This window comes from Yersinia similis, assembly GCF_001053095.1.
GTDB classification, from domain to species: Bacteria; Pseudomonadota; Gammaproteobacteria; order Enterobacterales; family Enterobacteriaceae; genus Yersinia; species Yersinia similis.
The window spans coordinates 1-57,671 of sequence record NZ_CGBP01000003.1 but is presented as its reverse complement, the minus strand read 5'-3'; the positions used below and the strand labels follow the sequence as shown (position 1 = coordinate 57,671).

Here is a 57,671-nt window from a genome sequence, read left to right as displayed (position 1 = left end):
TGACCCGAATTATTCAGGGTTGATGAGTCTGGGTATAAACCCGATAGATGGTGCGGCGGTCAATCTGCCAAAGGTGCTGAGTGCGGTTGCTGCATTAGTGAAAGAGTATAAAGGTTCGGGTCTGACACAGGATGTCCTGAATGGTCGTGGTTTGGGTTTTGTTGATGTGTCGCTGGCTAACCAGATTGGCGCGAATGCCAATAAAATACCGGAACTTAACGAGCAGTTTACGCGGAATACAGGGTTGCTTGGAGCTTATTTGACCCCGGCTATGCAGTCTGATTATCAGAGTACGGTCAGTAACTTTTTGATGAACGGCAACCGGGTTTCTAATGCCTGGCAAGCCGCTATAGCCCGATACAACTCGCAAATCCGAGGGGTATCAAATGGCCTTACTTCCAATATCGAGGGTTTTTTAACTGGTGGGAACTTTGAAAAAATCCTGACAGAAGTGGAAGGGGGGTTAGATAAATTAGGGAAGTGGCTGAACAGTAAGCAGTTTAAAAATGATCTGGATGATTTCTCGCTCGCGGTGAGTAAGGTTGTTAAGACAATTTGGGGGGCTATTGAGTGGGTGGCTGGGAAAGATAAGTATCTTCCGGGAACAGGTATTGGTGCCGATAAAGCAGATTCAGCGTTGGTCAATTTCGGGAACAAGTATTTAGGAGGCCAATTACCAGGTGCTAACCCTTTAACTAATAAATATACGGAAATCCTCAATCAGGACGCGGTCTATAAAAATTACCAAATGCCAAAAAATCTGAAGAATAACATTCAGAATTTTGTTGAGCAGGCTAACAAAACCTATAGGTTACCGGGCAATATGATGTCGGCTATTGCTGAGGTTGAGTCATCTTGGAATCCATTCGCTATTAATAAAAAAAGCGGAGCTGCTGGGCTATTTCAGTTTATGCCATTAACGGCAAAGGCATATGGTTTAGAGGCGGATGATGTTTTTGATCCGAATAAAGCGACTTTTGCAGCAGGCCGTTATTTAAATGATCTGAACCGACGCTATAAAGGCGATGTGGCAAAAATGCTCACTTCATATAACGGTGGCCGTATTGATAAAGATGGGAATCTTAGTCTGAAATTAGAAACGGTTAATTATTTACTTAAGTTATTACCTGAAATTCAGGGCGGAATGGATCAACATCCGGGAATCATGAAGCAACTGCAAGATGCTAAAAGTAATTTAGCTGGTGCAGGGAAAGAGGCACGAGCAACTATCAGGTTACAGGTTGAACAAAAACCGGGTTCAGACATTCAGGCGCAGTTGGCCGGGCAGATGCAAATTCCGGGGTAAGTCACATGTCATTAAATTATTTCGGACAGGCATTCAAACTCGCGTTTGAAGTGTCCCCTATTTTATTGGTTGATGGTATTGCGGCGGATATTCCCGGTGGTGTGATGCCAATAGCTGTATTAACAGAAGGACTGAGTATTGCTAATGGGTTACTGCATGGAGAAATAAGAAACCGTTCAATGGCTGCATTTACGCCAATGGCAGGAACAACATTGGTGCAGCAGGATATTAGTAACCTGAATTTTTATAATCAGGTTACTGCCGCGAATTCTGTTGTTAGAAAACCTAACCGTATCGTGATGCAGATGGTTCGACCTGCCTCCACGCAAGATGGCGGTTACTCCACCAAAGGGATGACCTTTACCGCACTAAAGATGGCGCTTGATATGCATAACCAAAGTGGTGGCTGTTACACGGTTATGACGCCGTCATTCATCTATACACGCTGCCTTATGCGTTCATTCATCGATACATCGGGATTTTCAGAGCAGAACAAACAGGTTCAGCATACCTGGCAGATTGAATTTGAGCAGCCGCTTTCGTCGATTGAACAAACGGAGTCTGTGCTGGGAAGTTTGCTTGATAAATTCGATAAAGGGGTGCCGCCAGACGGAGTGCTTTCTTGGTCTGGTATCGGGAGACAGTTCACGCAGGAGTTCGGGATATGACAACGCTGATCCCTTTTAAACCCAACGGACGAGAACCCTTTCAGTTTACCGTCACGCTTGGCTCAATAACGTTATTTGCCACAGTTCCTTACAACCTTTACTCCAATCGATATTACATCCAACTGAAAGATAGTTCCGGTGACGTAGTGGTGTATTGCCCGTTGGTCGGTTCGCCGGATGAATACGATATCAATTTGGCATTGTCCTATGCACCCAGAAAACTCGTTTATCGCGAGAGTAGTAATCAGTTCGAGGTTTCGTAATGCGATATTACAGACTTGAAATTGTTGACCCCAAAACAGGGAAACCGCCGGTGGATTCAAAGGGTAGGGCGATTGGGCCATTTGATACCAGCAGGACACCCGGATACGGGTTACACATCGAATTTGATGTGGTTATTACTGGTTTGGATACAGTCAGTTCAGGAACTTTGTTAACGATTTATGGTTTGCCAATCGAAATGCTACAGCAAAGCGTTAATTTGCAAGGATGTCTGGTCAAAATGTTCGCTGGGTTTACTGCCGGTTTGCCGTTGGCAAAGCCAGAGCAGCAGGGAGAGATAATTTACGGTGAGGTTTATATTGCGTATGCCAATTGGATCGGCATGAATCAGACCTTAAACCTTGTGATAAACCCGACACCCCGGACGACAGATGACGGTAAACCTGTTGCTATCAAGGGGGAGGGGAGAATGGGAGAGAAATTAGGGGATGTGCTAGTGCGTGCCTTGCAGGAGGCGTACCCCCGAAAAATAACAGAGTGCTCGGTGAGCGATAATCTTGTGTTACCTGAACCATGGTCGGGGACGTATACAGATATTGGCTCGTTAGCGATCCTTGTCAGGAATGCTTCAATTGCCATGATGCGCAAGGCTAATTACAGCGGCGTTGATATAACCATGTTATCAGAACGGATACGTATTTATGACAGCGCATCGGCAAATTGGGACAAACCTAAAAAAATTGAACGTAATGAACTCATTGGGCAGCCAACATGGATCAAGCCTTTTACTGTGAGCTTCAAATGCCCGTTACGGGGTGATATTAGATGCAGTGATGTTGTTGAACTTCCCCAAGGATTGTATTCAGGAGCATCATCAATTTTGATGACAAACACGACAGCGCCTAGTGTTATTTCCAGAAATGCGACGACCTTTTCGGGTAAGTTCCTGATCAGGTCTGTTCGACATATAGGTGCTTACCTTACCGCTGATGGTGATGCATGGGTGACGGTGTTTGAGGCTTATTCTGAAAACCTGGCAAGGTAATGAGGGGCGATGTCTAATTCTCAGAAATTACCGTTTATCAGAGCGCTCTCGGAGATGATGGCGGAGTCAGAGAGAACGCAAGCGCAACTTAAAGGACGAGAACTCCCTTGTCATGTCGTGGTAGTGAAGGGACAGATTGTCACCGTTCAATTTGATATGCTCCCTGAAGGGATTAATTTTCCCCAGATAACAATCCCTGTCGCGACATTCCCATATATCCGTTATCCGATTCAAGTTGGAGACAAAGGTGTAACCATTGCTGCTGATGTTTCCCTACGTGGTGTATCTGGTCTGGGTACCGGTATGGCGAGCTTGTCGTACTCGATGTCGCTTACACCGCTGTTTTTTGTACCAGTAGCAAATACGAGCTGGTCAGAAGAGGAACCACGAAAAATCGTCCTGTATGGTCCTGATGGCGGCGTTTTGAAAACGGAAGATGGCAGTAGTTCTGTGACTGTCGCACCGAAGGAAATACGCCAAAAATCTAACGCTATCTACCTCAATGCTGAGGATATTTACCTTACCGGAAAAATACATCTGAATGGGACGATTGTTCAGGATGCTGACCAGATGAGTAACACGGCAGCATCGTTGATTGGTCCGCTTAATGTCCAGAATGACGCAGTAATTAATGGAGTAAGTGTTAGCGCTCACGATCACAATGTGTCTGGTGTTCAAAGCGGTGGGAGCACGATCACATCGAAGAAACCGAATCCGGGTTGATACCGGATCACTTTTAATCCCATTCCATAAAGCAAAACCCCGGCTGGGCCAACAGTCGGGTTTTTCTGTTTCTAACCTTGAATAAGGCAAGGAGAAAGCGTGTTTGATTTTAGCAAACTGATTCGGGAGATTCGAGTTATGACTGAAAAATTGTCCACCTGGAAGTTTTTGCTTATCTGGCTGCTCTTTCTGATCCTGGCTTCTGGATATTTTATCGGGCAGATTCGCTGGTGGTGAGGGTACGATGAGAACATGGGGACGTATCACCGATCAGAACGGTAATAAAAGATGGGTAGTTGTTGAGTCAGACGTGAATGGAGATTTCTCTTACGGTTGGCTGACAACACTGATTCAAACACTAAAACTGGGTCTTGGTGAATCGCCGTTTTACGCCAATTACGGTATTCCTGCGCAACAGTGCATTGTCCAGCAGATTTACCCGGATTATTACGTGAACATGGTTCAACAGCAGTTTGCCGGGTACTTTGCTTCACTGGCTATTACGAAAGTCGATGGGGCCGATAATCCCACATATAACATAGATGTGGTTTTTTATAACGGCACCAGTTATCGAATTGATGTAGCGGCATAATGCACCAAATAAAATTGGCAGAGTACTTCTTTTCATAATATATCCTTTAAGATCAATCATGTCAGAAATACCAATTATTATGACCAACGCGGGGGCACAGCCAACGTCCCCGCAAACCTTGCTTGCAAATCTTATCACCAGAGTTTCTGAGAAGGTGCCTGGATATACGGCCAACCTGCCAGCTGGATTGATAACAGATTTAGCCAGTACAGCGGTTGGGGCGCTGGCATTAATAGATCAAGCACGTGTTGATCTTATTAATTCGGTCAGTCCTTACGGTGCAAATATTCCGCTATTGATGCAGCTTGGTAATATATATGGCGCACAGCGTGGAGTGAGTACAAATACATCTGTTTATGTCGTATTTTCCGGGCTTCCGGGATTTGCGATCCCCAAGGGGTTCACCGTTTCTGACGGCAACTATCAGTATGTTGTTACTCGTGATACAGCTATTCCAGATAGCGGACAAACGGAGCCTGTTTACTGCTTAGCGACGATTTCAGGAGCTTGGGCTGTACCTGAAGGAACGGTGACACAAGTCATCACTTCCGTACCCAAAGAACAACCAGTCACCTGTACAAATATTACGGCCGGATTACCGGGGAGGGAAGAACAATCGTGGGCTTCGTATCGCGCTCAGGTTATGGCATCAGGGATGTTAGGGGTACAGGGCACACCAGATTGCCTGAGAGCATTGTTAAAGTCTGTCAGCGGTGTTCAGGAGAATCTCATTTCATGTCGACAGTCATCACTGGGGAAATGGGTTGTTGTTGTCGGTGGTGGTGATCCCTACGAAGTGGCCTATGCCATCTATAAATCGGTACCGGATATTTCAGTTTTGACTAATGATGTCAGTAACCTATCTGGGACATCGGTAGAGAAAAAAACGGTTTCACTGACGGTTTCCCCTGACGTTTACCAAATTCCTTATGTTATTCCGACCTCACAGAACGTTATTGTCATTATTACGTGGAATACTGTATCTGAAAGTTATGTTGACCCGGCGGGAATTTCTCTGGCTGTACAACAGAATGTTGCGGATTACATCAATGCGATAGAAGTCGGTAATCCAATTAACCTACTTCAGATTCAGGATATTTTCAGGGATTCGGTGAAACAGCTTGTTGATGCATCCTTAATATCCATGATCGACGTACAGATAGGAATTAATGGCAATATTGTTTCGCCTACAACAGGTTCGAGTTTGGTTTACAGTGATACATATGCGTACTTCACAACAATAACTTCGCAAATTCAAGTTCAGAAACATGCATTTACCGATTGATAAAATCATTCCTGCTTATCCTTTTATTCAGTACCGAGACGATCCGAATGTTGTTGCATTCTTTGAGGCTTATAACGAAATTGCGCAAGAATATCTGGATTCACTGAATAATCTTGCTTTGCCTTGTTGGACGTCCGAGTCAATAACAGGTTTGTTATTGGATTGGGTTGCTTTAGGAATTTATGGTGTTGAACGGCCATTACTTCAGGTATCGGAAGAGGCTATTGCACGCGGGGTGTATAACACCATTGAATATAATGTGATCCCTTATGCTGTTATGAGAAATTATGTTCCCGGTTCATCTTCGTATGTTCCGGATGATTACTTTAAACGCATCCTGACATGGGATTTTTATAAAGGTGATGGTTCTCATTTTTGTATTGATTGGCTGAAGAGACGTATTGCGCGATTTATTCATGGTGCTAATGGTATTGATCCACCATTACAAAGCACATTTGATATCAGTGTGACGGTTGCGAGTGGAGTCTTTGCTATCGTGATCCCTGATTATGGAAATGGTGTGGGTTATTTCCTTAAGGACGCAATAGATCAACAGCAGGTCAAACTTCCATTTATTTATAAATATTCGATAACGGTGATTGAAAAATGATTATCGGTTTTGGGAATAATGTAGTTTCCTCGTTAGCATCGGATATTACAGCATCACAAACCCGAATTACTGTAATGCCAGGAACGGGAAAGATATTTCAAAAATTATTAACAACGGATATATCAAACGATAGTATTTCCCATAATATTTACGCAAAAATAACGCTGACAGACAGTCAGCAGTCTGTATATGAAATCTGCCATCTTATCGCTGTATCGCAGGACATATTGACAGTTGTTCGAGGTCAGGAGGGAACCACGGCCAAAGGTTGGTCTTTAAATGACGTGGTAGCAAATTTTGCTACACGCGGTTCTGAGCAACACTTTGTTCAGGTTGAGCAGTTGCAGGCTGGGGACTATCTTTCGGCAGTGGCCGGTGGCACGGAGAACAACCTGACGATATCACTTCCATCGACATCTTCTGCAAATGACTGGGTGCTTAGGTCGCCGATTCTTGTCTTGCCGACAAAAACTAATACAGGGCAGGCAACTTTAATGGTGACGCTTGCAGGGAGAGTCATGGGAACTTATCCCTTATGTAAGGGGAATCATGTTCCGTTGTGGGCTGGTGATATTGTAAAAAATGTTCCTGTAGTGGTTGTTTTTGCACCAGAAATGTCTTCATTCCTGGTTTTAAACCCCGGTAATGGCGTTGTAGATGAAGCATTATTTCTGAAGAAATCAGCTAATGGCGAGGATATTCCGGATAAACCTCAATTTGCTCATAACATAGGTGTTTACACTCAGACGGAGAGTGATGAACGCTATCATTTACCCGTAGGTATTCAATTACCATGGCCTTCAGATATCCCTCCTGAAGGGTGGACAATTAGTGCCGGTCAATCATTTGATACAACGCGCTACCCCAAGCTGGCGTTAGTCTACCCTTCTGGCCGCTTACCCGATATGCGCGGACAAACCATCAAGGGTAAACCGGATGGGCGTGAAGCTCTGTCAACCGAACAGGACGGGAATAAATCACACACCCATACCGGGCGTGTTTCAGAGACCGATTTGGGGCGGCGTCAAACCAGTACTTTTGATTACGGCACCAAGAGCACCACCACTGGAGGCAGGCATGTTCATGGTGTGCCACAAGGTTCACGTTATGGTGGTAGAGGTATTTATACATCAGGGGATGATGAAACCTCCTCTGCGTTCAATTGGCCCCCATCTCAAGAAGCTGGTGATCATGCCCATTCAACGCATATTGGCCCGCACGACCATTTTGTCGATATTGGCCCGCATGGTCATGACATCACCATCTATGCCGAAGGGAATAACGAAACCACCGTGAAAAATATTGCCTTTAACTACATCGTGAGGTGCGCCTAATGACCTTTAAATTTGCCAACCATACCCGAACCCTCAAGGTTTATAGCTTCCGCAGCGATACGCAGGAATTTATTGGTGCCGGAGACGCCCATATCCCGCCCTACATGGGGCTACCGGCCAACTGCACAACGATTGTGCCACCGGATGCACCAGAAGGGCAGATTGCCGTATTTGATACCGAGAGCGAGTCATGGTCTCTGGTTGATGACCATCGTGGCTTGCGGGTGTACCACACCGACAACGGGCAGGCCATGCTTATCAGTAATCTCGGCCCGCTGCCTGAAAACTGCACCCGACAGGTGCCAACCAATCAATTTGACCGCTGGGACGGTTCACAGTGGGTGAAAGACGAAAATGCTGAGAAAAAACATCATCTGGCAGAAGCAGGACAAAAAAAACGGGGTTTGCTCAACGAAGCAAGCGACAAAATTCAGATATTGCAGGACAGTATTGAGCTTGGGCTGGTCACAGAAACCACCAAGGCCGAATTACTGGCGTGGCGTAAATATCGAGTTTTGATTGATCAACTGGATATTTCAAATGCACCAGATATTAACTGGCCAGTTACACCAGTATAATAGGAACTTAGAACGTGAAGGGCGAAATTTAAATTTCATCTATTTCAAATAAATTATGAGCGGTTTAAAATACCTTGTGTTACTAATAATATCACAAGGTGTTGTTGTTTATGGGTTACATTCAGGTTAGTGTTATTATTCCTGTCTTTAATTCTGAGAAGTATCTCCCTGCATTGTTTGATTCTCTTCAACAACAAAAGGATGTTTTCTTTGAAGTGATAGCTATCAATGATGGTTCTACTGACTCTAGTTTGGAGTTGCTGAAACATTATGAGTTATTAATACCCAACATGATGGTTATTAACCAGAGGAATATGGGGCTTTCATGCGCAAGGAATGCGGGTATTAAACAGGCCCGGGGCGAATGGATTATGTTTATAGACAGTGATGATATCCTGATGCCAAATACAATACGAACTTGGCTTGACTATGCAAAACAAAATAAGCTGGACGTACTTATTGGTAATGGTTTTAAATTTCACTCTGACATAAATGATATGGGAGGCGTTACCGTGTGGTCTTTGCAGCCACATGGGCGTGTCATTACAGGTAAGGAATGGCTTCAATGTACGGCTTTCCATAAAGAGTTTCCTTACAATGTTTGGCTTCAGCTAATCAGGGCAGATATTTTGAAGGCGCATAATTTAAAATTTGTTCCCAAGATATTGAATGAGGACATTTTATGGACAACGCAGTTGGCAATTGCGGCTGAGAGAGTAGGATTTTATAAAAATCCTCTTTACGGATATAGGTGGAATATAAATTCAATTTCTAATTCATTATCTAAGGAGATAATATCAAGTCGAATTGATAGTTATATCAAGGTGATTTCTGAACTTATTGATATGGCTGAGGCTAATAGAGGTGATGAAAATCTTTATAAGGCGATCTTGAGTCTGGCTCGTCGAGAATCTGGACAGCTTAGGTCATTATTAAAAAATAAACTTTCCGATAGAGTATTGCAGGGAAAATTTTCAAAAAAATTATTTCAAATAAATATATTCCCCAGATTGCTACCTGGTATTTCCGGGGTTAGTGATATGTGGCGACTGGTGCGCTTGTATTTAACTGCATTGTATTTTTCGTCTGGAAGAGGGTGAAAATATTTTTTAAGTTAATGGCTTTAGGAACTGAATAATTTAGTTTGCTTAAACCAAAAGTATTGATGGGGCATTTATGCCCCCAAAAGCAATATCTCAGGGCTGGACTTGCCAGCCCTGAAGAGGGGGCCTTTTTAGAAATTAGACTTGCCGAATTTTATGAGATTGCATATCTCTAATTAATTTTTTTTTCTTGATTTGAACACCTTTTAATTTGTTATTACTGTCACTTCGGCGGTTTTTTTGCAGTTGGTGCTGAAATATGTCAATAAAAATATCCGGTGCGCTAATTGATGGCGCAGGCATCCCCATGTCTGGATGTCAGATTATTTTAAAAGCGGGAGTGAACACCGCAGAAGTGGTGATGCGTACAATTGCAACAATTACTACGGACGGGAATGGTAAATATTCATTTGAAGCGCAAGTAGGCAAATATCATGTTTATTTGAGGCAGTACTTCAGGACGGAATATTGTGTCGGTGAGATTACGGTTTATGACGATTCAAAACCTGGCACCCTGAATGATTTTCTGACAGCACTTGATGAAGGCGACCTAAAACCAGATGTTATCAAGCGCTTTGAGGAAATGGTTGCACAGGCACAACAAAGTGCAGAAGCGGCAGCGCGCAGCGCGCAGGAGGCAAAACTTAACGCCAAACAGACGGCACAGGATGTGCTATCAACAACGCAGTCCAGAAATGATACAGAACGTTTTGCCAACAAAGCTAAAGAGAGCGCAACGGCTGCAGCCGGCAGTCAGGCAGATGCAGCAGAAAGCGCAAAGCAATCATCGGCAAGTGCGGAAGCATCAGCAAATAGTGCTAAAGATGCTGCCACTCATGCTGAATCAGCGAAACAGTCAAAAGAGGACGCCGTTGGAGCTTTGGCTTCTGCACTGAAAATTGACAACAACCTGTCCGAGATCGCCGATGCTGGAGTCGATGCACGACAACAGGCGCAAGCACATTTAGGGTTAGGCACTGCGGCAACACGGGGCATGCAGTCTGATATCTATGACCGCACAGAAGGACGGCTGGCTATACCGGGAGCCTTTGGTTATGGGGCGTATTTTCGGCATAGTAAACAATTCAGTGGTAATAACGGGCCAGCAGAATTGCTTACATGGGTAAAGGAAACGCCACCCGGACGATATTATGTCTCTCAGTATGGTGGTAGCCAGCCCATTATACCGGGCGTGGTTTTTTCGGGCGTGATTGAAATTGAAATCCCGAACATTATCTACTCCAGCGCAAACCAAAGGCAGCAAGGGAAACTCATCAAATTTTATGGCGTCAATGGTGACCTTTACTTTAACCGGTTAAATATCAATAGTATTAGTGGCGATTACTTCATCGGCTGGGAAAATCTCAAGCTAAAAATCAGCGATTTCACAGGAGCCTTACGTTCAACCACCGGTAATGCATGGGGATCACCCGATGTGGGAGGCCTAATCTTTGCGACTTACCACGGTGATTCCGATGATGACAATAACCGCAAGCTTTTCAGAGGAAAAGGTGTTCCTGGTTCCCGACTGGGCATGGTGTCAATGAAAGCATCATGTTCCACAAGTGGGACTTATGTCTCTACGCCTCAATTCGCTGTTGCATCGCCGAATTCATATCCCCAACCAGGCACCTTTATCGCGCTTTCAGGTAGTACCCTCACGACTATTGGCAAGACGGAAGCCTTTATTGGATTATTCATACGTATCGCATGAGACCCAAATGGACATTAAAAACATTATCAATCCCCGCTATCTAGAAAGCGGTGCTATTGACTGCGACGTGTTGTTTGAGGGAATGGATGAAGCCGTTCCCTACACTGCAACACCAGACGATACCGCCGAAACGGGACAAGCCATTTGGCAGGCGCTGCAAAGCGGCCAGTGGGGCAAAATCGCCCCCTTCACAGTCACCCCAGCCATGTTGCAGGCGGCCAAAGAACAGAAATTGCAGGAAATCTACGTATGGCGAACGGAGCAGGAAGCACAACGTTTTACCTTTGAATATGCTGGTCGAACATGGAATGCAGACCAACAGTCGATGGCGCGTTTATCTCCTGTGGCTGCTGTTGCTAACACAGATTCACGTGATGTGATGTCGTGGGGTGATGCGAATAATAAATCAGTACCACTGAGCGTGGAACAACTCAAGGGGCTCAGTGAGGCAATGGCATTGGCCCTGATGGAACACAATGAGAGAATTTACCAGCGGCAACGGGAAATGAAGGATGAGGTGGCGGGGCTAACGGACTTAAAACAAGTGCGGGAGTTTGTCGTTATCTAGTGAAATGCTAATTTGTACCGCATTGAAAAATTCGGAATAAGTTAGAAATAGTTTAATGTCTGTCTTTGCTCATAGCAGACCTGACAGCAATTCAGTCTGTCCGCTTCGTGCCAAAAGCGGACGATTTTAGGTGGATTGTGAATGAACCGGGACGCTCGTTACCTTTGAAGTGCAACGAGCGCTAATATGCCTGCTATCAAAACTCCAACAATAGGAAATTATTGGATGCAGTATTTTCACATTGACAGCTGCTACAAACCAGCGGGCAAGCGACTCCTTGAGATTGGGCAAACTCTCAATACCAGCAGCCGCCCCTTTAATCCCTACTACGAACAAATGTGTGATATTCATCATGTTATTCCCGCCTTCGGGCAGGAGCGTAGGCTCAAGGAACTTCTCCGCAGCCGCGACATTGAGCGATTTCCTAGCAGGGAGCTGGCCAATAATTTTCACGGCATTATTGACACCTACATCCGTCTGCTCCGAGAGATGGAGTTCGAGAATATACGGAGGGAGCAGTACGCTAATCGTCCATCCCGAACTCGATGCATATGGCTGACGGACAATCTCGATGAAGCAGTTTACTGGCGCGAACGTTTGAACAAGGACGATAGAACGCGCATTGTACGGGTGGAAATCGACGGCACTCTCCACCAAGCTGATGGTCGTTACCTGAGCGCCGAATCAAGCTCTCTCCCGGAGCTGCGAGCGGCAGCACAGAGCGACTGGGAAGGAACGCTTTGCGCCAATTCGGAAAGAGAGATTTTACTTGAAGGGGCAATGACAGTTGTTGCAGTTGTTGCAGTCGAGGTGTGAGAATCTTCTATTTCCTGATTTATAGATTCATTTTTAGCCAGTGGCTGCGTCTTCACATGCTTTGTTCCAGAAAGAAGCGGTCGCTGTGTGTCTATAAAGCAGGGCTGGTTCACTGGTGATCTTACCCAGTAATTATGAAGCCCTAGCAGCCACTGGTGCAGTTGTAACGGTTGTAATGGTCAAGTAAAACCGGACACCGATTTAGGCACATTGTTGTAGTCGTCGTTCGTATTCATCCGGCGAGATATTTCCCAGCCGATAATGCCGCCGCTTCAGATTATAAAAACTGTCGATATAATCGATAACGTCTGCAATACCCTGACTTCGGGTTTCATAGCGACGATAGTTAACTCTCTCTGCTTTCAGACTGCGGAAAAACCTCTCCGTAACCGCATTATCCAGGCAGTTACCCTTACGGCTCATGCTTCCCGTCACAGCAAGTTCCTGCTGGCAGGATTGGAACTGAGTACTGGTATATTGCGCCCCTTGATCGCTATGGAACACGACTGGACCTGTTGGCCGTCGTTTATTGATCGCCAGCCGTAATGCCCGCGTAGTCAGCGCGCTGTCCGGTTTGTCTGAGAAGGCCCAGCTCACTATTTTTCTTGAACATAAGTCCATGACAATAGCCAGATACAACCAGCCCTGAGCCGTGCGAAGATAGGTGATATCACCTGACCACCAGGTATTCAATGTCTCTGGATTAAATTGCCGATTCAGTAGGTTATCTGCCACTACAGCCGGTTTTCCACCACGGGGATAGCGGTGACGTCCGGGACGCTTCGCAACCAGCAACAGGGCTTTCATTACCTGACGGACGCGGTATCGGCCTACGTTAAAACCCTGTTCACGCAACTCAATACACATACGCCTACTGCCGTACGTCGCATCCATTTCAGCATGAACATGTTTAGCCGCTGCGTGAAGCATAAGAACATCGGCTTTGAGCGCTGGTCGCCTGCTCCGTGCGTAAAATACGCTGCGCGTAAGCGACAGGCAGCGACATACCTGCTGGATATTTGCACCAGCCTTCTTCAGCTTTACCGCGACTTTTTGTCGTTGTTCATTTCCATGGCGAAGAAGGCCGAAGCTTTTTTTAACAGGTCATTGTCGCTCTGTAGCTGACGTACCTGCTTTTCAAGTTCCTGTATTCGCCGTTGTTCAGGTGTAATGGCACTGGCTGCTGGCGTCTCGCCCCGTACTTCTCCGCGATACTGGCGTAGCCAGCGCTGCAATGTGGAAAGACCAATATTCATTGTTTCAGCAGCTTGTGTCACCGGGTAGTTGTGCTGAAGGACCAGATTGACACATTCCTGTTTGAACTCATGGGTAAACGTTTTTCTGCGCATTCTCACCTCGTTAGTGCTGCTTATTATATCTCTAACAAAGTGTCCGGGATCATTAGACCATTACAGTTTTCCATCCTCGAAGCGAGTCTGGTTTCGGGAGTAGTTCATCTTGATGTTCGAAACATCGGTGCCATACAGTTGTGCTAGTAACTCAGTAGTAATAACAGGGATTTGGTTATGCAGAATTGGTTTCAGCGTATCGATGCTGCTCATTTGGCACCTCCCATCACTACTTTAGCGACAAGAGAAGTTTTAGCATTAGATACGGCTTGATCATGGCTGGCAATACGCATTGCCTCGCGCTCTATAACTTCGGCCAGATGGAAACGATCAGCATACGAGGATTTCTTGAGAAGGATTTTTACAAGGCTAACGTAATAATCATGGGGTAAGTTTGTCATTATGACGCCCTCTAGTGGTTTGCATTTTTCACCACCTTCAGGTTCGAATCATCTGGTGGTGAGACGTACAGGGTTCGAACTACCGGACAAACCAACCGGCGAGCCTTGCGGCTCCCCTGTACGGCCCACCATTGTTCAGATGTGCGGGTACATTACGACAATAAAAAACACGCTCGCGGCGTGCACTTGTCGCGGTTTGTCTGCGGGGTTCGAATCCCGACAACCGATTTTGCGGCTGCTTGGGAAATATAGCCCCAGAGACTTTGTGTAGTCAATAGTGGTAACCATTGGGACAAATTTGGGACAGGTAAGTAAGGGTCACTAACCGTATGTTTCCGTGACTTGGGACGTCTGATAACCATGTAATCCTGCAGGCCATTGGTTTAAACGGGGCTAAAACAAGTGCGGAATTTTGTGGTGGACTGGGCTAAAAGTGCGACTGTTTTGCTATCTGATTCCTCAAATTGCATGATCACAAAAGCTATTTTTGGCTCACGGAATAACGGGAATTCATTCTGCAAAACTACGCATACTTGCTTGTTTTTCAAGGCTAATTTTTGCTGATTTTGTTAATATTTGAGCTTGGTTTTTTGAAGGTTTTTTATTAAATTTCATGATGTTAAGTTTACTCTTGGAGTTGCTGCTGCGTCACATGGGCTGGTTTGAAGCCGCTGACTTAATTGTTAAAGGTGTTGAAGGCGCAATTCAAGCCAAGACCGTGACTTATGATTTCGAACGTCTGATGAAAGGCGCTAAGTTGTTGAAGTGTAGTGAGTTTGGCGACGCTATTATCCAACATATGTGATTCTGACATATCTAAAAAACTTCACGGGGGCTTATGCTTCCGTGGGTTTTCCTGCTCTCGTGTAGTGATGTTTCTCTACTTAAATCAAATAATTTATCCGGCCTACAGAGCGTTGCAACTGTACTGAGTCACTTAGGTATTGGTGCAGTTGGATTGCTTCCCCGTATAAAGCGGTCCAGTTCTTGCTACTCTGCTCCGCAGTGATCTGGCCTTAGCATGCATATATGGGCGCTATTTATCGCTGTTTACTGAAAAGGGGCACACAGTTATCTGGCATTGAATTACGGATGGATGCCCGTTCTAGCAGTGGGCAGGGTAACCGATGTATTGCCCGCGATTCACGTCCTCTTATTAAGTGTAGGGCAGCTTGACGACCAATATCATAATAGGGGAGTTGTACTGTGGTCAGTGGTGGTAGATACAATTCACCAATACCAACCATATCGCCATAGCCGATCACCGCAACCTGTTGTGGAATTGTCACACCTTTGGCCAGTAAAACCTGATAGGCCAAAAATGCGATGCGGTCATTGCCGCAGATTAACACATCAAAATTGGGTTTTCCCTTAGGGCAATGGCGTTCTAATAACGGAATGACATCCTGATAATGTTCATCTCCCCACGCTATATGGTACTGATTGAGTTGCTCTGTTGGTAATGTGGATTCCTGCCAGGCTTTTTCTACCCCTGCCCGCCGGGCCTTGCCTGCCAAGGTACACTCCGGCAGGTAAATACACAAAGGCCGTTGGTATCCGCGTTGCAGCAGTAATTTCATGGCTTGATATTGACCATCAAAATCATCGGGAATGTAGCTAGGAATTGAATAATTTTCACTGACGCAATTAGCGAGAACAATGTTTTTATCCCGTAATCGCTCGGGGATAGTGACCTGACGTAGCCCCATAGCGGTAAAAATAATGCCATCGGGCCGTTGGGCTAGTAGCTGATTAACCGCCCGTTGGCTGTCCTCGCGTGAGGTTAGGTTCACTAAAAAGCTGTTCCAGCCAAACTCTCGGGCAGTTAACTCAATGGAGAGCAATATTTCAACTGAGAACGGTGTGGTCGCCGTATCCCAGGCGAGTACTGCCAGGGTTGATGTTTTGGTGGAGTGGCCGCGCATCTTACGGGCTGCAAAATCAGGCACATAATTCAGGGATTCAATCGCCTGCATCACTCGCTGATACGTTTCTGGCCGCAGTTGCTCTGGACTATTAATCGCTCGAGATGCGGTCATTAATGAAACAGAGGCTAGATTTGCCACTTCTTTCAGTGAGACCATTACGTACCTCCTGGATTATGCTGGCAGGGTAATCATATTGGCATGGATGATGTGGCTGCTCTCATTTTATAGATGCAGTGATATCACCATTATCTATCAATTTTGCAAGACTATTGAGGTTCAATTGGTTTTGTTAAGGGTTTGTATATGATATGTGTTACGAATTAACAATTTGGGGTGGGCTTGGCAGGAGGCAGTAAAACGCCCTCAATATTGAGGGCTCAGACTGCTGACAAACCCCGATGACTCACTCTTGAACGGTGAGGATAGGCAGAAGAGTAAAGAGTCCGCGCCAAGGATGGCGCGGCTCGAGCCCCCAGGGAAGGCTATTTTTATACAGGGAAGCCGGCGTCTTTACGATCTGCCTGTTCTCTCCGTCGCGGGCACTTTGTCAATAACCTCGGCTGAATGTTAGCGGTTGGCTTTGTCATCGGCCTCATCAATCAGGCCATTCGCAATAGCATTGGCATCAAGATAACGTGAGGAGCTTAAAATACCATTCAGTGTTTCTCGGATGCTAAGCAGGAACTGATCGTTATCTGACTCATTCGCGCATTCAACCATTAATGCGACAAGCAAAGCTTCATGGGCGATCAAATGATCTTCACCAGGTAAGTTTGCACCGGTTTCACCTGTGTGAGCGCGAACAGATGTTTGGTTAATTGATGACATAAAACTCCTTATTTAATAATTGGATAACCACCTACCCACTATAGCGAGGTTTTAGATTATTGCTATGATAAATCACCTGTAGTCGGGGTAGGGGTAACAGATAATGCGGTGATTCTGTCTAATCCCTTAACTTTCCTACGTTATTCACTGGGCGGTAAATACGTACCGCTGCGGTCAGTCGCAATGTCCGATGTGCCAGTTCTTCTGCCGCGCCAGCATATTGCTCAACCATCGCGGCATTCTGGTAAGTCATTTGATCTAGCCGACTGATCGATTGCCGGATTTGGCCAAGGGCCTGTGTCTGTTCATGAGTCGAGGTGCTGATTTCACTGATCAGCGTAGAGACCTGGCTTGCCTGTTTGACAATATTATCCATGGTGGAACCGGCCCTTTGCACCAAAGTACTTCCGTCACGTACTCGCTCTACACTGGTCTCGATTAAATGTTTAATCTCTTTTGCTGCGGTTGACGAACGTTGCGCCAGATGGCGTACTTCACTGGCAACTACGGCAAATCCACGACCTTGTTCACCCGCCCGGGCCGCTTCTACGGCCGCGTTGAGTGCCAGAATATTGGTCTGAAAAGCAATGCCTTCAATCACACTGATAATATCTACAATACGATGGCTGGAGTCATTGATAGTACCCATAGTTTCAATGACTTGGTGCATTAGCTCGCTGCCTTGTTCCGCGGCATGGCTGCTCATCTCGGCGAGTGATGTTGTTTCATTGGCACTGTTGGCACTGTTCTGCACTGTCGCGGCTAATTGTTCTGTGGCACTGACAATGTGCTGAAGATTATCAGTTGCTTGTTCGGTTCGCACTTTTAGTTCGCGATTGCCAGCAGCAATTTCGTTGCTGGCTGTATTAATCCCATCAACCTGGCCACTGACATCATCGGTTAAAGAACGTAGGTTCAGACCGAGTTGATTGACGCTACGCATTAAATAACCGATTTCATCGACACGATTTAGTTGTACATAATCGCCGGCCTCTCCGGAGGAAACGTCTTGCGCCTGTTGCAAAATAGCCGCGATAGGTCGGGCAACCTGCCGTTCCAACCACAGTGAAGCCAATATACTCCAGGTCAATGCTACCGAGCCGAGAATCAAGAGAGGTTGATCTGCTACCTCCATCAAACTGGCGGCGATGGTTGGAATGATGGCGGAACTCAACAAGGCACACCGCAGGCGCCAGCGTAATGGTAAAGTTTGGAACAAAGAGAGTGGGGATAGCCACCCTGTGCGCACGATCAGCCCACGATACAAGGCAATATTCCGCCGTTTTGCCTTACCGGTGTTGAAATCGGTATACAATGCTTCAGCTTGTTTTACCTCCTCGCGAGTCGGCGCAATACGTACCGAAATATAGCCGGTTAAACGGCCATTATGGCGCAGTGGCGTTGCATTAGCCCGAACCCAGTAATAATCTCCATTTTTACGGCGATTCTTCACCAATGAAGACCAAGAAAGACCGGCATTCAATGTTTGCCACATATCAGCAAAAGCAGCGGGTGGCATATCGGGATGCCTTACCACATTGTGAGGTTGACCCAGCAACTCTTGATATTCAAAGCCACTGGCATGAACAAAAGCAGCGTTAGCGTAAGCCATATTTCCATGAATATCCGTGGTGGATTGCAAGGTGATATCGCGCTCAATGGGATACTCCTGCCGGCTGACAGGTTTGTTAACTCTCATATTAACCTCAGTAAAGGGAGGAGATCCCTGATAGTAGATATACCCGTCATACTTCAAGTTACAGGTGCGTTGGCTACGCTCGTTACTCAGTCCGTCCATGGGCTTCGCCTCTACGAGGCTGCTGCAAATCGCGTTCAAATCTGCTCATGGTGCTAAGTGTTAATAACCGTTGTCACCCAAATCACTTATCGGCCGTTGACCGTAAAATAAGTAATCTCGTCGGGATTAATGAGCTTCATCCTGCGGGCTAGCATAAATGCTGTTCAAATCGGTTCCCGACCAATTTTTCTCTCGTTGCCGCCTTCCTGTAACTCGAATTATTTAGGGTATATAAATAATAATTACTGACGATAATCGGCGTTATTGAGGAAAACTTTATACTTACATTTATTAAATTATTTATGCCCTATTAAGGTGCTGTTTTTTTCTGCCTTTGCACTTATTTAGAGCGTCATATTTTTATATGATCATTATGTAATTATTATGTATTGTACATTGGTTGAAAAAATTAAAGCGATGCTGCGTATTTATAAGTTAAATAAATTAAATTAAAACAATTGGTTGGGATTATTCTTTCGGGAGGCATAGTTATTCAATTGATTAAATTATTTAATGTTTTGTTGTGTAAGGGGGGGCGATCTTATGATCGCTGCTGAACGTGTTGAAATAAGCTGAAAAGTTACATTACATGCTCGTTATAAGATAATTCGTGCACAATTGTTTATTAGTTATGAATAACACAAGAATTATTTGTTAAGGTTGATTCGGATATATATCGTGAACCCGCATTAACGTGAAAATTTTTTGTGGGAGTAGGAGTAAGTTCGATACCTACACGTGTCTGCCATGACAGAGACTTCGATATACTTGATAAAAGTTAGCCCACGGTACGCCAGCAGGTCGTTATGGCTACTCTCATTGATGTAAGGGATAAAGAATGAAATTAGAAACTCTCTCTATACATGCAGGTTATTCGCCCGATCCAACCACCAAAGCGGTGGCCGTACCTATTTATCAAACCTCTTCCTTTGCTTTTGACGATACTCAGCACGGCGCTGACTTATTTGATTTAAAAGTCGCTGGCAATATTTATTCGCGGATCATGAACCCGACCAATGATGTGCTGGAAAAGCGTATTGCCGCGTTGGAAGGGGGAGTTGCGGCCTTGGCGGTTGCCTCTGGTATGGCGGCCATTACCTATGCTATCCAGACTATTGCGGAGGTTGGGGATAACATTGTCTCGGTGGCGAAGTTATACGGCGGTACTTACAATCTGCTGGCGCATACGTTGCCGCGTTATGGTATCGAAACCCGTTTTGCTGACCATGATGATATTGAGGCATTGGAATTACTGATAGATGAGCGCACAAAAGCCGTTTTCTGTGAATCGATAGGTAACCCAGCGGGGAATATCGTTGATTTGAAAAAATTGGCCGATGCGGCTCATCGTTATGGCGTACCGCTGATTGTGGATAATACCGTGGCAACGCCCATTCTCTGCCGGCCATTTGAGCATGGTGCCGATATTGTTGTTCATTCGCTAACTAAGTATATAGGCGGTCATGGCACCAGTATTGGTGGCATTGTGGTTGATTCTGGGAAATTTCCTTGGGCGCAATATCCGGAACGTTTTGCTCAGTTGAATACGCCGGATCCCTCTTATCATGGTGTGACCTATACCGAGCAGTTTGGTGCCGCCGCCTATATAGGCCGTTGCCGGGTGGTTCCGTTGCGAAATACCGGTGCAGCATTATCACCTTTTAATGCTTTTTTAATTTTACAGGGGTTGGAGACGCTGGCGCTGCGTATGGAGCGCCATACGGAAAATGCGTTGAAAGTCGCCCATTATTTGCAAGATCACCCGCAAGTCAGTTGGGTTAAATATGCGGGGTTGCCGGATCACCCAGAGCATGATTTAGCCCTGCGTTATTTTGGCGGTAAACCTGCGGCGATATTATCTTTCGGTATTCATGGCGGACAGGAAGCTGGTGGGCGTTTTATTGATGCACTGAATTTGGTTGTGCGGTTAGTTAACATTGGGGATGCCAAATCACTCGCGTGTCATCCAGCGTCAACAACGCATCGTCAGTTAAATGATGAAGAACTTATCAACGCGGGTGTGCCACGGGATATGGTGCGGTTGTCGATTGGTATTGAACATATTGACGATATTCTTAATGATCTCGCTCAGGCGCTGGATGCGGCTAAATAATTCAGTGGGCAGATAACCTAGCGGCTGCTTCTCTTAACAGATAAACCGCTTAACCAAGAAGTGGTGTAACGGATAAATCGCGAATCAGTCTATCTTAGACCGCATGGGGCTTGATTCGCGTACGGCTAAGGCAGTTTAAAGTGTGAACAGTGTCGCGGCTATCACTTTGGTATGAGGGGCGACCAATAAGTTTGCTCAATGTATGGGGGGCATCAAATACCCCCCCCCCTCGAGCGCCCCGGCCTCTGAATCCGCCAGCATACCTGCCTGCGCTTAGCTGTATTGATCACCGCCGTATGCGGCGCAACACGTGGTCCTACTTCACTGGATGAAATTTAAATTCTACGGCACGTTTCCCTTTCATCTGCATTTGTCCGCAGTCTGAGGTTAGCGGCCCTTTTTTTTACTAAAAATCTTCAGCAGTGCGCCAATTACACAACCCAAAACGACACCCAGTATTACCCATTCAGTAAATGACATAATCAGACCTTTTTATTTGCTTGACCTGATTATATAAATTATTCCCCGATTGTCTATGCCAGCTCCTTGCCGCGAGGCTGAATTGTCTGAGACGCTTGGCCCGTGGGAAATGTTATATCAATCTTATTGTGCTTCTACATTGTTAGCCAGACGATCGTAAACCATACTCGATGAAGTCAAAATATTCGCAGTTTTAATAAGGATATAGAATCATGTCAGTATTAGAAAATCGTGTACGGCTATCTGGGCTGGTATTGATGCTAAGCGGATTGACTGCTATTACTGCACCGGTAGCAGCCGAGCCGTCAGGCTACACTTTAGAACGAGTGGTTATTTTGAGTCGCCATGGTGTTCGCTCACCGACCAAACAAACACAGCTTATGAATGATGTTACGCCAGATAAGTGGCCACAATGGCCGGTGAAAGCGGGGTATTTAACGCCACGTGGTGCGGAGTTGGTCACATTAATGGGGGGGTTTTATGGTGATTACTTTCGCAGCCTTGGTTTGTTAGCGGCGGGATGCCCCACAGAGGGGGTGGTATATGCACAGGCAGATATCGATCAACGTACCCGCCTAACCGGACAGGCATTTCTTGATGGTCTGGCTCCGGGGTGTGGTTTGACCGTGCATAATCAGGCCGATTTGAAAAAGACCGATCCCCTGTTCCATCCGGTAGAGGCTGGCGTGTGTAAGTTAGACGCCGTACAAACAGATAAAGCGATTGAAGAACAACTGGGCGGGCCGTTAGATACGGTAAGCCAGCGCTACGCCAAACCTTTTGCCCAGATGGGGGATGTGCTGAATTTTGCGGCTTCTCCTTATTGCAAATCTCTGCAACAGCAAGGGAAAACGTGTGATTTTGCCCACTTTGCGGCCAATGAAGTTAACGTTAATAAAGAAGGGACAAAAGTGACCCTCAGTGGGCCACTGGCGTTATCATCGACATTGGGTGAAATCTTCTTATTACAAAACGCGCAAGCCATGCCAGTGGTTGCCTGGCAACGGCTAAAAGGGGCGGAGAATTGGGTATCCTTATTGTCATTACATAACGCGCAATTTAATTTAATGGCAAAAACACCGTATATCGCCCGTCATAAAGGGACGCCATTATTACAGCAGATAGATACGGCTTTAACCCTTCAACTGGATGCTCAGGGGCAAAAGCTACCCATTTCAGCCCAAAACCGGGTCTTGTTCCTCGGAGGGCATGATACCAATATTGCCAATATTGCGGGTATGCTGGGAGCCGACTGGCAGCTACCCGAGCAACCTGATAATACTCCACCAGGTGGGGGATTGGTTTTTGAACTATGGCAAAATTCGGATAACCACCAGCGCTACGTTGCGGTGAAGATGTTCTACCAAACGATGGCTCAGTTGCGTAATGCCGAAAAGCTGGATCTAAAAAATAACCCAGCGGGTATTATTTCCGTTGCGGTTGCTGGTTGTGAAAATAACGGTGACGATAAGCTTTGCGAGCTTGACACATTTCAAAAGAAAGTGGTTAAGGTAATTGAACCTGCCTGCCACATTTAAATGGATATTATCTGGTTGGCATTAATACCAACCAGATAATAGATGATGGTTTGTCACCCAATATTTTATTATCATATGGGCCGTGTTAGGAAAATTACAGTTTATATCCGTCAGACTTCAAGTTGCATGTGCGTTGGCTGTCTTCGTTCCCCCCAGACACTTACCTATTGTTGACCTTGAAATAAATAATCTCTTGGGTATAGATTATTATTTCCGTGGCAATATGTTATAAAAAAATCCGGGTGACCCAATAAGACTCAGGCCAAACCCGGCAAATAATTACCGGCAGGAAAGCGTACTGCGGTTAACCGGAAACCTCCATTTTAATCGGTGGCTATAAGCCTAGACTAATGTGATAAATCTAAAATTATATTGTTGTGAAACCAAGGTTATATTGTTATGAAACTAAAGCAATAATGTTATAAGCCTAGTCTCACTAAATCAAAAGGAACGTGGCGCTCACCGGTATGCAGTAACTCGACAACCTTTTCCCGCTCTGCTTGTACGGCAGACATTCCGTCGGCATGAATAGCTTTAGCCACATCAATCACCCCGGATTGTGCGATCATCACGCGTTGCCCAGGGACAATTTGGTTTCTATTTCTATCATAGACTTTGACCATATTAGCCTCCACTTTATCTGATAGGGCCTAATAACTGTACACGTAGGGATACACGTTTAAGATCTATATCTTAGAGCATCTCCTTACGTAGGATACGCTTGATGAAATAAATTTTTTGCTATTCTCATTATAATAGGTGCCACTTCAGTGCGGAAAAATGATATTTATTTTTTTCTGTGGGATCAAGTCGAATAAGCACTTTTTTATTATTAGTTGGCGGGGTATATCATGCAGGAGTGTAACCCGTAGTCTATTAAATCCCCCACGGGGTTAATGGGGGAGTCAGACGCCACGTGGCCACTTATATCAGCGTTTTTTGTGTCAACGCTTCCAGTATTTTCAGCGGTGAGCGCTGGGAGGATTTCATTCCTTCAACAGGTAGTAGGAACGTTTGCTCCAACATAAATTGTCCGCCCATCGCCGCATGAGGTGTTTGATCTGAAAAACATATCCAACTGCTGCCTGGTGGGAACTCAATGGCCTGTTGTAAGCCATCTTTTTGATAAGCTAAATCGGCCTTCATTTTATCATGCAATTGAAGCATCAGATGGTCGTAATGGCTACGGGGGCGTTTGGTGATACCGACTTTATGTTGCAACCAACTGTTGATCGATGAATAGCTATCCAGTTGTGGCAAATAGCGGCTGGCAAGCTGTGTAAAATCTTCACCGACACGCCAGGAACGCGCTTCACCATACGGGTTAATATTGGTGAATATGCGGATGATACGCTCACCGTAGTTTGGGCGGGACGGGAAAGCATCTACATGTAAGCGGCTATCATCTTTACGCCATGACGTACTGTCGCGCCAGGCGGTCACAGGGTGCAATCTCAAGCTATTAGTCGGGCTGTGTAGCGCATGGGTATAGACCGGGAGGAGTTGCTTTACCAAACTGAGGCAACTTTGATAATAACGATCCAATAACTGGCGGATTAATGCGATTTTGCTTGCATCAGTCACGCCAGTTAATACACCTTCTAACGGTTTGAAACTGATATTCTTGCGTTTAACATCAACCAGGGTAGGGTCAAGCAACTGTTTTTCCTGCTCACTCAGTTCAAAAGTCAGGTGAGGTAAGAACAGGACTTTACCTTGCTCAAGTGCCTCAATGGCACCGGTATTATCCGTTGCATTCTGGCCCCAGCGCGTGTTAGGAAGTGTAAGGATCAGCGGATCTGACTCTGGTTTATCAATACACATCAAAGATCTGCTCCTAAATATCAATATAATTCTGTCAATAATAACTCTTTATTATAGGTAACGTGAGGCTTGAGATGCTCACTTCCGCTTTTTATATTTTTATCGGTCGAACTAATGGTGGGAATCGCCGTGTAATCGGGGTGGTTTTGACTATCGAGGTATAGGTTTCTGCCTGCTCTGACCAGCGATCAACAATGGTATCCAATTGTCCCATTGACCGAATAGACAAACGGCTCAAAAAACAGTCATCACCGGTTATTTTGTCACACTCAATGCACTCCGGTGTGTCCTTAATCATTTTCTCAACAGCATCTAGCATGTTGGCTACAGGTTTGACGCGGACAATAGCTTGTAAGTTATAACCAAAGGCTTGTTGGTCCAAATCTACTGTGTAGTTAAGAATGATATTCTGCTCTTCGAGACGCCGTAGACGTTCAGACGTGCTCGGGGAAGATAAGTTGACTTTCTGGGACAGGTCTTTCAGGGAGGTTCGTGCATTTTCGACTAAAATGGCAATCAATTGCTCGTCAATCTTATCCATAGTTATTGCCTCTTATTATTAGATGTATCAATGGATTATAGGTATATTTAAAGTTATTATCGATAGCCACCTAACATTTTTTATATCTCTAATTGATAAAAATACATGTCTTATATTGTAACGTTTATATTTCCACGTGACTGGCGCTACAACAAGATAATCAGCGGTAACCTCGGTGAGCAGACCCAGAGTTGGGGATAATCTCAGTGGTTAGGATGGGGCCAACGGCAAGCAAGAAGGCGGTATCAATAAAATAGGCGTTTTACATGCCATCAAGATAGGTAACCAGTAGGGGATATGACATGCTGAGAATATTTGAGGAGCTTGGTGATACAAGGCGTATTGGCCATTGGCATATTGAATATTGGTGCATTGACTATCGCCAGCATGACCGCGAGCGATAGTGTTTGGATGTGCTTATGACTTAATAATCGTGTTTATGGACTAATAATGGTATTGCTGACCAGTGAAGGCGTGGTTTCCAGATCATTGAGTTGAATCGGTTTTTTTTGCATATAGGCTAAATCGTAAACATCATAGAAATCTATTTCGCCTTTGTTACTAATGATATGTTTGAAACGGAGTTTAAAGTCATCACTGATATTTTTGCTGTTCAATATTTCGTCAATTGCCTGGGTTGATAATGCGCGGCTAAAGAACCATTCACCGTTGTAACACACCCGTAAGTCAAGAACACCGATATCTTCAAACTTAAATACTGGCTTGATTTCCATCATTAAAATCGCTGACATTAAAACAAAAAAAACAGTAAAGGCGATCATATAGCCAGTGCCAAAGTAAGGTGTTAAGTACATCAAAACTAGAACAAAGACGTATGACACTAACATCGCCAGACAGAGATAAGGATGTTTGTGGACAAAATCGCTGTTAAATTTTAACCGACCATCTCTTTTTTCTTTTTTGTTTATTCTTGCGATGTCGTCAATTAATATTTTTTTAATTATGTCCATAATTATGACCTTGTGATTAATGACTTATTGAATTTAAACCATTACAGTTTTTTATATATTAGCATGAAAGCTTAATACTAAAGCATATCAGTTCGATAAATTAGCCAGTAAAACTGTTATATACCCTTTATACTTCAAGCGGTATATGCGTTGGCTACCTTCGTTCACCCCAGTCACTTGTGTAAGTGACTGGGGATTAATGAGCCTCACTCTGCTGGCAGCATAAATGCGGTTCAAATCGCTTCCCGATAATTTGTCGCTCAGCTACCGCCTTCCTGCAACTCGAATTATTTCGGGTATAGCATCCTGCCGATAGTAGACATTTACGGACTCAAACAGTTAGAACAATTTTACCTATGTGTGTACTGCTTTCCATTAATTCATGGGCTTTTGCTGCAGCTTCCAGTGGGAAGGTGCTGAAAATCTGTGGTTTCATTTTACCCTCACTCAGCAGTGGCCAAACGTGTTGTTCGAGTTCGTTGGCAATTAATGCTTTCTCTGCAACCGTACGTGAGCGCAGTGTGGAACCGGTATGTGTTAGACGTTTTATCAACATCAGCATTAGGTTAAGGTCTTTGACATGACCATTTTGTGTACCAATCTGAACAATACGGCCATTCATCGCCGCTGCGTCATAATTGCGTGCGACATAATCACCAGCAATTAAATCGACAATTACATCTGCTCCCTTACCGGCGGTTGCCCGCTTGGTTTCAGCGACAAAATCCTGAGTGTGATAATTAACAGCAATATCTGCGCCCAGATTCAGGCACGCCTGACGTTTCTCTTCTGAACCTACCGTAACAATAACCGTTGCCGCACCAAAAGCTTTGCTCAGCAAAATAGCCGTTGTCCCTATGCCCGAAGAACCACCATGAATGAGTACGGTTTCGCCTGCAGTGAAGTGACCTCGTTGGAATAAATTGGTCCAGACAGTAAAGAACGTTTCAGGAAGTGCGGCAGCTTCAATGGCGCTTAGCCCCTGAGGGATCGGTAATGCATTGGTCTCATGTATGACACAGTACTGCGCATAACCGCCGCCCGCGATCAGCCCGCAGACGTTGTCCCCGATTTTAAAACGTGTGACATCCGCGGCAATAGCGACCACTTCGCCAGCAACTTCTAATCCAGGAATATCTGAGGCACCTGGTGGGGGCGCATATTGCCCACGACGTTGCATGACATCAGGCCGATTAACTCCAGCGGCAGATACTTTCACCAGAACTTCGCCAGCGGCTGGCATGGGTGTTGGCCGTTTGGCTGGGACTAATACCTCTGGTCCACCAAACTGGGCGATTTCAATTGCGACCATGTTGGCAGGGAGATGAGTTAACAATGTCATAATATTCCTCTTATGGCGTGGCGGTGAGTCAGCAGTGATGGCAGTGGTTAAAGATGATAGTGGTTAAAGATGATAGTGGCTAAAAGGGTATCTTAGCCGTGTAATGGAAAAAATTCATAGAGTGAACGTGCGTAACTGTCAGCGAAAGAGGGGATAAAGCAACAAAAAAAACGCCCATAGAATGAGCGCGTAAATTTTGCAAAGGAGCAATGCATGTATGGCTTACTTGCATCGTGACAACAGAAATTAAGAGATGTTTGGAGCCTGGTCATTGTATAAACATTAATTTAGTGCCGATATAGGTATTAATCCGAAACTGAGGGGGGCTGGTGTTGGCATGACTAATCCTTGCCTCTGCCCCCACCGATGCCTTACACCCTGTATTGCCAACAGATTTGGTACTGATAGGTTTCACGGGTGAGTATGTCATCAATGTGAACACTCGGGCTCCATGAATCATCACCGCCCACCCCCATATGGAAGCCATCAATATTGAGCCAGGTACCCTCTTCGGGTTTCAATAGATGTTGATGGGAGGTCGCCATCAGTTGCTGGGTGCTGTAGCGACTTATACCAAAGTGGAAATCGCCCGTTAACGTCCAGCGGCCATAATTCAGCGTATGGGTATTGCAGCGCAAGCCATTCTCACTGGGGAAAATATACGCGGTGTGCATTTGCTCCAATGGCAGGGACCAGTGCCCATATTGTGCTGCAAGCTGCCGATCAGGGTAGTTTTCATGTGGCCCTAGCCCTAGCCAGTCAACCGTAGGTGAGATATCAGCCAGTTGGCAACACATGCCAATCCTGGCTGGCGCAGGGAGTGAGGTAGCGATACGCACATTAACATCAATGGTCATACGGCCATGTTGGTCAAAACGGTACACCCAATAGCTGTGTAACAAGGGTTCCTGCTCGAATTCATAACGGTATTCGGCACTGATTTGTACTGAATGGGATAAATGGTCTGCTTGTAGGGAAAGGCAGTGTTGTTGGAGTTGATACATTCCGGCTTTCTTCCAGCGCTCAACCCAGGCATTGGGGTCAATACGTGTGGCTTCACTGATACCGATATCGTTATCCAGCGGCGCACGCACAAATTGATCTTGTAGTGGGCGGAGTAGCATAGGTTTATCCGCCACCCACCATTGCTCCAACTGCCCCGTTTGACGGCTGAATTGCCAGCATTGTTGCTGATAAATCACTTTAATATGCTGTTCATCTTGTTGCAGTTGAAGGCTATGTCGCAGTTGAAGGTCATCGTGCATTGTGACATTGGTCAGATCACTGGGCGGCGAAGGTAACGGTTGTGGTAAGCGCCATTGATGCCAGGCACTGCGATGTTGAGCAAGGGACCAAGGAGTTTCTTTCGGTTGCCTTATCTCAACATTCAGCCATAGCTGCCCAGGTTTATTCAGTGTGGGTAATTTCTCTGCCAACCTGTAGCACTGTGAGCTTTCAGGAGACAAATTCAGAGGGTAGCTGCCCTCCAACACGGATTCTCCCTCTAACATTATCCGCCAATGTAATTGTTCGTTGTCACTCTCTCTGAACAAATATTCACTGGTAATGTTGATCGCCAACGGGGTGGTACTCAGCAACGAAAATTGGAAGAACTGCTGTGCGCACTGCGCTTCATATAGGCTCGGGTGCGGGCTGCGGTCAGGGAAGACTAATCCGTTCATGCAGAACTGGCGGTCATTGGGGCTATCACCAAAATCACCACCATACGCCCAATAAGGCAGACCATGGCCATCATAGTGAGTCAGACTTTGGTCTACCCAGTCCCAAACAAACCCGCCCTGTAAGCGCGGGTACTGACGAAATGCCTGCCAATAGCGGGCAAACCCACCGAAGCTATTGCCCATCGCATGAGCGTATTCACATAGGATCAATGGGCGAGATTCATTAGGTAAGCCAATCCATTTTTTGATTGACCATTTGGGGACGGAAGGAAAGGGCTGGTCTTCATCAACACGGGCATACATCGGACACAGAATGTCGGTCGCTAAGGTATTGGCTCCGCCCCCTTCATATTGCACAGGGCGGGTGGGGTCATTGGTCTTTATCCAACGATAGAGGGCATCATGGGTTGCGCCATGGCCTGATTCATTGCCCAGTGACCAGATAATAATGCATGGATGGTTGCGATCCCGCTGAACCATCCGCGTCACCCGTTCACTGAAGGCTGAAAACCAGCTTGGGTCGTCGGACAACCTGCTCATGGGCTGCATGCCGTGTGTCTCAATATTCGCTTCATCAACCACATACAAACCATAGCGGTCACAAAGGCGGTACCATAAAGGATGATTGGGATAGTGAGAGCAGCGTACAGCATTAAAGTTATGCTGTTTCATTAATAAAATGTCTTGCAACATACTCTCTTCATCAATGGCCTGACCTGCTTGCGGGTGATGTTCATGTCGATTCACCCCTCTGATCAGCACCGCTTTGCCATTGACTTTAAGCAAGCCTTGATGGATAGCAACTTGTCTGAAACCCACGTCATAGGCTTCGGCCTCAATCAATTCTTGCTGATGATTGAGCAAGGAGATCACCGCTCGGTATAGTGTCGGCTGCTCGGCACTCCATAGCAGAGGCTGATCTATACGCAATATTAGCTGGGTACGATCAGTATAAGGGCCTCGTTCATCAATGGATTGGGTGCCTAGAGGCTGCTGTAGACTGGCGACCAATTTATCGGCTAGCCAAAGTTGCACACGGAGCTGATAGGCTCCGGTCATCTGCGGATCATTGAGTTGTAGATAAGGAAGATTGACGGCCGCCATTACCTCTAAATTCGCAGAGATGAATTCAGGGGATAGATGCGTCATGACGTGGATATCCCGTAAGTGAATATCGGGTTTATGCAACAACTGCACATCACGAAAAATCCCGCTCATACGCCACATATCTTGATCTTCAAGATAACTACCATCACTCCAACGCAGAACTAAAACCGCGATACGGTTACTGCCAGCGTGTAAATAGGGCGTGAGATCGAACTCAGCAGGTAGACGGCTGTCTTGTGAATAGCCCACCCATTGCCCATTACACCACAGATAAAATGCGGAACTGACACCGTCAAAAATAATACGAGTCTTACCTGACGCTAACCAGCCTGACTTCAACGTGAAATCACGTGAATAGCAACCAGTTGGATTTAGGTCTGGGACCCGTGGTGGGTTGACGGGAATAGGGTATTGTATATTGATGTAAATGGGCACGTCATAACCATGAAGTTGCCAGTTAGCCGGTACAGGGAGCGGCTTTGCCTCGGTTAAATCACATCTCACCCAGTGCTCTGGTACCGCATCAGGTTGTGTGAAATAGCTGAATGACCATAGCCCATTGAGTGTTTGTTGCTGTGGTGACGGGCGGTCCTTCTGGGCCGATTCTACATCACGCCAACTGTGAAAAGGCGGGTGGGTCTCCAGGCGATGATACTGTGTTATCTGCGGGTTTTCCCAATCTCGGCGGGACAAAATCTGGGAGAGACTCAGTTGCACCTGGAGTTGTACCTTTTCCTGTGACGTCATGGTGTCAGCCTTATTTTTGTTATGTCTGAGGAGACGATTTTGTTTGGGTCAGTGATAAGCCTGGGTGGGCTGGATTTTCGGTGGCAACTCATCATAGCAAACTCAATAGATAAACTTTCAGCGCCTCCCTATAAACAAGATGCCCATAATGTGATCTGTCGCACATGTCAGTTGTGTGATGCTAAAAACCGCACGGCGAACTATGAAGAGATGACAATTTAGAGGATTATTCCGTATGAAGATAAGGGGAAAAGTATATTAATTGACTCCTTTGGTTTTATTTTAGGCATATAAACAAGAATATTCAGTTTGGTTACTAAAAAGAGTTGCTATTAATACTCGCTCATGAGTTAATGCGTCTCGGCCTGTGGTACAGACCTATTTATGCACGACATCTTGAGTAAAGTGGTTCATATTTAAAGCGTTATCGTTGATAGCTCTTCACTGACGAATTTCCTTCATAGTGCCTCCATAAGTAACGACTGATAACCGGCTATAACACGCCCATGGCGGCAAAATTTTTTAATAAAGGAAATACACATGTCTAACATGATGAAAGGTCAAGTAAAGTGGTTCAACGAGTCTAAAGGCTTCGGTTTCATCACTCCAGCTGATGGCAGCAAAGACGTGTTCGTTCACTTCTCTGCTATCCAAGATCAAGGCTTCAAGACCCTGGCTGAAGGCCAGAATGTACAGTTCTCTATCGAGAACGGTGCTAAAGGTCCGTCTGCAGCAAACGTAACTGCAATCTAATTGGCCTTTGGCTGATTATAAAAAAACCCGCTAAGGCGGGTTTTTTACTGTCTGTAATAAAATCCCATCTGTAATGAAATGCCCTCTGCAATAAAATACAATCTGTAATAAAGCACAGTCCGCTACACCGTAACTTCACCCAAATCACATGCGGGTTTGCACGTAAACCTTATCATTCGCACCTAATTTTGTACTACACTAGCCGCATTGATTTAGCTAAAGGTAATAATATGAAAGTTAATGATCGAGTGACAGTCAAAACCGATGGTGGTCCACGCCGCGAAGGGGTTGTTTTAGAGGTGGAAGAGTTCAGTGAAGGGGTGATGTATTTGGTCTCTTTGGCGGATTATCCGGCCGGTGTCTGGTTCTTTAATGAAGTGGATAGCCAAGATGGCACCTTTGTTGAGCCACTTTCTCAGTAGGTTACACTGCCACTTTTTTTCCTTAGGCTCGATTGTATTGCGATAAAAAACCGGAGGAAGGTTCATACCTTATCCTCCGGTTTTTGCTTTTTCTCTTCCCGGGTATTTTAAGCGGCAACTCGCTTCTCAGCATCACTTAGATAAATAAGCTGCATCTGAAATAGCCAACAAAGATTGCTTACTTAGAAGGTTTCCCAATTCAGTGAATCATCCGTTGGCTTCTTATTGATGCCAGAACCATTTTGGCCTGTAGGGGGGGATACAGGTTTTTTAAATTCCTTGATAGACGGGTGACCCCTAAGCTGGAAGACGGCAACCGCTTGAGTCAATATTTCAGCTTGTTGCTCCAGAGAGGCCGCCGCTGCAGAGGCTTCCTGTACTAAAGAGGCGTTCTGCTGAGTAACATTATCCATTTCGGATACGGCTTGCGCAACCTGGCTGATACCACGGCTTTGCTCGTCGGAAGCTGATGCAATTTCACCCATAATATCAGTGACGTGAGTAACTGCTGTGACGATCTCGTTCATTGTTTTACCCGCATCTGAAACCAGAATTGAACCGTCACCAATTAAATCAACTGAGGCTTCAATCAGCGACTCAATTTCTTTTGCGGCATCTGCGCTGCGCTGCGCCAAGTTACGTACTTCACTGGCTACTACCGCAAACCCGCGCCCTTGTTCGCCCGCGCGCGCGGCTTCTACCGCCGCGTTCAGTGCCAAAATATTAGTTTGGAACGCAATACTATTAATAACATTAGTTATTTCAGCAATTTTCATTGAGCTTAAGGATATTTTATCCATGGTGCTGACAACATCGCTGACAATATCACCACCTTGTGCCGCTTTACCTGATGCATTAGCGGCCAGTTGGCTTGCGTGATGGGCGTTCTCAGCATTCTGTTTCACGGTTGCGGTCAATTGCTCCATGCTGGCCGCAGTTTGCTCAAGTGAAGCGGCTTGCTGCTCTGTGCGTGCGGAAAGGTCGGTGTTCCCCAAGGCGATTTCGCGGGATCCTTGATAGATAGATTCAGCACTGCTGCGCACCGCTTCAACCGTGATGGCTAGTGAATCCTGCATTTGCTGGATATTACTCCCCAGCACGCCAATTTCATTATGGCCAAATGAAACGGGAGCCTGCGTCAAGTCCCCCTGGGCAATCCGCTGAATACGGGTGACCAGCCAATTAATTGGGTTGATGATTACCTTGCTGATGAGTAAGAAAGCAATAATTGTCAACAAGATAACCAAGACAAAAGCCCCCGCCATGAGAATGTAACCAAGGCGCGCTTCCTGTTGAGCGGATTGGTTAATCTGGTTCGCTTGCTCTGTACGATATTTAACGGCTTTCAGCAGTGGTTCGTTATAGCCTTCATCTAGCTGACTGATTTTTTCAGCTTCAAGAGAGATAACTTCTTCAAAATGGCCCTCTTTCGTTGCCGCTAACATGGGTTTCATTCCATCGTCACGATATTGTTCGTAGGCTTTTTTCAGTGGTACATCCAGCGCAATATCCGTTTCAGATTTTGTTGGCCGGTTATAATAGAGGTCGAACATTTGCTGTGACTGAGCTATGCGACCTTCTGCATTTTTCAGGCCTTGCTGGTAGCCTGTAGCATCACCAATACGTGCGGAGGAGGCGGCCTGGATCAGAATAAGACGGGCGGTTCGTAGGTGATTAGAGCTGTTAGACAGACCCTGACGGATGTCTATCTCTTGCGTTGCTTGTGCCAAAGATCGGTTACTTTGTTTTAAAAAGTAGCCTGATGTCCCAATAGCGGCGGCAAATAAAAGCAGTATTCCCGCCAATATGACGATAAACAAAGTGACCAGACGCATATTATTGATAAAGGATACTTTGGTATCTTTATAAGGCTCTGGTGCTATTTTTATATCTAATGGCTTATGCACACTTCCACGTTTCATTTTTAGTTCCGTTTTTATAGTCGCTTGAGGGAGGGGCCTTGCCTGATAGGCATCGCTACGAATTATTTAGGGGATATATCTGAAATTACCCCAACATTGCTCTAAGAACCTATCGGCAATAACGCTAAAATAATTAGGAGTATAAATGAGATCGCGGTCGCAACTTAAAGTAAAGACCCATTAGGTTTTTATAATAAGGTCAAGGTGTTGGCTACGATGTGGTGTAGTCCCTCGGTTTTTAGTACCAACGATCACGGTAGGTTTAGGGCGAAAGCGTTACGGAGATAATCAGCAGTAGTGGCATCCATATAAAAGTTGTTATCAACTCATTGTTTACTATCCCATACAAGGGAAATGATAATGAGATTTAATACGATCTAGGTGTAATGTCATGCTGTTATCGAGGTCTGTTGAATCATGCTGTGCAGACAACGCTTGATTGAGATAAATAATTTGGCATTAAATAATGAAGAGCGTTCTTTATGATAAACATTGATACCATTATTTGATCACCTCTTAGTTGGTTTAAGTATTGTTTAAGAATATAGCCTTTACATAGTTATCACCCGCAATTATACTTTTTGGAAAATCACGATGGAGAAACTAATGGATACGCAAAGTACGAGTCAAATAAGCAAGGCAAGCTAACCTATCTCTCTATTGATTTGTTGCTTGCTGAAAAAGGCGGGCAGCACCCTCTCGGTATATCTCTGAGCTGTGCATCCCCAAATAAAGTTTTAACTCGACGGTAAATGTCGAGGGTATTAATTTGGATTGTATTATGGAATTTAACAGCCACGCACTCTTTCCTCCAGGCGCTAACACCGGTTATTGCTGAATTATACTTTTTGTATTTGAAGTTGTTGCTTTGCCAGTATTCTGGCTGCCACTTCAATAAACTTGGGTATATCTATCAGCACCATTACCTGTGTGCTATACCCGTCATATTTCAAGTTTGCCATCGGCCTGTAACTCGAATTATTTAGGGTATAAATAGCACATGATTATTCTACCAATGATTATTTCATGGCGAGAATCATGGCATTAACACCTTTTGTTATGAATTTATTACTGGCAATGTGCCTCGGTGCGTTAATTGGTGCCGAAAGACAATGGCGTCAGCGTATGGCAGGTTTGCGCACTAATGCGTTAGTCGCCACGGGGGCCGCCGTATTTATTCTTAGTTCTTATGCTACATCACCAGATAGCCCTGGGCGTATTGCCGCACAGATTGTTTCGGGAATTGGTTTCCTTGGTGCGGGTGTCATTATGCGTGAAGGCATGAATATCCGCGGTTTGAATACGGCGGCCACGCTGTGGTGCTCGGCTGGTATTGGTGTGCTTTGTGGTCTGGGTTTGTACTGGAATGCCGTCTTCGCAACTGCGGTTATTCTGTGTGCCAACATCTTGTTACGTGAAGCAGCACAACGTATTAATTTGCAGCCTCAACCGCAGGTGATAGATTTAGATGTCCGTTATCGTATTCTGATCACTTGCGGAGCTGAAGATGAAATACTGGTACGCACACTGATTTTACAGGCATTAAATGGGACGGCGTTGCGCTTGCAGTCGTTATGTAGTGCTGATATTGCCCGATCTGGTCAGTTAGAAGTCTGTGCAGAAATAGTGGCATCGGCATCGCCAGAGGCACAAAAAGAAATTGAAAATATTGTTTGCCGCGTAAGTTTGGAACGTAGTGTCAGTGCCATACGTTGGCGCATTGCATCTGAATTACCGGTCTGATATACCCGTTATACTTCAAGTTGCAGGTGCGTTGGCTACGTTCAATAACCCGAATCACTTACTGGTATTGACCTTAAAAAAGTAAGTAAGATCATCTGCCGCCTTCCTATAACTTGAATTATTTAGGATATAGTAATTTATTAAGTGATAAATAAATTAGGTGACAAATAGATAAAGCGATAAGTTAATTAAATAATGGAGTTGTTATTTAGTGTCTCAGTAAGTCATGTGTGCTGCTCCGTTGGGCAGTAAGGAGTTGTTATGGAAGAACACCCCAGAGTTAACCTAATCGACAGTTGCTAATTAATTTTAAAATTGGTAACGCAATAAAATAATTCGGCACCCATATCTCTCAACTATACCCAAGTTACTTAGAGATACAGGTAGGCGGCACCGAGCAAATTCCCTGGATCTTAAATAATTAAGTGACTGGGGTGAGCAAGGGCAGCTAACACCCTGGATCTTGAAAGGCGACGGGGATATTGAGCGGATAAGCTTCGTGCATTTTGAATTAAAAGAGAAGCGTTATGCGTAAATTAGAAAAAACAGATGCAAGCCGTAGTAATAATAAGAAACCTTTTGCTATTGCACTGGAGGCAAAAAATAGTCTCGAACAAACATTATTCAAGCTAAATACACATTTAAATGGTCTGACGGAAGAGGATGCCAGAGAGCGGCTGGAATTATACGGTATTAATCAGGTTGCCCATGAAAAAGCTCCACCGGCTTTTCTTCAGTTATTGGCCGCATTTAATAACCCATTTATTTTTGTTTTAATGATTTTGGCGTCTATCAGTTTCTTTACTGATTATTGGCTGCCATTACAAGAAGGCGAGGAGACTGATCTTATCGGGGTGAGCATTATTGTGACAATGGTGCTGATCAGTGGCTTACTGCGATTCTGGCAAGAGTATCGGACGAATAAGGCGGCTGAAGCGCTGAAATCGATGGTGCGTACCACCGCTACGGTACTGCGTCGCGGCCACTATGGTGCTAAACCAACTAAGCAAGAAATTCCAATTAACCAATTGGTTCCAGGTGATATTATTTTGTTGTCTGCCGGAGATATGATCCCTGCCGATTTACGCCTGATTAATTCGCGTGATTTATTTGTTAGCCAGGCGATCCTCACTGGTGAAGCGATCCCGATCGAAAAGTATGATGCGATGGGCTGTGTCAGTTCAAAATCCGTGGATGCGGGTGCCGGCAGTGAGGGGGAACTGCTTGAACTCTCTAATATATGTCTGATGGGGACTAACGTTGCCAGCGGTACTGCAATGGCTGTGGTGGTCGCCACGGGTGGGCATACTTATTTTGGTTCACTGGCTAAATCTATTGTGGGGACTCGCGCACAAACGGCATTTGATCGTGGTGTTAATAGCGTCAGTTGGTTATTAATTCGCTTTATGTTGGTTATGGTGCCCATTGTCTTGTTGATCAATGGTTTTACCAAGGGCGATTGGACGGAAGCTGCATTGTTTGCATTGGCGGTTGCTGTGGGCTTAACGCCAGAAATGTTACCGATGATTGTCAGTTCTAATCTGGCAAAAGGGGCCATTGCGATGGCCCGACGCAAAGTGGTGGTTAAGCGTTTGAATGCGATTCAGAATTTTGGTGCGATGGATGTGTTGTGTACCGATAAAACCGGCACTTTAACCCAAGATCGCATCATTCTGGAACACCACTTAGATGTCAGTGGTTGTAACGACAGTAAGGTATTGCAGTTGGCATGGCTTAACAGCTTCCATCAAAGTGGAATGCGCAACCTAATGGATCAGGCGGTAATCAAATTTAGTCGTGGCAAACCAGAAATAGAGGAGTTGCGCAACTTCAATAAGGTGGATGAGTTACCGTTCGATTTTATCCGCCGGCGTTTATCCATAGTGGTAAAAGATGCGCAGCAACAGCAGCACCTGATTTGCAAAGGCGCGGTGGAGGAGATGCTCAGTATCTGTACCCATGTACGTGAGGGGGATGTCATCTATCCACTGGATGCTGGCCGCCGTGTAACGTTACAGGCTCTGGCTACGCAATATAATGAAGACGGTTTTCGTGTCTTGTTGCTGGCAACCAGAGAGTTAGGGACGCAGGTCAGTCCCGTGCCGTTGAATATTGACGATGAACGAGATTTGGTAGTGCAGGGGTTACTGACGTTTCTTGATCCACCGAAGGAAAGTGCAGCGGCGGCGATTAACGCATTGAGGGAAAATGGTGTCGCCGTCAAAGTATTAACCGGCGATAACCCGATTATTACCGCAAAAATTTGTCGGGATGTTGGGTTGGAACCAGGGGAACCACTGAATGGACGTGATATCGAAGCAATGGATGATGCTACGCTGGCGCGGGAGGTGGAATTACGCACGGTGTTTACCAAACTCACACCGTTGCAAAAATCACGTGTGTTAAAAATGCTACAAAGTAACGGGCATACTGTGGGCTTCTTGGGCGATGGGATCAATGATGCACCGGCATTACGTGATGCCGATGTGGGCATTTCGGTTGATACTGGGACCGATATTGCTAAAGAGTCAGCTGATATCATCCTGCTGGAAAAAGACCTGATGGTACTGGAAGCGGGGGTGATTAAAGGGCGTGAAACTTTCGGAAATATCATCAAATACTTGAATATGACCGCCAGTTCTAACTTTGGTAATGTGTTTTCAGTATTAGTGGCCAGCGCATTTATTCCGTTTTTACCCATGCTGGCTATCCATTTGCTGTTACAAAACTTGATGTATGACATTTCTCAGCTCTCTTTGCCGTGGGATAAGATGGACAAAGAGTTTTTACGTAAACCGCGTAAGTGGGATGCTAAGAATATTGGCCGCTTTATGTTGTGGATTGGGCCAACATCATCAATTTTTGATATTACAACCTATGCGTTGATGTGGTTTGTTTTTGCCGCGAACAGTGTTGAACATCAGGCACTGTTCCAGTCAGGGTGGTTCATTGAAGGGTTGTTGTCGCAAACTCTTGTCGTACATATGTTACGCACGCAAAAAATTCCGTTTATTCAAAGTACCGCTGCATTACCGGTGTTATTGACCACAGGTCTAATTATGGGCCTCGGGATCTATATTCCTTTTTCACCACTAGGCACATTAGTGGGGTTAGAGCCGCTGCCATGGCAATATTTCCCTTGGTTAGCGGGCATGCTGATTTGCTACTGTGTTGTTGCGCAACTGATGAAGCGGTTCTATATCCGTCGTTTCGGCGAATGGCTTTGAGGAGGCGCGGTTTCAAATAGCCTGGTTTATCTCAAGACACTATTCCGGGGATTGCAGCCCTGGAATGGTGTGCTTTATTGGTGACTCTTTCAAATCAGCCATTTCACTGTGTTTACCTTCGTTCGCTTACTTTCAGCCACTTGCCTTCAACCACTTTATCGTCAGTCGGCCAACAAAAGTTTGCAGCCATATTACAGCACGATACCCGATATTCGTTGCATCTGCTGCTGAGATTATTAACTGACCGTTGTGCATCAAAGGGGAGGGCTAAAGCGGGACAATCAGAACATCCACAGTACTGGTATTGATTAGTCCGGGCGATCGAGCAGGAGAATTTATTCATCAAATTTATACTGTGGTTGCCACATACTACCAAATCAATATGATTCTTTTGATGAAAGCAAACCAAGCTGAATTATTTAGGGTGTATCTTTAAAAGATTAGGGGATTATATCTTTCAAAAATGAGGCTTTTGTCACATTTATCCGTGGTGACGTAAAAAGGCAGAAACAGCAGTGAGTTAACGGGTGTACAGCGTTGGTCAGCAAACCTGCGATGCGTATTATTAATACAATTGATTAATTTAATTTATGATTAGATGATGATTTTCTTACAGGAGTGTAAATATCAGCCAGCGCTAGCGGTGTGATCGGGGAAATAGGATCTGGAGATAAGCAGTGAAACAGACCATTGCCTCTATTGTTACTTTTAATACAGGCTGACATTTCTTTTTATGTTAACTCAATGAAGGATAAATAAATGACCGACTGTCGGTTCTTTCTGAACAGCATAAATATTCATTAAAAAAATAATTTTATGGCGTTCTTGATTAAAGAAGAGGAGTAATGAAATCTAAATTCAGCGCTTAATATTGATAATCTTAGGTTATAACATATATTTGCTCTGATATTTCAGTTTGGGGATGTTTTTGTTCGAATTGATCTAAAAGCGATAAAGATTAGGCTCATATCTATAGTTTTTTAGCTACTTTTTTACTTTTAATATTTTCACAGGTGTACATGTGAGCGGTAATTGATCAAAAAATGCAAAAAAAATAGATTTATATTTTATTTTTGTGACTTGCATCACATTACATTTAAAATAAATAGCTACTCACATTGTATGTGCTAACGATTCGGGAGTAGAATTGCTCCTCTTTAGGAATATTCCTAATATTTTGTAAGAAATAGTTTGTATCAAAAGTGCAAGACCGAAGCAGTGTAACATTTAGCAGCTAGACTTTTGACGTGCTACTTCATACCAGAATGGTGATTTTTTGTCATGTTACATTAGTAAGTTTTAATTATCTTTTCTGCTATGTCCAAAATCGTTGGCGCTGAGGCAGTACAGCAAATGAGTGAGCTTTGTAGAGCGGCTTATGCCAGTGACTCGGGTGAGAAAAGGTTGTTACCCCCTGTAACTTAAAGTAATTAGGGTCAGTAGGTTCTAATTAACAATATAACGGGAAGGATCCCTGGTTTTGGGTGATAAAATTTGTCATTCAATTTATGTTTTAAAACATAATCAGTTGGGATGTGTAAGATGAGTACGTCTGAATTACTCAAACATATTTATGACATAAATTTGTCATATTTACTTTTAGCTCAACGGTTAATTAACGATGAAAAAGCTTCGGCGATGTTTCGTTTAGGTATTACGGATACCATGGCGGACGCATTATCACAGTTAACGTTACCGCAAATGGTTAAATTAGCTGAAACTAACCAATTAGTTTGTCACTTTCGTTTTAGTGACCACAACACAATCCATCATCTAACGAAAGAGTCTCGCGTGGATGACCTGCAACAAATCCATACCGGAATTCTCTTGTCGAGTCACTTACTCCACGAGCTATCGTTAAAAGACGATAGTACGCCTAAAAAAAGAGCATGATTGATGGTTGAGAAAAGTATTGTCCAGGAAGCTAAAGACATACATTTGGCAATGGAACTGATCACGTTGGGTGCTCGTCTACAGATGCTTGAAAGTGAAACGCAGCTTAGCCGAGGCCGTTTAATCAAGCTCTACAAAGAGCTCAGAGGCAGTCCTCCCCCTAAAGGGATGTTACCGTTTTCGACCGATTGGTTTATGACTTGGGAACAGAATATTCATTCGTCGATGTTTTATAACGCTTACAGTTTCCTACTTAAAAGTGGTTATTGCACCGGTGTTGAAGCGGTCATTAGAGCGTATCGACTTTATCTTGAACAGTGTCCTGATCTGCCTGAAGTCCCGCCATTACTGGCGTTGACACGAGCCTGGACGCTGGTCCGCTTCGTTGACAGTGGCATGTTGCAGCTTTCCGGGTGCAATTGCTGTGGAGGGACATTTATCACCCATGCCCATCAACCATTAAACAGTTTTGTCTGCAGCCTTTGCCAGCCACCTTCCCGCGCAGTAAAAAAACGTAAACTTTCTCCGCAGTCTGCCGATATAACTTCACAACTGCTGGATGAGCAGGTTAGACGCGCAGTTTGAGCTTCATAAAATTGTCAGACATTCATGCCCAAAATTATTGGCGTTACAGGTAGGTTGCTAGCATCACTGTAACGTCAAGTTAGCAGGGGATAGGTTACAGCAGCGGTATAGAGCCCATTTCTGTTGACCATCAATGACATTTTTGGCCCTCAAAAAGTGCTAACGCCTCACCTTCCACCCACACATTTTGCTAAGGATGTCACGTGTTAGTTATTTTGGGTTATCTCGTGGTCTTAGGTGCGGTCTTCGGTGGCTACATACTTGTCGGTGGCCATTTGGGTGCACTCTATCAGCCAGCGGAATTTTTGATTATCGCGGGAGCGGGTATTGGCGCATTTATTGTGGGTAATAACGGTAAAGCAATAAAAGCCACAATGCGTGCGATGCCGAAGCTGATACGCCGTTCTAAATATAACAAAGCCCTTTATATGGATTTAATGGCGTTACTTTACCGCTTATTGGCGAAATCACGCCAACAGGGAATGCTGTCGTTGGAAAGGGACATAGAAAATCCGCTGGAAAGTGAAATTTTCTCTAATTATCCACGGATTATGGCCGATAAGACATTAGTCGAATTTATTACCGATTATTTACGGCTTATTGTGAGCGGGAATATGAACGCTTTTGAAATTGAAGCGTTGATGGATGAAGAGATTGAAACGCACGAGCAAGAGTCTGAGGTGCCTGCCGGTAGTCTGGCGATGGTGGGGGATTCGTTACCAGCATTTGGGATCGTTGCTGCCGTCATGGGCGTGGTACATGCCTTGGCTTCCGCTGACCGGCCAGCCGCAGAGCTTGGTGCGCTGATCGCTCATGCTATGGTAGGTACGTTCCTCGGTATTTTGTTGGCGTATGGATTTGTTTCCCCCTTGGCAACCCTATTACGTCAGCAAAGCGCAGAAACGACCAAAATGATGCAGTGCATCAAGGTGACTCTGCTGTCTAGCTTGAACGGCTATGCACCGCAAATAGCGGTGGAGTTTGGTCGTAAAACACTCTATACCACGGAGCGTCCATCCTTTATTGAGCTGGAAGAGCATGTGCGCCGAGTGAAAGCGCCGGCATCGCAAGCGACGGAAGAGGACGCATGAAGCATCAGAATCACCCCGTTATTCTAGTCAAAAAGCGAAAAGCTAAGCATGGTGCCGCGCATTATGGTGGGTCATGGAAAATCGCTTACGCTGATTTTATGACGGCAATGATGGCCTTTTTTCTGGTGATGTGGTTGCTTGCGGTTTCCAGCCCGCAAGAACTGACGCAAATTGCAGAATATTTTCGGACACCACTAAAAGTCGCCTTAACCAGCGGTGATAAAAGCAGTTCCAGTACCAGCCCTATTCCCGGTGGTGGTGATGATCCTACTCAACAAGTGGGTGAAGTGAGAAAGCAGATTAATTCTGAAGAAAGTAGGCAAGAGATATACCGGCTCAATAAATTGCGGGAAAAACTGGATCAATTGATTGAGTCTGACCCCCGGCTGAAGGCATTACGTCCCCATTTGCTGATTAACATGATGGATGAGGGCTTAAGGATCCAGATTATTGATAGCCAAAATCGGCCAATGTTCAAGATGGGAAGTGCACAAGTAGAACCATATATGCGCGATATTTTACGTGCTATTGCGCCGATCCTGAATGATATACCGAACAAACTCAGTTTATCTGGTCACACCGATGACCTGCCGTATGCCAGTGGTGAAAGAGGTTACAGCAACTGGGAATTATCTGCTGATCGTGCCAATGCCTCGCGGCGTGAATTACTGGCTGGTGGCTTGGATGAAGGCAAAATTCTGCGTGTAGTCGGTATGGCGTCAACCATGCGGCTGAAAGAGCAGGCGTCAGATGATCCGGTTAACCGCCGTATCAGTATTTTAGTGCTGAATAAGCAGTCTCAACACGATATTGAGCATGAGAATTTAGACAACAGAGCGTTGGATATAGAAAAAGCAGCCAGCTTAAAGCAGCTTGATACCCGCGGACCGGTGCCTGTAGAGGCAGTAGCACTGCCAGCGGCTGAATCTGTGAACACGCTACCGCAGCCGATGACTACAACTGAAACACAACAATCGAGTACAGGGAATATTACTTCAACTGCCAATGGGCCAACGACATCGTTACCCGCCGCGCCTGCAAGCAATATACCCGTCTCTCCGACAAGCCGCGACGCACAGTAGAGGTGACACCGTGAGCATGGATATTACCGCGTTTTATCAGACGTTTTTTGATGAAGCAGATGAACTGTTGGCAGATATGGAACAGCATTTGTTATTGCTGGACCCGCTGACACCTGACAATGAACAGCTTAATGCCATTTTCCGTGCTGCACATTCGATCAAGGGCGGTGCCGCTACCTTTGGTTTTACGGTATTGCAAGAGACCACTCATCTATTGGAAAACCTGTTGGATGGTGCTCGCCGCGATGAGATGCGCTTGAGCACTGATATCATCAACCTGTTTTTGGAAACGAAAGATATTATGCAGGAACAGTTGGACGCCTACAAAACCTCTCAGGAACCTCATTCGGAAAGCTTTGAGTACATTTGTCAGGTGTTGCGCCAGTTGGCACTTGATGCTTTAGATCAACCTACAACAGATCAACCTACAACCGAAGAGCAATCCGCTACCGGGCAGCACAGCACGGTCGCCAATACGCAAACAACGGCTTCCACTCGCGTATCATCTTCTATCGCTGCCAACAAATCACCGGCGTTGCTTCAAGGCGGGATGCGTATTCGCTTGTCTGGCCTGAAAGCGCAAGAAATCTCACTGATGCTGGAGGAACTGGGTAATCTGGGTGAGGTACAAGATCCCCATCAGGGCGCTGATAGCCTTGAGGCCACCTTGATAACCTCCGTCAGCGAAGAGGATATTAGCGCGGTATTGTGCTTTGTTCTGGAGCCTGAACAGATTAGCTTTGTGTCCCCAGGGGACACACCGCAGATTTATGCTGAGCAGACAGTTGAATCAGAACAATTATCTGAGCCAGAACGCTTGTTTGAGCCAGCAATAACCGTGACATCGGTGATCGCAGAACCGGTTCAGCGGGTGGCAGCACCTGCCGCTGAAGTACCAAGCACGCTGAAAGTTGATGTGAACGCTACACCGGCTAACGCGGAACAGGTCAGGCCTAAAGCGAAAGCCAGCGAATCGACCAGTATCCGTGTGGCGGTAGAAAAAGTGGACCAACTGATTAACTTGGTCGGCGAATTGGTTATTACCCAATCGATGCTCGCTCAGCGCTCAAGTTCGCTGGATCCGGTGATCAACGGTGATTTACTGAATAGCATGGGGCAGTTAGAACGTAACGCCCGCGATTTGCAAGAGTCCGTCATGTCTATCCGGATGATGCCAATGGAGTATGTATTCAGCCGCTTCCCACGTTTGGTCCGTGATTTAGCCAGCAAGCTCAACAAACAAGTTGAATTGACGCTGTTAGGCAGTTCGACAGAACTGGATAAGAGTTTGATTGAACGCATTATCGATCCTCTTACCCACTTGGTGCGCAACAGTCTGGACCACGGTATTGAAGAGCCTGCTATTCGCATTGCCGCGGGTAAATCGCCGGTGGGCAATCTGACACTGTCAGCTGAACATCAGGGCGGAAATATTTGTATCGAAGTCATTGATGATGGTGCAGGTCTGAATCGACAGAGAATTTTGGCGAAAGCACAGTCTCAAGGACTGGCAGTCAATGAAAACATGAGCGATGAAGACGTTGGGATGCTTATTTTTGCACCGGGATTCTCTACTGCCGAACAAGTCACGGATGTGTCAGGGCGTGGTGTCGGGATGGATGTGGTCAAACGTAACATTCAGGAAATGGGCGGCCATGTGCAGGTCAGTTTTCAGGCCGGTTTAGGCACATCAATCCGTATCCTACTGCCATTGACGCTGGCTATTCTTGATGGCATGTCGGTTAAAGTCAGTAATGAAGTCTTTATCTTGCCATTGAATGCTGTGATGGAGTCACTGCAACCATTGGCCGAAGACCTACATCCATTAGCCGGTGGTGAGCGCGTGCTGCAAGTTCGCGGTGAATATCTACCATTGGTTGAATTGTACCGAGTCTTTGATGTTAAAAATGCCAAGACTGAAGCGACACAAGGCATCGTTGTGATTCTGCAAAGTGCCGGGCGTCGTTATGCACTGCTAGTAGACCAACTGATTGGTCAGCATCAGGTGGTCGTGAAAAACCTGGAAAGTAACTATCGGAAAGTACCGGGCATTTCAGCCGCCACCATCTTGGGTGATGGTAGCGTTGCGCTAATCGTTGATGTATCAGCGTTGCAGGCCTTAAACCGGGAAAAACGCGTCACGGCTGATGATGTGGTTGCCGCATAGCGTATAGGAACTTTTCCTTATAAAAACATGTAATACCCTAAATAATGTGAGTGCAGCAAGCCACCACCGGCCACTTTAAATATGACGGGTATCCAGGGCGGTGAAATATGTTTCCGGTCCTGAAAAACATAAATTCAACCTATTGATTTAAGGGTAAAAAACATGGCAGGACTAGCAACCGTCACGAAACTGGCTGGCGAAACGGTAGGACAAGAATTCCTGATTTTTACGCTGGGCGATGAAGAGTACGGCATCGATATTCTGAAAGTACAAGAGATCCGAGGCTATGATCAGGTCACTCGTATTGCTAACACTCCTGCGTTTATTAAAGGTGTGACCAACTTACGCGGTGTCATTGTGCCTATCATTGATCTGCGGGTTAAATTCGCCCAACAAGGTGTCACTTATAACGAAAATACCGTGGTGATTGTGCTGAATTTTGGTCAACGCGTGGTGGGCATTGTCGTTGATGGTGTGTCAGATGTACTGTCGTTGACCAACGAGCAGATCCGTCCGGCACCTGAATTTGCGGTTACTCTCGCAACAGAATATCTGACCGGTTTAGGCTCGCTTGGCGAAAGAATGTTGATCCTGGTTGATATCGAAAAACTGCTGAGCAGTGAAGAGATGTCGTTGATTGATAGTGTTGCTAAGGTGTGATTGAAGCGTGGAATTTACGCACGTTGAGTGAACCTGAGCCTATCGGCCTCAACCAAGCAGGAGGGTATTCCGGTCCTCCTGCCCCTACGGCTTGCGCGAATATTGCCCTACGGGTAAAGCGTCAGCGTCTTTCGGGCTGATGAATAGAGGACTGTTCAATGACTCCTGAAATAAAAAACCGAACCGCCATTGCATATTGAGTCCTATCGTCATCCATTCTTGATTAATTCAATAAAATAATCAGTTCTCCATTTAGCCCGTTTTTCAATGACAAAATAGTCTTGTTTCAGGTCTCATTTATAAAAAATATTTACAGATAATTTGTAGGAAAATTCACTCAATGAACTTCCGATATTCTTTGTTTGATTTTTGTGATGTTTATAAAAGCCTTTAATAATGTATGCTTATATTGGTTTTGTAGGAAATATCTTATGTATCAATATGATGAACGGTTACTATTGAATTTTTACCACTTACATACTGTTACATTTAACCCATTGGTGTTAGCTGGCTAACTTTTCTACACTGCCGCCGGCTAGTATTTAATTGGTAGATTAAGGCGTGTGAAAAATACCTGTCATCTACATGCAAATAAGTGCGTTATCTAACTCGGTAAAATATATACGAGAAGAGATCGGCAGGCTGCGCAATGAGCTTGCTCCACGCTGCCTGAACCTACTGTGGCCACTGTTGAGGAAGAGAGCACGCCAACGAATTTGGCAGATGAAGTGGCCGTGTCCGAGGTCTGGACCCCTGTGCCATACCGGAGCTCGCATCGACTGATGTGGAAAAATCAATATACAGCAAGGAGTCAGTGTGATTAATTTTGTGAAGTTAATGTGTAAATGGGGGGCGATACTGGTGTCACCCTTTTTTCTTTCTGCTTGCGTAACTAACCAGCTTTCAGATGATATCCGGGGTCATGAAAGAGGCTACACTCATTACAATGATGATATTATTGTCGGCGTGTCTTTAGCTAAGCAGGGTGATAATAAAAACTGGGCATTTGTTGGTACGCATTTCGATTATGTGTTGTCATCGGGAGTCGATGAGTTCTTAACGCTGTTAGTTACCGGGAAGATTGATAAAAAGAGGATTGAGGTAGTCAGGGACGGCAGCTTTAATCTTAATAAGAAAAAGGATGGCTTCACAGGGAAGATCGCTCTGAAATATAGTTATCAGACGGCGGAAGAGCGAGATAAAATAGAGCCGCTGATAAAGGGTGCTGACTGGAATTGTTCAAGCCTTACTGAAACAACGGGTGTTTGCAATATTAACCTGGATAATCTGGTTGGCACTATTCACAGAAAAGGTGCTACACCGTCCGATATCTTCCGTTTTGAACATCCTTTGCAAGTGAATTTTTACAGTAAAAATACGACCTCAGCTAAGAGAGCGCTTTACCCGGTAGCAGTAGCGGCAGATGTCGTGATGTTGCCCGTGTATCTATTGAGTGCTGCTGCCGTGGCCGCTTTCTATGGTGTGGTCTCATTGAATTAGTCGCTCTTTTTAAACCCAGCTAACAAAATAGAGAGGGGTAGCCTACCGGGCATTAAACACAACAGTGTCCGGTATCGCCCAATGATGATGTTTGGCTGGTAAATGTTAACACTTGGTTCCACCTCGTTAAAATAATCCTCCCCACGGTAAAGTTCCCCTTTTTAGTGCCGATAACACACTTAATTAAACGTCTTTGTGTTTTGACGTATCTGTGTTTTGTCGTACTGATGAAGGGTTAATATGTTCAAGCGTATGAAAGTGGTTACCAGCCTGCTGCTGGTATTAGTGTTATTCGGTGCCTTACAACTGGTATCCGGCGGGCTTTTTTTCAAATCATTGAAGAATGACCAAGAAAACTTTAATGTTTTACAAGTTATTCGCCAGCAACAATCGGTATTGAATGAAAGCTGGGTCTATCTGTTACAAACACGCAACACGCTAAACCGTGCCGGTGTTCGTTACATGATGGATATTAACCATACTGGCAGTGGCCCTACCGTGAAAGACCTTATCTCCTCGGCTAAAGGGACACTAAGCGTCGCGGAGGACCGCTTCAAAAGTTACGAAAAAATTCCACAAAATAGTAGTCAGGACCCAGAAGGTACCAAAAAATTAAAACAGTCCTACGAGGAATATTTTAGAGCCTTAACCGAACTGATTAATTTGATGGAAACGAACAAAATCAATGAGTTCTTCAATCACCCTACCTCCAGTTTCCAAAATGAATTTGAGCAGGATTACAACAGCTATCTGACGCAAAATGACGGGTTGTACGATTCTGCGGTCGAGGACAGTAATCAATCCTTTAGCTTTGCTATGGGCGTGGTCATTACTGTACTGGTCGTCGTATTGGTGATGATGCTCATTGTCTGGCTGGGTATGCAACAGATCTTAATTCACCCTCTCAACCACCTGATTGCACACATTAAACATATTGCCAATGGTGATTTGACGCAAAATATTGAAGTTAATGGCCGCAATGAAGTTGGCACGTTGGCTGCTAGCCTGAAACACATGCAATCTGAATTGGTCACTATCGTTGGCGATGTGCGTGTAGGCGCTGATGCTATCTACAGCGGAGCGTCAGAAATTGCAGCGGGTAACAACGACTTATCCGCCCGTACTGAACAGCAGGCGGCATCACTGGAAGAAACGGCTGCCAGCATGGAGCAATTAACCGCTACGGTGAAACAGAACGCTGAAAACGCCCGTCAGGCGAGCCAATTAGCATTGAGTGCCTCAGAAACCGCTCAGAAAGGGGGGAAAGTGGTGGCGGATGTTGTGCAAACTATGCACGAGATCGCGGGGAGTTCGCAGAAGATTGCCGATATTACCAGCGTCATTGATGGTATCGCCTTCCAGACCAATATCTTGGCATTGAACGCCGCCGTTGAAGCTGCCCGTGCGGGTGAGCAAGGCCGTGGTTTTGCCGTGGTTGCCGGTGAAGTACGCAATTTGGCACAACGCAGTGCACAGGCGGCGAAGGAAATTAAAGGTCTGATTGATGATTCCGTCAACCGTGTAGATATGGGCTCGGTACTGGTTGAAAGTGCCGGTGAAACCATGGGCGATATTGTTAATGCCGTGACCCGCGTGACCGACATCATGGGCGAAATCGCTTCTGCCTCAGATGAACAAAGTCGTGGTATTGACCAGATTGGTCAGGCAGTTACCGAAATGGATCGCGTGACACAGCAAAATGCTTCCTTGGTAGAAGAATCGGCTTCCGCCGCCGCTTCACTGGAAGAGCAAGCCAGCATGTTAACTCAATCGATGTCCGTATTTGTTCTGAGTGTGGATAACGGTAATTCCACTCACGACACCAGAAAAGTCAAACAGCCTACTCAGGAAATGAACGGCGCGGCTAAAAAATCACCAGTAAATAATCTACAAGATAATTGGGAAACCTTCTAAACCTATAGCCTTCGTGCTTGAAGCTGTTGGAGTGTTAGCTGCGTGCACTAATCCGAATCACAAACTTGAGCCAGCGCATCGGGAGCCGCCTGCTGGCCATTTACCTGCCACGCCAATTGATTTGGGTGTATGCAAAATAATATTAATAAAGTCGGCCTATGAGCTGGCGGAGAAGAGGTTACGATGTTTGGTCAAATCCGGATTTCTACCAGTTTTTTCCTGCTACTGATGTTTCTTTGCTCCATACAGTTAATTTCAAGTGGTCTATCATTTACGGCTTTTCGCTCAGACTACCAAAATTTAAATCGAGTGGAGTTAAGTAGTCAGCAACGCGATGCATTAAGCCTCAGTTGGGTATCCTTGCTTCAGGCGCGTAATACCTTAAACCGTGCGGCCACTCGCTCGGCACTCAACGTTCCTCAGGAGCAAGTTAACGCTTTAATGGGGAGCGCGCGCAGTGCATTGCAGAAAGCTGAACTTTACTTTAATCAGTTTCAGGCGATACCGCGTCTTGATGAGAGTGAGAGCAGTGGTCAACTACTGGATGCGACCAAAAAAAGTTATCAAAACCTTCGTAGCGCATTACGTGAGTTAATTGATTTTCTGGAAGCGGGTGATTTACAAGCATTTATGGATCAACCCACTCAGAAAACACAAGATTTGTTTGAAGCTGATTTCGTCCAGTATTTGCAATACTCCAATGAGGTTATTGTCGATGCCGGTCAGCAGAATCAGCAGGCTTACCAGCTCTCAATCTGGATATTTAGTGGCGCGATTTTGATGGTTATCACGATGGCCATTTCATCGCTGATCTGGTTGCGCAACATGTTTGTTCGGCCATTGGCGACGATGCGTGAGCATTTTGGCCGCATTGCTCAAGGGGATTTGTCTGGGCAGATCTCGGTAACTGGCCGTAATGAAATCAGCCAGATGTTCGCCAGTTTATACACCATGCAGCAGTCACTGATTTCAACGGTCAGTCATGTGCGCGATGGTACCGAATCGATGTTGACCGGTATCCAGGAAATTTCTGCAGGTAACAATGACTTATCGGCAAGAACTGAACAACAAGCTGCCTCATTGGAACAAACTGCCGCGAGCATGGAACAACTGACCGCCACGGTGAAACAGAATGCGGACAATGCGCATCAGGCCACGGTACTGGCGCAAGAGGCTTCCGCTACGGCGGCTAAAGGCGGAGAACTGACGGCGAGCGTGGTAACAACCATGCATGCAATCGCCACCAGTTCGCAGAAGATTGGTGCGATCACCAGCGTTATCGACGGTATTGCCTTCCAAACCAATATCTTAGCACTGAATGCGGCAGTGGAGGCGGCCCGTGCGGGTGAGCAAGGGCGTGGCTTTGCGGTGGTGGCGGGTGAAGTCCGTAATTTAGCGCAACGCAGTGCGCAAGCAGCCAAAGAGATTAAAGGGCTGATTGATGAATCCGTCAGCCGTGTACGCCAGGGGTCTACGCTGGTCGAAAGTGCAGGAACTACCATGGAAGAGATCGTCCGCTCGGTGGCACGTGTGACTGACATTATGGGGGAGATCGAATCTGCTTCGGATGAACAGAGCCGAGGTATTGAACAAATCTCACTCGCCGTAACGCAAATGGATCAGGTTACTCAGCAAAATGCGTCATTAGTGGAGGAGGCCGCGACGGCAGCGAATGTACTGGAAAATCAAGCCAGCATGCTTTCCGATGCCGTCTCTGTTTTCCGTTTGGGACAGGGGAGCGACGAACAGTTAGCTGGGGGCAATAGCCAGCAATCACTGGCCACTAATTATTAGTCGCTGATTATTGGTCGATCAGCATTTGTGACATTGATCATTAGTGAACAATCGATCATCAATAGCAACTGATCACCCCTGGTAACTGATCATCTCTAGTAACTGATCATCTCTAGTAACAACAAGTGGCTGTAAAGGAAATTGTAGATTGTCAAACGGCGTAACAAAGACGGTATTGGGGGGTAAGGTTGGATGAAACGATCATCAATGAAGCCATCGCCTCAGTCATTACCTCAAGAGTCCGGGTCGATACTGACCCAAATGATTCAACGGTTGCCGCTGTCGGATGTTCACTTCCGGCGTATCTGTCAACTTATCTATCAACGGGCTGGAATTGTTCTGGCTGAACATAAGCGGGAAATGGTCTATAACCGCCTGGTCAGACGGTTGAGATTGTTGAATATCCATGATTTTGGTCAGTATCTGGCATTGTTGGAGAGTGATCCGAACAGTGCAGAGTGGCAGGCATTTGTGAATGCGTTGACCACTAACCTGACGGCATTTTTCCGTGAGGCTCACCATTTCCCGATCTTGGCAGAACATGCTCGCCAGCGGGCGGGCGGTTATTCGGTATGGAGTACGGCGGCATCAACCGGTGAAGAGCCTTACTCCATCGCCATGACGCTGTGTGATGTGTTGGGCAATCGTGCGGGAGCCTGCCAGATATTGGCCAGCGATATCGATACACAGGTACTGGAGAAAGCTATCAGCGGTGTGTATCGGCAAGATGAATTGCGCTCATTGTCAACCCAGCAGATGCAACGCTACTTTTTGCGAGGCACTGGCCCGCATCAGGGCATGGTGCGAGTTCGGCCCGAACTGACCAACTTAGTCCAGTTCCAACAGTTGAATTTACTGGCACCAGAGTGGGCACTACCGGGGCAATTTGATGCCATTTTTTGCCGTAATGTCATGATCTATTTTGATAAAGAGACGCAGGAACGCATTCTGCGTCGTTTTGTTCCTTTGCTAAAACCAGGTGGCCTGATGTTCGCAGGCCACTCGGAGAATTTCAGCCAGATCAGTCGGGAATTCTATTTGCGCGGGCAGACCGTTTATGGGCTGACCAAGGAGAGGTGATGAGTAAAATCAGAGTATTGTGTGTTGATGATTCTGCATTAATGCGTCAGCTAATGACTGAGATTATTAACAGTCACCCGGATATGGAGATGGTCGCTGCGGCACAAGATCCATTGGTTGCCCGTGATTTGATCAAAAAATTCAATCCACAAGTTTTGACGCTTGACGTGGAAATGCCTCGCATGGATGGCTTGGACTTTCTCGAGAAATTGATGCGTCTACGGCCCATGCCGGTGGTGATGGTTTCTTCCCTAACGGGTAAAAACTCTGAGATAACCATGCGGGCGTTGGAGTTGGGGGCGATTGATTTTGTCACCAAACCTCAGTTGGGGATCCGCGAAGGAATGCTGGCTTACAGCGAACTGATTGCCGATAAGATCCGCACGGCGGCCAAGGCGCGTTTACCACAGCGCGACTTGGAAAATAAACCGGCGATGCTTAGCCATACCCCATTGCTCAGCAGTGAAAAATTGATCGCCATTGGGGCCTCAACTGGCGGTACTGAGGCGATTCGTGCGGTATTACAGCCTTTGCCACCGACCAGTCCGGCATTGTTGATTACTCAGCATATGCCGCCGGGATTTACCCGTTCGTTTGCTGAACGCTTGAATAAACTGTGCCAAATCACGGTAAAAGAAGCAGAGGATGGCGAGCGAGTATTACCGGGACATGCCTATATTGCACCCGGTGATCGGCACTTGGAACTGGCCCGAAGTGGTGCCAATTATCAGGTGCGAATTCATGATGGGCCGGCGGTTAATCGTCATCGTCCTTCGGTTGATGTTCTTTTCCGTTCGGTGGCGCAGCATGCCGGGCGCAATGCGGTCGGGGTGATCCTCACGGGGATGGGCAACGATGGGGCTGCCGGCTTGCTGGAGATGCACCGGGCAGGTGCCTATACCCTTGCACAAAATGAGGCCAGTTGCGTGGTCTTTGGTATGCCACGTGAGGCGATTGCTATGGGGGGCGTTAATGAAATTGTGGAGTTGAACCAGATAAGTCAGCGCATGTTGGCGCAGATCAGTAGTGGTCAAGCCCTTCGCATATAGAGATCTCATTATGATGGGGATCTATAAATTATTTTTCCGATAACCATCGGGCTATTGCATTTAATCGCTCAGCGGTGAGTAACAAACTTTAGGAGTGGGTATGGCGGATAAGAATCTCAGATTTTTGGTGGTAGACGATTTTTCGACCATGCGTCGTATTGTCAGAAACCTGCTAAAAGAGCTGGGTTTTCACAATGTGGAAGAAGCCGAAGATGGTGTTGATGCATTGAATAAATTACGAGCAGGTGGTTTCGATTTTGTGGTTTCAGACTGGAATATGCCGAATATGGATGGCCTGGATTTGCTGAAAACAATCCGTGCAGACGGTGCCTTGGGAACGTTGCCTGTTCTGATGGTGACCGCAGAAGCCAAAAAAGAGAACATCATCGCAGCAGCGCAAGCCGGGGCCAGTGGTTATGTAGTGAAACCTTTCACTGCCGCGACCTTGGAAGAGAAGCTCAATAAGATTTTTGAAAAGTTGGGTATGTAAGGAGGCGAGATGAATAACCATCCAATGCCCGCAACCGATGCGGCATCAGCCAGTGATATTATTAGCCGTATTGGCAGTCTCACGCGGATGTTACGTGACAGTTTGCGTGAGTTAGGTCTTGATCAAGCCATTGCTCAGGCCGCCGAAGCGATCCCGGATGCTCGCGACCGTCTGGATTATGTGGTTCATATGACAGCACAGGCCGCAGAAAGGGCGCTTAACTGTGTCGAGGCGGCACAACCGCGTCAGAACGAACTGGAATCATCAGCAAAGGCGCTAAAAATTCGTTGGGATGAGTGGTTTGCCAATCCAATCGAGCTGTCAGATGCCCGTTCGCTGGTCACGGATACGCGGGAATATTTAGCGGTTGTCCCACAGCATACCTCATTTACCAATGCGCAATTATTGGAAATCATGATGGCACAGGATTTCCAGGATCTGACCGGTCAGGTTATCAAACGCATGATGGATGTGGTGCAGGAAATTGAGAAACAACTGCTGATGGTATTGATGGAAAACATTCCCGATACCCCGTCAAAACCGCAGAAGCCGACGGACAGTTTACTTAATGGCCCGCAGATGGATAAAAATGTTGCCGGTGTTATCGCCAGTCAAGACCAGGTTGACGATTTGCTGGATAGTTTAGGTTTTTAATAACGTTGTCGATAGAGCTAATCGGTAGGGACATTGCCCCTGCCGGTTTATATTCGTCATACTTCACATCACCTGTGACTTGTTGCCGTCTTCCTACCTCTCGAATTATTTAGTACAGAAAACTGAAATTTTTGTAAGAAAATAAATTCACGAAAAACTAATCCACACCGTAATCACATATTTCTCCTTGAAAAATCACCTCTCAGACTGCTGACAAACCCCGATGACGCGATCTTGAACGGTGAGGATAGGCAGAGGAGTAAAGAGTCCGCGCCAAGGATGGCGCGGCTCGAGCCTACATGGATGTATTTACGGCGTCTTTACGATCTGCCTGTTCTCTCCGTCGCGGGCACTTTGTCAATAACCTCCTCTCATATTCTTTTTTTAGCAGCCATTTTATACCCAAAATAATTCGAATTGCAGGAAGGCGGCAGGGAGATTATCCCGATAAACTTATTTATTTTTATGAAATTACTTATTTTAAAGTCAACGACCAGTAAGTGATTCGGGTGACAACTGTTATTGACACTTAGCGCCGGGAGCAGATTTGAACGTTGCTTGCAGCGGCCTTGCCTTTGCGATGCCCATGTATAGGCCGAGTAATGAACGCACATGCAACTTGCAATATGACAGATATCTCTGCAGTTAATTAAATCAACATTGTGACAGCTATATACACCGATTTATTGGTGTTGACCGGGTTCTTAATGTCATCCGTTAATATAATTTTCTGTTATCCAGATCATCGTGGCGAGGTGCGTAATCCATTAAATATAATGTTGCATATATGTCAAAAAAATATTAAATATTGATGTGGCGCACACATTGTGACTGACTTTATATAAAATAATGTGTGATGTGTTAACACTTAAATTCATTTTTATTGAGTAAGGATTGTTATGTATAATATTGATTATAATAGTTTTCGTTCAGTGAAAGGATTCAATCGACGCGTTCGTTTTCTTGTGATGCACTATACGGCCCTCAATTTTAAAGATTCTATCGATGCACTCACGGGGCCTTCGGTAAGTGCTCATTACCTGGTTCCCGACCCAACGGAACAAACTTATATTGATGCCGGTTTCAAGGATATGCGTATTTTTAATCTTGTTGATGAAAATGAGCGTGCCTGGCATGCAGGAGTGAGTTATTGGGATGGTCGGAATAATCTTAATGACACCGCAATAGGTATTGAGACCGTTAATCTTGCTACTGATAACGATGGCGTATTCACTTTTCCGCCCTACAATGTTACCCAGATAGCAGCAATTAAAGAGTTGGCATCAAATATTCTTTATCGTTTCCCTGATATTACGCCAGTCAATGTTGTTGGACACAGTGATATTGCACCTGGTCGAAAAAGCGATCCGGGGGCTGCTTTCCCGTGGAAGGAACTTTATGATGCAGGTATTGGAGCCTGGTATGACGATGAAACTAAGCAGCGGTATCTGGAGCAGTTTCTTTGTGGTCTGCCATCAAAAAACGATATTATTTCAAAACTGAAACGATATGGTTATGACTCGTCAGACGCAGTCAGTGACGTGGGATATAATCAATTAATCCGTGCCTTCCAACTTCATTTTCGGTCATGTAATTATGATGGCATACCGGATGCGGAAACTGTTGCGATCCTCTATGCATTAGTCGATAAATATAAACCATAAATATACCCGTCATACTTCAAGTTTCATGGGCGTTGGCTGTCTTCGTTCACCCCAGTTACTTATCTGTGTAAGTTTCTGGTTACCGCCTTCCTGAAACTCGAATTATTTTTGGTATGTATATATTGGTTATACTGCCAGCAAGAGTTTAAAGGCTCAGTTCATTATTTGGGCCTTTTTCTATTATATTCTACGCACTATTTAATTAATTCTGCATACCTATTTATAGGTGTGCTGTACTGCTGACTCCTTTTATCGTTAATATTTTAAGAGGGAGATCATCCTTCGGAAAAATATCACCCTAGTGTAACCAATAGTAAATTTTTATTGTGATGAAGCACCGACTGTCGGTGAGGCAGGCGTACAGACGATGAACTTCGGTTCCCTCAGTGCCATACAGGATCGGGTTTGAACGTCTTTGCCTAATAATTAGCCACCAATGACAAAAGGTGAACAAGAATAAAATGGGGATGGTATGACGAATATCCAAAAGTGTGACTGTAATTATCTGTCCAGATTTGCAGTTTCAGACTCTTTTATCAAAGACAATTATTTTCGCGGCTTGCTTGCTATTTTTATGGTGACGATATTTGTGCCGGGTACTGCAATTTCTAGTATTTATGTGAACAATGCCAATGATGGCGGCTGTTATGGCGTTGTGGATGGAAGTAATAAGAAGGTTATTGGGGGGAGCACCGGTGTTCTTAATAACTATGCTAAGTGTAGTAATTTGTCTTTGGATAATCTGAATACCAATGGGGGGCAGCTATT

Annotated in this window: 46 protein-coding genes and 6 pseudogenes (1 of these 52 running past the window's edge); 37 read left to right on the top strand and 15 right to left on the bottom strand. The window is 45.5% G+C overall.

All coding sequences use genetic code 11. The annotated features are described in order from the left end of the window. The 14 genes from AC971_RS03350 to AC971_RS03285 form a co-directional block, all read left to right on the top strand. Window positions 1-1,306 carry the 3' portion of a lytic transglycosylase domain-containing protein gene (locus tag AC971_RS03350; RefSeq protein ID WP_025384157.1) on the top strand. It extends 659 nt beyond the left edge of the window, so 1,306 of the gene's 1,965 nt are visible here — the last part of the coding sequence; the start codon falls outside the window, past its left edge; its stop codon occupies window positions 1,304-1,306. A 5-nt stretch (window positions 1,307-1,311) separates the two neighbouring features. Then, window positions 1,312-1,974, top strand: a complete 663-nt coding sequence (locus AC971_RS03345) for a hypothetical protein (protein WP_025384156.1) — start codon at window positions 1,312-1,314, stop codon at window positions 1,972-1,974. Continuing rightward, window positions 1,971-2,237 carry a hypothetical protein gene (locus AC971_RS03340; RefSeq protein WP_025384155.1) on the top strand — a complete coding sequence of 89 codons (267 nt, stop codon included), beginning with the start codon at window positions 1,971-1,973 and terminating at the stop codon, window positions 2,235-2,237. The genes AC971_RS03345 and AC971_RS03340 overlap by 4 nt, the downstream gene beginning before the upstream one ends. Continuing rightward, a complete protein-coding gene (locus tag AC971_RS03335) occupies window positions 2,237-3,241 on the top strand; it encodes a hypothetical protein (RefSeq protein ID WP_025384154.1) in 1,005 nt (334 codons plus the stop codon). The genes AC971_RS03340 and AC971_RS03335 overlap by 1 nt, the downstream gene beginning before the upstream one ends. 9 nt (window positions 3,242-3,250) lie before the next feature. Beyond that, window positions 3,251-3,964, top strand: a complete 714-nt coding sequence (locus AC971_RS03330; protein ID WP_025384153.1) for a phage baseplate protein — start codon at window positions 3,251-3,253, stop codon at window positions 3,962-3,964. Between the two features lie 244 nt (window positions 3,965-4,208). Next, entirely contained in the window at window positions 4,209-4,556 is a 348-nt protein-coding gene (locus AC971_RS03325; RefSeq protein WP_025384152.1) for a hypothetical protein, read from the top strand. Window positions 4,557-4,614: 58 nt separating this feature from the next. Then, window positions 4,615-5,841 carry a baseplate J/gp47 family protein gene (locus AC971_RS22625; protein ID WP_071825519.1) on the top strand — a complete coding sequence of 409 codons (1,227 nt, stop codon included), beginning with the start codon at window positions 4,615-4,617 and terminating at the stop codon, window positions 5,839-5,841. Then, window positions 5,825-6,451, top strand: coding sequence for a hypothetical protein (locus AC971_RS03315; RefSeq protein ID WP_025384150.1), 627 nt, complete (start codon window positions 5,825-5,827; stop codon window positions 6,449-6,451). The genes AC971_RS22625 and AC971_RS03315 overlap by 17 nt, the downstream gene beginning before the upstream one ends. Further along, window positions 6,448-7,785 carry a phage tail protein gene (locus tag AC971_RS21710; RefSeq protein WP_025384149.1) on the top strand — a complete coding sequence of 446 codons (1,338 nt, stop codon included), beginning with the start codon at window positions 6,448-6,450 and terminating at the stop codon, window positions 7,783-7,785. Before AC971_RS03315 ends, AC971_RS21710 begins: the two co-directional genes overlap by 4 nt. Further along, on the top strand, window positions 7,785-8,363 hold the full coding sequence (locus tag AC971_RS03305; RefSeq protein ID WP_025384148.1) for a tail fiber assembly protein: 579 nt from the start codon (window positions 7,785-7,787) through the stop codon (window positions 8,361-8,363). The genes AC971_RS21710 and AC971_RS03305 overlap by 1 nt, the downstream gene beginning before the upstream one ends. A gap of 110 nt (window positions 8,364-8,473) precedes the next feature. Continuing rightward, window positions 8,474-9,463, top strand: a complete 990-nt coding sequence (locus AC971_RS03300) for a glycosyltransferase (RefSeq protein WP_025384147.1) — start codon at window positions 8,474-8,476, stop codon at window positions 9,461-9,463. Window positions 9,464-9,725: 262 nt separating this feature from the next. Further along, window positions 9,726-11,180, top strand: a complete 1,455-nt coding sequence (locus tag AC971_RS03295; protein ID WP_025384146.1) for a prophage tail fiber N-terminal domain-containing protein — start codon at window positions 9,726-9,728, stop codon at window positions 11,178-11,180. Window positions 11,181-11,187: 7 nt separating this feature from the next. After that, window positions 11,188-11,748, top strand: a complete 561-nt coding sequence (locus AC971_RS03290) for a DUF4376 domain-containing protein (protein WP_025384145.1) — start codon at window positions 11,188-11,190, stop codon at window positions 11,746-11,748. Between the two features lie 186 nt (window positions 11,749-11,934). Beyond that, window positions 11,935-12,564, top strand: coding sequence for a DUF2441 domain-containing protein (locus tag AC971_RS03285; RefSeq protein WP_081761350.1), 630 nt, complete (start codon window positions 11,935-11,937; stop codon window positions 12,562-12,564). 201 nt (window positions 12,565-12,765) lie between these two features. Here the strand turns inward: AC971_RS03285 and AC971_RS03280 are convergent, their stop codons facing one another. The 4 genes and pseudogenes from AC971_RS03280 to AC971_RS03270 all read right to left on the bottom strand — a co-directional run bounded on the left by AC971_RS03280 (window position 12,766) and on the right by AC971_RS03270 (window position 14,314). Then, window positions 12,766-13,602, bottom strand: a complete 837-nt coding sequence (locus AC971_RS03280; RefSeq protein ID WP_024531423.1) for an IS3 family transposase — start codon at window positions 13,600-13,602, stop codon at window positions 12,766-12,768. Between the two features lie 2 nt (window positions 13,603-13,604). Further along, window positions 13,605-13,913, bottom strand: a complete 309-nt coding sequence (locus tag AC971_RS24150; protein WP_025384143.1) for a transposase — start codon at window positions 13,911-13,913, stop codon at window positions 13,605-13,607. A 66-nt stretch (window positions 13,914-13,979) separates the two neighbouring features. Continuing rightward, window positions 13,980-14,126: pseudogene (locus AC971_RS24145) on the bottom strand (ORF6N domain-containing protein); the annotation flags it as partial. Next, entirely contained in the window at window positions 14,123-14,314 is a 192-nt protein-coding gene (locus tag AC971_RS03270) for a hypothetical protein (RefSeq protein ID WP_025384142.1), read from the bottom strand. The gene AC971_RS03270 and the pseudogene AC971_RS24145, both read right to left, overlap by 4 nt. A gap of 625 nt (window positions 14,315-14,939) precedes the next feature. Between AC971_RS03270 and AC971_RS24990 the strand changes: the two are divergent. After that, a pseudogene (locus tag AC971_RS24990) lies at window positions 14,940-15,119 on the top strand (isocitrate/isopropylmalate family dehydrogenase); the annotation flags it as partial. A 235-nt stretch (window positions 15,120-15,354) separates the two neighbouring features. Here AC971_RS24990 and AC971_RS03260 read toward each other — a convergent pair. From AC971_RS03260 to AC971_RS03250, 3 genes are all read right to left on the bottom strand, one after another. Then, entirely contained in the window at window positions 15,355-16,398 is a 1,044-nt protein-coding gene (locus AC971_RS03260) for a LacI family DNA-binding transcriptional regulator (protein WP_025384140.1), read from the bottom strand. 411 nt (window positions 16,399-16,809) lie between these two features. Next, window positions 16,810-17,070 carry a hypothetical protein gene (locus AC971_RS03255; protein WP_002210908.1) on the bottom strand — a complete coding sequence of 87 codons (261 nt, stop codon included), beginning with the start codon at window positions 17,068-17,070 and terminating at the stop codon, window positions 16,810-16,812. Window positions 17,071-17,188: 118 nt separating this feature from the next. Further along, window positions 17,189-18,769, bottom strand: coding sequence for a methyl-accepting chemotaxis protein (locus AC971_RS03250; protein ID WP_025384139.1), 1,581 nt, complete (start codon window positions 18,767-18,769; stop codon window positions 17,189-17,191). 937 nt (window positions 18,770-19,706) lie between these two features. Between AC971_RS03250 and AC971_RS03245 the strand changes: the two genes are divergently transcribed. Then, window positions 19,707-20,981, top strand: a complete 1,275-nt coding sequence (locus AC971_RS03245) for a bifunctional O-acetylhomoserine aminocarboxypropyltransferase/cysteine synthase (RefSeq protein WP_025384138.1) — start codon at window positions 19,707-19,709, stop codon at window positions 20,979-20,981. Between the two features lie 692 nt (window positions 20,982-21,673). After that, window positions 21,674-22,999, top strand: a complete 1,326-nt coding sequence (locus AC971_RS03240; protein ID WP_025384137.1) for an AppA family phytase/histidine-type acid phosphatase — start codon at window positions 21,674-21,676, stop codon at window positions 22,997-22,999. Between the two features lie 419 nt (window positions 23,000-23,418). Here the strand turns inward: AC971_RS03240 and ydfZ are convergent, their stop codons facing one another. The 6 genes from ydfZ to AC971_RS03210 all read right to left on the bottom strand — a co-directional run bounded on the left by ydfZ (window position 23,419) and on the right by AC971_RS03210 (window position 31,213). After that, entirely contained in the window at window positions 23,419-23,622 is a 204-nt protein-coding gene (gene ydfZ / locus AC971_RS03235; RefSeq protein WP_002210902.1) for a putative selenium delivery protein YdfZ, read from the bottom strand. 301 nt (window positions 23,623-23,923) lie between these two features. Then, window positions 23,924-24,823 carry a Kdo hydroxylase KdoO gene (locus AC971_RS03230; RefSeq protein ID WP_025384136.1) on the bottom strand — a complete coding sequence of 300 codons (900 nt, stop codon included), beginning with the start codon at window positions 24,821-24,823 and terminating at the stop codon, window positions 23,924-23,926. Window positions 24,824-24,914: 91 nt separating this feature from the next. After that, a complete protein-coding gene (locus tag AC971_RS03225) occupies window positions 24,915-25,364 on the bottom strand; it encodes an Lrp/AsnC family transcriptional regulator (protein WP_025384135.1) in 450 nt (149 codons plus the stop codon). 437 nt (window positions 25,365-25,801) lie between these two features. Next, complete coding sequence (locus tag AC971_RS03220) at window positions 25,802-26,335, bottom strand: YlaC family protein (protein ID WP_025384134.1); 534 nt, start codon at window positions 26,333-26,335, stop codon at window positions 25,802-25,804. Window positions 26,336-26,666: 331 nt separating this feature from the next. Continuing rightward, complete coding sequence (locus AC971_RS03215) at window positions 26,667-27,677, bottom strand: NAD(P)H-quinone oxidoreductase (RefSeq protein WP_025384133.1); 1,011 nt, start codon at window positions 27,675-27,677, stop codon at window positions 26,667-26,669. Window positions 27,678-28,048: 371 nt separating this feature from the next. Next, window positions 28,049-31,213, bottom strand: coding sequence for a beta-galactosidase (locus AC971_RS03210; RefSeq protein WP_025384132.1), 3,165 nt, complete (start codon window positions 31,211-31,213; stop codon window positions 28,049-28,051). A 540-nt stretch (window positions 31,214-31,753) separates the two neighbouring features. On the opposite strand from AC971_RS03210, the gene cspE reads away from it, so the two are divergent. Together cspE and dsrB are read left to right on the top strand one after the other, a co-directional pair. Then, on the top strand, window positions 31,754-31,966 hold the full coding sequence (gene cspE / locus AC971_RS03205) for a transcription antiterminator/RNA stability regulator CspE (RefSeq protein WP_002210893.1): 213 nt from the start codon (window positions 31,754-31,756) through the stop codon (window positions 31,964-31,966). 230 nt (window positions 31,967-32,196) lie between these two features. Beyond that, window positions 32,197-32,388 (top strand): protein DsrB, encoded by a 192-nt coding sequence (dsrB, locus tag AC971_RS24605; protein WP_002210892.1) that lies wholly within the window; start codon window positions 32,197-32,199, stop codon window positions 32,386-32,388. A 182-nt stretch (window positions 32,389-32,570) separates the two neighbouring features. Here the strand turns inward: dsrB and AC971_RS03195 are convergent, their stop codons facing one another. Beyond that, on the bottom strand, window positions 32,571-34,310 hold the full coding sequence (locus tag AC971_RS03195) for a methyl-accepting chemotaxis protein (protein ID WP_025384131.1): 1,740 nt from the start codon (window positions 34,308-34,310) through the stop codon (window positions 32,571-32,573). Window positions 34,311-35,348: 1,038 nt separating this feature from the next. Between AC971_RS03195 and AC971_RS03190 the strand changes: the two genes are divergently transcribed. After that, on the top strand, window positions 35,349-36,053 hold the full coding sequence (locus AC971_RS03190) for an MgtC family protein (protein WP_025384130.1): 705 nt from the start codon (window positions 35,349-35,351) through the stop codon (window positions 36,051-36,053). Between the two features lie 527 nt (window positions 36,054-36,580). Then, window positions 36,581-39,280: a magnesium-translocating P-type ATPase gene (mgtA, locus tag AC971_RS03185; RefSeq protein WP_025384129.1), complete on the top strand. Its 2,700-nt coding sequence runs from the start codon at window positions 36,581-36,583 to the stop codon at window positions 39,278-39,280. A 267-nt stretch (window positions 39,281-39,547) separates the two neighbouring features. On the opposite strand, the pseudogene AC971_RS24985 reads toward mgtA, so the two are convergent. Then, window positions 39,548-39,665: pseudogene (locus AC971_RS24985) on the bottom strand (universal stress protein UspC); the annotation flags it as partial. Window positions 39,666-40,822: 1,157 nt separating this feature from the next. On the opposite strand from AC971_RS24985, the gene flhD reads away from it, so the two are divergent. From flhD to AC971_RS03110, 16 genes and pseudogenes are all read left to right on the top strand, one after another. Continuing rightward, window positions 40,823-41,173 carry a flagellar transcriptional regulator FlhD gene (flhD, locus tag AC971_RS03180; RefSeq protein ID WP_011192574.1) on the top strand — a complete coding sequence of 117 codons (351 nt, stop codon included), beginning with the start codon at window positions 40,823-40,825 and terminating at the stop codon, window positions 41,171-41,173. Window positions 41,174-41,176: 3 nt separating this feature from the next. Continuing rightward, on the top strand, window positions 41,177-41,758 hold the full coding sequence (gene flhC, locus AC971_RS03175) for a flagellar transcriptional regulator FlhC (RefSeq protein ID WP_025384128.1): 582 nt from the start codon (window positions 41,177-41,179) through the stop codon (window positions 41,756-41,758). Window positions 41,759-41,961: 203 nt separating this feature from the next. After that, window positions 41,962-42,849, top strand: coding sequence for a flagellar motor stator protein MotA (motA, locus tag AC971_RS03170; RefSeq protein ID WP_025384127.1), 888 nt, complete (start codon window positions 41,962-41,964; stop codon window positions 42,847-42,849). Continuing rightward, a complete protein-coding gene (motB, locus tag AC971_RS03165; protein ID WP_038402278.1) occupies window positions 42,846-43,931 on the top strand; it encodes a flagellar motor protein MotB in 1,086 nt (361 codons plus the stop codon). The genes motA and motB overlap by 4 nt, the downstream gene beginning before the upstream one ends. A 16-nt stretch (window positions 43,932-43,947) precedes the next feature. Beyond that, window positions 43,948-46,098 carry a chemotaxis protein CheA gene (gene cheA / locus AC971_RS03160; protein ID WP_038402276.1) on the top strand — a complete coding sequence of 717 codons (2,151 nt, stop codon included), beginning with the start codon at window positions 43,948-43,950 and terminating at the stop codon, window positions 46,096-46,098. Window positions 46,099-46,260: 162 nt separating this feature from the next. Then, window positions 46,261-46,758 (top strand): chemotaxis protein CheW, encoded by a 498-nt coding sequence (gene cheW, locus AC971_RS03155; protein ID WP_011192570.1) that lies wholly within the window; start codon window positions 46,261-46,263, stop codon window positions 46,756-46,758. Window positions 46,759-47,343: 585 nt separating this feature from the next. Then, window positions 47,344-47,555: pseudogene (locus tag AC971_RS25715) on the top strand (hypothetical protein); the annotation flags it as partial. 40 nt (window positions 47,556-47,595) lie between these two features. Next, entirely contained in the window at window positions 47,596-48,258 is a 663-nt protein-coding gene (locus tag AC971_RS03150) for a YidX family protein (RefSeq protein WP_144236126.1), read from the top strand. Window positions 48,259-48,498: 240 nt separating this feature from the next. After that, window positions 48,499-50,050, top strand: a pseudogene (locus AC971_RS03145) (methyl-accepting chemotaxis protein); the annotation flags it as partial. A 305-nt stretch (window positions 50,051-50,355) separates the two neighbouring features. After that, the gene (locus AC971_RS03140) at window positions 50,356-51,966 is read left to right on the top strand and encodes a methyl-accepting chemotaxis protein (protein WP_025384123.1); all 1,611 of its coding nucleotides are present in this window, start codon (window positions 50,356-50,358) and stop codon (window positions 51,964-51,966) included. A gap of 207 nt (window positions 51,967-52,173) precedes the next feature. Next, the gene (cheR, locus tag AC971_RS03135; protein WP_025384122.1) at window positions 52,174-53,046 is read left to right on the top strand and encodes a protein-glutamate O-methyltransferase CheR; all 873 of its coding nucleotides are present in this window, start codon (window positions 52,174-52,176) and stop codon (window positions 53,044-53,046) included. Further along, window positions 53,046-54,095 carry a protein-glutamate methylesterase/protein-glutamine glutaminase gene (locus AC971_RS03130; protein ID WP_025384121.1) on the top strand — a complete coding sequence of 350 codons (1,050 nt, stop codon included), beginning with the start codon at window positions 53,046-53,048 and terminating at the stop codon, window positions 54,093-54,095. Before cheR ends, AC971_RS03130 begins: the two co-directional genes overlap by 1 nt. Before the next feature lie 100 nt (window positions 54,096-54,195). Further along, on the top strand, window positions 54,196-54,585 hold the full coding sequence (gene cheY, locus AC971_RS03125; protein WP_025384120.1) for a chemotaxis response regulator CheY: 390 nt from the start codon (window positions 54,196-54,198) through the stop codon (window positions 54,583-54,585). Between the two features lie 9 nt (window positions 54,586-54,594). Then, window positions 54,595-55,239, top strand: a complete 645-nt coding sequence (gene cheZ / locus AC971_RS03120; RefSeq protein WP_025384119.1) for a protein phosphatase CheZ — start codon at window positions 54,595-54,597, stop codon at window positions 55,237-55,239. Between the two features lie 899 nt (window positions 55,240-56,138). Next, window positions 56,139-56,903, top strand: a complete 765-nt coding sequence (locus tag AC971_RS03115; protein WP_025384118.1) for an N-acetylmuramoyl-L-alanine amidase — start codon at window positions 56,139-56,141, stop codon at window positions 56,901-56,903. A 472-nt stretch (window positions 56,904-57,375) separates the two neighbouring features. After that, window positions 57,376-57,671: pseudogene (locus AC971_RS03110) on the top strand (cell surface protein); the annotation flags it as partial.

Coding starts and splice junctions, on each gene's coding strand:
- AC971_RS03345 (WP_025384156.1), top strand. CDS start 1,312: ATGTCATTAAATTATTTCGGACAGGCATTCAAACTCGCGTTTGAAGTG.
- AC971_RS03340 (WP_025384155.1), top strand. CDS start 1,971: ATGACAACGCTGATCCCTTTTAAACCCAACGGACGAGAACCCTTTCAG.
- AC971_RS03335 (WP_025384154.1), top strand. CDS start 2,237: ATGCGATATTACAGACTTGAAATTGTTGACCCCAAAACAGGGAAACCG.
- AC971_RS03330 (WP_025384153.1), top strand. CDS start 3,251: ATGTCTAATTCTCAGAAATTACCGTTTATCAGAGCGCTCTCGGAGATG.
- AC971_RS03325 (WP_025384152.1), top strand. CDS start 4,209: ATGAGAACATGGGGACGTATCACCGATCAGAACGGTAATAAAAGATGG.
- AC971_RS22625 (WP_071825519.1), top strand. CDS start 4,615: ATGTCAGAAATACCAATTATTATGACCAACGCGGGGGCACAGCCAACG.
- AC971_RS03315 (WP_025384150.1), top strand. CDS start 5,825: ATGCATTTACCGATTGATAAAATCATTCCTGCTTATCCTTTTATTCAG.
- AC971_RS21710 (WP_025384149.1), top strand. CDS start 6,448: ATGATTATCGGTTTTGGGAATAATGTAGTTTCCTCGTTAGCATCGGAT.
- AC971_RS03305 (WP_025384148.1), top strand. CDS start 7,785: ATGACCTTTAAATTTGCCAACCATACCCGAACCCTCAAGGTTTATAGC.
- AC971_RS03300 (WP_025384147.1), top strand. CDS start 8,474: ATGGGTTACATTCAGGTTAGTGTTATTATTCCTGTCTTTAATTCTGAG.
- AC971_RS03295 (WP_025384146.1), top strand. CDS start 9,726: ATGTCAATAAAAATATCCGGTGCGCTAATTGATGGCGCAGGCATCCCC.
- AC971_RS03290 (WP_025384145.1), top strand. CDS start 11,188: ATGGACATTAAAAACATTATCAATCCCCGCTATCTAGAAAGCGGTGCT.
- AC971_RS03285 (WP_081761350.1), top strand. CDS start 11,935: ATGCCTGCTATCAAAACTCCAACAATAGGAAATTATTGGATGCAGTAT.
- AC971_RS24150 (WP_025384143.1), bottom strand. CDS start 13,913: ATGCGCAGAAAAACGTTTACCCATGAGTTCAAACAGGAATGTGTCAAT.
- AC971_RS03270 (WP_025384142.1), bottom strand. CDS start 14,314: ATGACAAACTTACCCCATGATTATTACGTTAGCCTTGTAAAAATCCTT.
- AC971_RS03260 (WP_025384140.1), bottom strand. CDS start 16,398: ATGGTCTCACTGAAAGAAGTGGCAAATCTAGCCTCTGTTTCATTAATG.
- AC971_RS03255 (WP_002210908.1), bottom strand. CDS start 17,070: ATGTCATCAATTAACCAAACATCTGTTCGCGCTCACACAGGTGAAACC.
- AC971_RS03250 (WP_025384139.1), bottom strand. CDS start 18,769: ATGAGAGTTAACAAACCTGTCAGCCGGCAGGAGTATCCCATTGAGCGC.
- AC971_RS03245 (WP_025384138.1), top strand. CDS start 19,707: ATGAAATTAGAAACTCTCTCTATACATGCAGGTTATTCGCCCGATCCA.
- AC971_RS03240 (WP_025384137.1), top strand. CDS start 21,674: ATGTCAGTATTAGAAAATCGTGTACGGCTATCTGGGCTGGTATTGATG.
- ydfZ (WP_002210902.1), bottom strand. CDS start 23,622: ATGGTCAAAGTCTATGATAGAAATAGAAACCAAATTGTCCCTGGGCAA.
- AC971_RS03230 (WP_025384136.1), bottom strand. CDS start 24,823: ATGTGTATTGATAAACCAGAGTCAGATCCGCTGATCCTTACACTTCCT.
- AC971_RS03225 (WP_025384135.1), bottom strand. CDS start 25,364: ATGGATAAGATTGACGAGCAATTGATTGCCATTTTAGTCGAAAATGCA.
- AC971_RS03220 (WP_025384134.1), bottom strand. CDS start 26,335: ATGGACATAATTAAAAAAATATTAATTGACGACATCGCAAGAATAAAC.
- AC971_RS03215 (WP_025384133.1), bottom strand. CDS start 27,677: ATGACATTGTTAACTCATCTCCCTGCCAACATGGTCGCAATTGAAATC.
- AC971_RS03210 (WP_025384132.1), bottom strand. CDS start 31,213: ATGACGTCACAGGAAAAGGTACAACTCCAGGTGCAACTGAGTCTCTCC.
- cspE (WP_002210893.1), top strand. CDS start 31,754: ATGTCTAACATGATGAAAGGTCAAGTAAAGTGGTTCAACGAGTCTAAA.
- dsrB (WP_002210892.1), top strand. CDS start 32,197: ATGAAAGTTAATGATCGAGTGACAGTCAAAACCGATGGTGGTCCACGC.
- AC971_RS03195 (WP_025384131.1), bottom strand. CDS start 34,310: ATGAAACGTGGAAGTGTGCATAAGCCATTAGATATAAAAATAGCACCA.
- AC971_RS03190 (WP_025384130.1), top strand. CDS start 35,349: ATGGCATTAACACCTTTTGTTATGAATTTATTACTGGCAATGTGCCTC.
- mgtA (WP_025384129.1), top strand. CDS start 36,581: ATGCGTAAATTAGAAAAAACAGATGCAAGCCGTAGTAATAATAAGAAA.
- flhD (WP_011192574.1), top strand. CDS start 40,823: ATGAGTACGTCTGAATTACTCAAACATATTTATGACATAAATTTGTCA.
- flhC (WP_025384128.1), top strand. CDS start 41,177: ATGGTTGAGAAAAGTATTGTCCAGGAAGCTAAAGACATACATTTGGCA.
- motB (WP_038402278.1), top strand. CDS start 42,846: ATGAAGCATCAGAATCACCCCGTTATTCTAGTCAAAAAGCGAAAAGCT.
- cheA (WP_038402276.1), top strand. CDS start 43,948: ATGGATATTACCGCGTTTTATCAGACGTTTTTTGATGAAGCAGATGAA.
- cheW (WP_011192570.1), top strand. CDS start 46,261: ATGGCAGGACTAGCAACCGTCACGAAACTGGCTGGCGAAACGGTAGGA.
- AC971_RS03150 (WP_144236126.1), top strand. CDS start 47,596: ATGTGTAAATGGGGGGCGATACTGGTGTCACCCTTTTTTCTTTCTGCT.
- AC971_RS03140 (WP_025384123.1), top strand. CDS start 50,356: ATGTTTGGTCAAATCCGGATTTCTACCAGTTTTTTCCTGCTACTGATG.
- cheR (WP_025384122.1), top strand. CDS start 52,174: ATGAAGCCATCGCCTCAGTCATTACCTCAAGAGTCCGGGTCGATACTG.
- AC971_RS03130 (WP_025384121.1), top strand. CDS start 53,046: ATGAGTAAAATCAGAGTATTGTGTGTTGATGATTCTGCATTAATGCGT.
- cheY (WP_025384120.1), top strand. CDS start 54,196: ATGGCGGATAAGAATCTCAGATTTTTGGTGGTAGACGATTTTTCGACC.
- cheZ (WP_025384119.1), top strand. CDS start 54,595: ATGAATAACCATCCAATGCCCGCAACCGATGCGGCATCAGCCAGTGAT.
- AC971_RS03115 (WP_025384118.1), top strand. CDS start 56,139: ATGTATAATATTGATTATAATAGTTTTCGTTCAGTGAAAGGATTCAAT.